Here is a 43,660-nt window from a genome sequence, read left to right as displayed (position 1 = left end):
TGGCAAAGGATTGGGAGAAATCCATCGAGAGCGCAGAGGCATGGGTTCTCATCGCACATATCAGGCGCATGACCAGGGCAATCGCAACAGATTGAAATCATTCATCTCGTTTTGAATCTGGCTCTTATACCGACGTGCCGGCGGGGCGGCTGACGCTGCGCAATCTGGCCGATCTTTACCTGTTTCCCAATCGCATCTGCGCGATCCGGCTGAACGGCTCGGACGTTCTGGCCTGGCTTGAGCGTTCGGCCAGCATGTTCCGGCGGATCATGCCGGGCGGCATCGACCAGCAACTGATCGACCCGGAATTTCCAAGCTACAATTTCGACGTGATCGACGGGCTGGACTGGCAGATCGACCTCAGCCAGCCGCCGCGCCACGCCCCTGACGGCCGGACGCTGGACCCTCAGGCCCGGCGCGTCACCGATGTCCGGCATCGCGGGTTCGCGCTTGATCCGGATCAGGAATTCATCCTGGTCACCAACAGCTACCGCATGTCCGATTGCGGATTGTTCGGGCCGATCACCTCGGGGCGTCCGGTGCTTCTGGATGGCACGGCGCGCATGCGCGAAGTGCTGCGCCGCTATATCGCGCGCCGCCGCGTACTCGCCCCCGAGGGCCATAGCGGCTGGCGCTTCGCCCCCCTGCCCGACACCTCGGTCCTGTTCCAGACCAGCCCCGCCGCCGCTCCGCATCTGGGCCGCCTGTCGACCCGGGTCGAGCCGGCGGGCATCGGCGAGGACGGGTTTCTGCGCTTGCGGCTGCATCTTTGACCTGCCCAAGCCGCTTGCATCCGAACGCAGGGACGCCTATCTAGGCCCCGAGAGGTTGGCGCGGGCGAGCGCCTCGCCAACCCGGTCAGGTCCGGAAGGAAGCAGCCGTAACGAGTCCCGCTTGGGTCGTTGTCCAGCCTCTCACCCGGTTTTCCACATATCGCCAGCCCACCGGGCCCTCTCATTCTTTGCAGCGATCCCGACATGGACAGCCGAGCCCCGCATTGCGGCCAATACCGCACTGATGCCGGGGCAATGCCCGGCTGGCGGCACGGATTGCGCTGGCGCCACCCACCCTGCCCTAGCGGAACAGCTCGTCCAGAGAATAGGAATCGCGCTTGCCGATATTCTCTGCATTTTCCCGCAGGAAACGGTCAGCCGCCTCGGTGCCGGCTTCGCGCAGCCTGTCCAGCAGGCCGGGCGCGGGGATCAGCTTGGTGCTGGCGCTCAGCGAATTCATCAGCGTCTCGTCCATGATCGCATGCATGAGCACGTTCTTCATCGGTCGCCCGACCAGCCGCTCCTCGTCATGAAGGCGCTTGACGAACTTGATCGCGCGCAGCTGCGCCAGCAATGAGGCGTTGAAGCTGATCTCATTCACCCGGTCCTGGATTTCCGACGGGGTCCTGGGCAGCGATTCGCGCTGCATCGGGTTGATGTTCACGATCACGACGTCACGCGGCAGATCGGGGCGGTACAGCGGAAACAGCGCCGGGTTGCCCGAATAGCCGCCGTCCCAATAGGCCTCGCGGCGGCCGGTCTTCGGATCGTCAAGCTCGACCGCCCGGAACAGTTCGGGCAGGCAGGCCGAGGCCAGCACCGTCTCGACCGTCACCTCGGCGCCGCCGAACACCCGGATCAGCCCGGTGCGGACATTGGTGGCCGAGACGAACAGCGCCGGCCCGTCCTCGCGGCCCAGCCGCGGATGTGGCATTTCCATCAATATGGCCGCCAGAGGATTGGTATAGAACGGCCCGCTGTCATAGGGGCTGAAGACGCGCGACAGGTTGCCCAGCCAGGCCACCGGCGAAAACAGCTCGGTCAGGCGCTGCCAGCCGCGCGGCGCCGGGAACATCGAATGCAGCCAGCGCACGATGGTGTTGTCGCTGACCTGCCCGACCTGAGACCAGACATAGGCCAGGTTCGCGCGCGCCGCATCGCGACCGCGCTTTCCGGGCCCGCAGGCCAGCCCCGCCGCCAGCGCGGCACCGTTCAGCGCCCCGGCCGAGGTGCCGCTGATCGCCGCGATCTCGATTTCCGGTTCATCCAGCAACCGGTTCAGCACACCCCAGGAGAACGCGCCATGCGCCCCGCCCCCCTGCAATGCCAGGTTGATGCGTTTCTTGGCCATGCGCGATCCTGCTCTACCTGTTTTGCGGCAGGCTAGCCGGGCTTTCTTCTTTATTCAAATATCCATGCGGGACATCGCGGTAAAAGCCGCGGCATCAATCCTCGGCCCGCGCCTCGGCCCGGCTCTTGCCGGCCACGTCCTGCGCCAGCGTCGCCGCCATGAAGGCATCCAGATTGCCGTCCAGTACACCCTGCGTATCCGATGTCTCATGCGAGGTGCGCAGATCCTTGACCATCTGATAGGGGTGCAGGACATAGGAACGGATCTGGTTGCCCCAGCCGGCCTCGCCCTTGGCCTCGTGCTGGGCGTTGATCTCGGCGTTGCGGCGGTCCAGTTCCAGCTGATACAGCCGCGCCTTCAGCGCCGCCATCGCGTTGGCGCGGTTCTGGTGCTGCGATTTTTCCGAACTGGTCACCACGATCCCGGTCGGCAGGTGGGTGATGCGCACCGCCGAATCGGTGGTGTTGACGTGCTGCCCGCCGGCACCCGAGGACCGGTAGGTGTCGATGCGGATCTCGTTATCGGGAATGCTGATCTCGATATTGTCGTCCACCACCGGATAGACCCAGACCGAGCTGAACGAGGTATGGCGCCGGGCCGAACTGTCAAAGGGCGAGATGCGCACCAGACGGTGCACGCCCGATTCCGACTTCAGCCAGCCATAGGCATTGGGGCCCGAGATCCGGTAGGCGGCGGAACGGATGCCCGCCTCTTCGCCGGCGGTTTCGGACAAAAGCTCGACCTCATAGCCCTTTTTCTCGGCCCAGCGGACATACATCCGCGCCAGCATGCTGGCCCAGTCGGCGCTTTCCGTGCCGCCGGCACCGGCATTTATTTCCAGAAACGTGTCATTGCCGTCGGCCTCGCCGTTCAGCAGGGCCTCGAGCTCCTTTTGCGCCGCCAGTTCCGCCAGCGATTTCAGCGCGCCCTCGGCCTCGGCCACGACCTCCTCGTCGCCCTCGGCCTCGCCCAGTTCGATCAGATCGGCATGGTCCCTGAGCTCGGTCTCGATCCGGCGATAGGTCTCGACCGCGTCGGACAGCATCTGCCGGTCGCGCATCAGCTTTTGCGCGCGGGCCTGATCGGACCAGATATCGCCGGCCTCGATCATCGCGTTCAGTTCCTCGAGCCGGTGCGGCGCGGTTTCCCAGTCCATGCGCTGGCCGAGCAGTTTCAGCGATTTGCGGATCGCCTCGATCGTGGCTTGGGTTTCGGCGCGCATGGGCAAGCTCTTTCAGGTCGGAATTCGGACAGGTTGCGACAAATAGCGCGACTGACCGCCACCTTCAAGCGTCCTGCCCGCGCCGGGCTCAGTAGAGCCCGCCCGAGGACAGGGTGCCGAAATCGGCCTTTTTCGGGATCACCTTGCGCTTGCCGGTCGAGGTGGTCACCGCCTGGCCGCTGTCTCGCGCGGAGGTGAACAGCGGCAATGTCGCCGGGTCGGCGCGGCCGAACCCGCCATCGATCAGCCCCAGCCCGGTGATGTCCTGGCCGTCGCGGAAATACTCCGCGATCACGTTCGGCCCCTTGGCGTCCGGCCCCAGAATCGCACCGCTGAAGCGGTCGATATTGACGAAATGCCCGCCCGGCGGGACCTTGAACGCGGTGCCGCCGAATTCCCTGACCGCCTCGCGCATGAACTCGTTGAAGACGGGCACGCACAGGGTGCCGCCATAGGCGTTGCTGCCCAGCGTGCGCGGCTGGTCATAGCCCAGATAGCAGCCCGCGACGATATTCGAGGTAAAGCCGATGAACCACACGTCCTTGGCATCGTTGGTCGTCCCGGTCTTGCCGGCCACCGGCACAGGCAGATCCACGCCCCGGCCCGAGCCGCGCTTGACCACCCCCTCCATCATCGAGGTCAGCTGATAGGCGGTGATCGCATCCATGACGCGTTCCCGGTTCGAGCGGATCCGGGGCGAGTCGCCGGCGGGCAGCACCGTCTGCCCGCAATCCAGGCATTCGCGCCTGTCATGGCGATAGATGGTGCGGCCGCGGCTGTCCTGCACCCGGTCGACCAGCGTCGGCTCGACCCGTTCGCCGCCATTGGCGAACATGGCATAGGCGGCGACCATCTTGTAAAGCGTGGTCTCCTGCGCCCCCAGGCTGTTGGCGATGAACGCGTTCAGATCGTCATAGACGCCAAAGCTTTCGGCATATTTCGCGACCGTTTCCATGCCGATATCCTGCGCGACGCGGATCGTCATCAGGTTGCGCGACTGCTCGATGCCGATGCGCATCGGTGTCGGCCCGTAAAACCGGCCGCCGGCATTCTTGGGCGTCCAGAGGCCCTGCGGCGTGTTCACGGTCACCGGCTCGTCCACCACGATCGTCGCCGGGGTAAAGCCCGAATCCAGCGCCGCCGCATAGACAAAGGGCTTGAAGCTGGATCCCGGCTGGCGCTGCGCCTGCGTGGCGCGGTTGAAGACCGAGCTCTGGTAGGAAAAGCCGCCCTGCATGGCGATCACGCGGCCGGTATTGACGTCCATCGCCATGAAGCCGCCCTGCACCTCGGGCACCTGCCGCAGGGTCCAGCGGATGAAGCTGCCGTCGCTGTCGCTGGTCATCTGCCGCACCAGCACCACATCGCCCGTCTCCAGCAGGTCCGCGGCCACCCGCGCGCTGCGCCCCAGCGAGCCGTCGGAGTTCCGCTTGCGCGCCCATTGCACATCCTTGGCCGGAATCCAGTGGCCGTCCTCGTCCTCGTCGACGCCTTCGATGCCGATGCGGGCATCGTTGTCGCCCAAGGACAGGACCACGGCCGGATGCCAGCCCTCGATGTCGCGGGGAACCTCGGCCTCGGCCAGCGCGGCACGCCAGTCCTGCTCACTGGTCAGCATGTCCCCGGCGATCTTCTCGCCGGTGCCGCGCCAGACGCCACGGCCCCGATCGTAACGCTCGAGCGCCTGCTGCAAGGCCCGCGCCGCGACCTGCTGCAGCGAGGGATCGACGGTGGCGCGGATCGTCAGGCCGCCGCCGAAAAACTCGTCCTCGCCGAATTCGCGGCTCAACTGGCGGCGAATCTCGTCGGTGAAGTAGCCGCGCGGCGGAAGCTGCTGCTGAAAGGCCGGGAAATCGCCGTTCTGAACCGAGCGCAGCGGCTTTTCGCGTTCCGAGAGATAGGTCGCCTCGTCGATATAGCCGTTCTGCCACATCTCGCGCAGGACATAGTTGCGGCGGTCGGTCACGCGTTCCCGGGCGCGGACCGGATGGTAACGGCTGGGGGCCTGGGGCATGGCGGCCAGCATCGCGGCCTCGTGCGGGGCAAGCTCGGTCAGCGGCTTGTTGAAATAGACCTGCGCGGCGGCGGCCACGCCGAAGCTGTTCTGCCCCAGGAAAATCTCGTTCAGATACAGTTCAAGGATCTGATCCTTGCTCAGCGTCTCTTCCAGCCGCGTGGCCAGGATCAGCTCCTTGATCTTGCGCTCGACGCTGCGGTCGCTCGACAGCAGGAAGTTCTTCATCACCTGCTGCGGGATGGTCGAGGCCCCCCGCACATTCTCGCCCCGCGATCTGACCGCCTCGACCAGCGCGGCCAGCATGCCGCGCGGATCGAAACCGTGATGGACGTAGAAATTCTTGTCCTCGGCGCTGACAAAGGCCTCGCGCACCAGGGGCGGAATATCGTCGATCGGCACGAAGATGCGGCGTTCCTGCGCGAATTCGTCGATGAGCCGGCCTTCGCCGGAATAGATGCGGCTGATGGTCTTGGGGGAATATTGCGCCAGTTGCTCATGGCTGGGCAGGTCGCGCGAATAGATCCAGAACACGGCGCCGACGATCAGGGCCATGAAAATGACCCCCGTGACAATCCATGCGAAAATCGCACCGAAGAATGACAGGATCACGCGAAACAATGGGCAAGCCTCTGGCCAGGATATGGGTCTCTATAGACAGCCCGGCGGAAGGCGTCAAAGCAACCTTGCGCTATTTGCGCGAAACTGCGGCGCGGGCGGCATCGTCCTGCGCCCATCCGCCGATGGCGCGGGTGATGGCCTGCGCGGTGCCGACGCGCCAGTCGGGATCGAACAGATTGGCCCGGTCGCCGGCATCGGTCAGAAAGCCCAGCTCGATCAGCACCGAGGGAATATCGGGCGATTTCAGAACCGAAAAGGCCGCGCCCCGCATCGGATCGCGATGCATGCCGATCCCGGCCCGCCGCAGTTCCAGCACGACGAACTTCGCGAATGCCTCGGAGCGGGGCTGGGTCTCGGTGCGGGCGAGATCCATCAGCACATCGACGACCTGACTGTCCGCCCCGCGCAGATCCAGCCCCGAAACCAGATCGTCGCGATCATGCCGCAAGGCCAGTTCACGCGTGGCGCGGTCATTGGCCTGTTGATTCCAGGTATAGAGCGACAGCCCCGCCGCCCCGCCCGCCGGCAGCGCATCGGCATGCAGCGAGATGAACAGATCGGCGCCTGCGGTGCGCGCGATGGTCATGCGCTGTTCGAGCGGGATGAAACGGTCGTCATCGCGCGTGACGGTGACCGCGAATCCGGCACGGCTCAGTTCCTCGGCCAGTTCGGCGGCAAAGCCCAGCATGAGGGCCGCCTCGCTGATCGCGCCGACCTGCGCGCCCGGATCCTGGCCGCCATGTCCGGGGTCGATCGCCACCCGCAGCCGTTCGTCGCCCGCATCGCGCGGCAATGCCGGGTCCCCCTCCAGCACCGGTTCGGGCAGATCCCAAAGCGCGGACAGCGCCGTGCCGCGGGTGACGAATCCCTGCTGCTCGACCGGCTCGATCCGCAGGCTGAGCAGGGCGCCCTGCGCGCCGTCGCGCGCCGGCGTCTGCAGCGCCAGTCGCAGCGCATAGGGGCCGGGCAACTCCATCACCATGCGCGACCAACCCCGGCGAAAACGCCCCCAACGCAAGGCCGGAACAAGATCGCGCCCGGGCATCGCGCCGCTGTCCTGATCGGCAAAATCGACTTCCTGAAAATCGACCACCAGACGCGGCGGGCCATCGAGGAAATAGACCCGGTAGGGCACCGGCCGGCTGAGCCCGAGCCGCAGTTCAAGCGGCCGGGGACGGCCGCGGTCGCGGCCCTCGGCCTGGATCGAGGAGCGTGCCAGATCGACCTGCGCAAGGCCCGGGCGCAGCGGCCCCTCGGCCGCCGCCGGCAGCGCCAGCAGGATCAGCAGGATCGCATGAAGCCATCTCATCGCGCCGCCATGAAAGCCGCCAGCCGGTCCAGCCCAAGCGATATTTCCGAGGTTGCGCCGGCATAGCTGAAGCGCAGCGTTCCGGCCCCGCGGCGGGGATCGAAATCCAGCCCCGGCGTGACGGCAACCCCCGCCGTTTCAAGTATTTCCCCGGCGAACTTCAGGCTGTCATCGGTCAGCGACGAGACATCGGCATAGATATAGAAAGCACCCTCGGGCGGCGCGATGCGATCAAACCCCATGGCCGGCAGGCGCGCGAGCATGAGGCGGCGGTTTTCGGCATAGACGGCCAGATTGGCCCGCGCCTCGTCCTCGCAATCCAGCGCGGCGAGGGCGGCGACCTGGCTGGCATGGGGCGGGCAGATGAACATGTTCTGGGCGATCCGCTCGACCGTGCGGATATGGCTTTCCGGCACCACCATCCAGCCGACGCGCCAGCCGGTCATGCTGAAATACTTGGAAAAGCTGTTGATGACAAAGACCTTGTCGGTCACCTCGAGCGCGGAATGAAAGCCCGCGCCGTAATCCAGCCCGTGATAGATCTCGTCCGAGATCAGCGCCATGCCCAGCTCGCCTGCCCGCGCGGCCAGCGCGGCCAGTTCCCCGCGCCGCAGCACGGTGCCCGAGGGGTTGCCGGGCGAGGCGAGGATCAGCCCCTGGACATCGGTCGGCAGATCCTCGGGGCGGGGTTGATAGCGGTCCTCGATCCGGGTCTGGATGCCGACCGGCTGCAACGACATGGCGCGCAGGATCTGGCGATAGCTGGGATAGCCCGGCTCACCCAATGCGACGCGGTCGCCGGCATCGAACAGCGCCGAAAACGCAAGGATGAAGGCGCCGCTGGAGCCCGGCGTGACGATGACCCGCGCCGGATCGAGGTCGATCCCGTACCAGCGCCGGTAAAGCCCGGCGATCCCCTCGCGCAGCGCCGGCAGGCCAAGCGCGACGGTATAGCCCAGCGGCTCTTCCAGCGCAGCCGCCAGGGCCCGCCGCGCCCCCGCAGGCGCCGGCGTCGCGGGCTGGCCCACCTCCATATGCACGATATGCCGCCCCGAGGCCTCGGCGCGGCGCGCCGCTTCCATGACATCCATGACGATGAACGGGTCCACCTGCCCGCGTTGCGACTGTCTCATTTCTGCCTCATGCTCTTGCCAGCGGGTATCGCGGCTGCGGCGGCATGGGTCAAGCCCGCGTGAGGCCGCGCCCGGATCGCTTGCAACCGCATGACACAAGGGCCAATCTTCGCGCCAACAGGAAAGGATCCTTGAATGAAAGCCGTTCTGACCGCTGCTCTGCTGACAGCGACCGCCCTGCCCGCGCTGGCCTTTGACCCGGCGAACATGACCGAGGCCGAGACCGAGGCCTTTGGCGCGGCGGTGCGCGAATACCTGATGGCCAATCCCGAGGTTCTGGTCGAATCGATTGCCGTGCTGGAAGAGCGTCGCGCGGTCGATGATGCCAAAAACGACCGGCTGCTGGTCGAGAACAACCATGAGGCGATCTTTGAGGACGGCTATAGCTGGGTCGGCGGCAATCCCGAAGGCGACATCACCCTGGTCGAATTCATCGATTACCGCTGCGGCGTCTGCAAGAGCGTCTATCCGACGCTGGAAAAACTGATCCGCGAGGACGGCAATATCCGCTTTGTGCTGAAGGAGTTCCCGATCCTGACTCAGGAAAGCGACATGGCCTCGCGCTTTGCGGTCGCCGTTCAGCAGGAGGCCGGACCGGACGCCTACAAGAAGGCGCATGACGCGCTGATGGAATCGCGCGGGCCGGTGAACCTGGAAAGCCTGGGCAAGCTGGCCGGCACCCTGGGCGTGGACAGCAAGGCGGTGCTGAACCGGATGAATACCGAAGAGGTCTCGACCGTGATCCGCCAGAATCACCAGCTGGCCGAGCGGATGCGGATCATGGGCACGCCCACCTTCATCATCGAGGGGGAAATGCTGCGCGGCGTGCCGCCCGACGGGCTGGAAGGCGTGATCCGCAAGGTTCGGGAGGCCAAGCAGGGCTGAATCCGGCAGGCTTGGTGCCGCTGGCGCGCGCGGCATGGATATTTGAATGAAGAAGAAATGAGGGCGGCGCGCCCTGCGGTTATTGCGCCGCCTCGGGCTGCCCGGCCTCGATTTCGGCGGCGCGCTTCTCGACCAGTTCGACGATGTGATCGACCATCTGGGCGTTGCTCATCTTGTGATCCTGCCGGCCGGCCATATAGACCATGCCATTGCCGGCACCGCCGCCGGTAAAGCCGATATCGGTCATCAGCGCCTCGCCCGGGCCGTTCACCACACAACCGATGATCGACAGGCTGATCGGGGTCTTGATGTGTTCAAGGCGTTTTTCCAGCGTCTCGACCGTCTTGATGACATCGAAGCCCTGGCGCGCGCAGCTTGGGCAGGAAATGATCTGGACGCCGCGCGTGCGCAGGCCCAGGGATTTCAGGATCTCGAAGCCGACGCGGACCTCTTCGACCGGATCGGCCGAGAGGCTGACCCGGATCGTGTCGCCGATGCCCATCCACAACAGATTGCCCAGGCCGATCGCGGATTTCACCGTGCCGCCGACGAAGCCGCCCGCCTCGGTAATGCCGAGGTGGATGGGCGCGTCGGTGGCATCGGCCAGCTGCTGATATGCCGCAGCGGCCATGAAGACATCGCTGGCCTTCACGCTGATCTTGAATTCGTGGAAATCGTTGTCCTGCAGGATGCGGATATGGTCGAGGCCGGATTCGACCATCGCATCGGGGCAAGGTTCGCCGTATTTTTCCAGCAGGTGCTTTTCCAGACTGCCGGCATTCACGCCGATGCGGATCGAGCAGCCGTGATCCCGCGCCGCCCTGATCACCTCGCGCACGCGGGTCTGGTCGCCGATATTTCCGGGGTTGATGCGCAGGCAGGCAGCGCCCGCCTCGGCCGCCTCGATGGCGCGTTTGTAATGGAAATGGATATCGGCCACGATCGGCACCGGGCTTTCGCGGCAGATTTCGCGCAGCGCCCGGGTCGAGGCCTGATCCGGGGTCGAGACGCGGACGATATCCGCGCCGGCATCGGCCGCGCGGATCACCTGATCCAGGGTCGCGCGCACGTCGCTGCTGTCGGTATTGGTCATGGTCTGGACAGTGATCGGGGCGTCGCCGCCCACCGGAACCGGGCCGACCATGATCTGGCGGGACTTCCGGCGGTCGATATTGCGCCAGGGACGGATCGGGTTATGCGGCATGGGTCTGGCCTTATTCGCGTCGTCGCCGTCACAGATAGGCCCATGTGGCCGCGCCGGCAAGTCGCGCGGCCATGATCGGCAGGGCAGATGCCGCAGGCGTGACCGCCCCGGCGCGGGCTTGTCAGCCTATTCCGGGAAGGGCATCTCTGCCGGCTCATCGGGCGCGACCGAGGCCAGAGCTACCATCTCGGCCAGCTGCGGATCCTTGGCCAGATCGGCAAAGGCATATTGCGAGGTCAGCGCCGCGGGCGAAAGTTCGATATTCTTGACCACCTTGGCGCCGGGGGCGGCGGGGCCATAGGTGCGGCCGTTCACCGCGAAATAGACCGCGCCGGAATTTCCGGCGCGCAGGACCGGCGGTTCCTCGAGCTTGGGCAGGGCGAAGCGTTCGCCCGCATCCAGGGTCTTTTCCAGCAGCACGGTGCCGTCGGCAGAGGTGACTCGGACCCAGGCCGGCCGGGCCGCCAGAATTTCCACCTCGGGCGCGTCGGGCGCGATGGTGCGAACGGCAACCTGTTCGGGGGGCAGGAAGGGGCCGAACATTTCAGGCGAACCTGCCGCCGCGGTCATGCGGGTTTCGGGCTCCTGGGTCGCGGGCTGCATCGCCGGCGCGTTCAGCCCCGGATCGATCGACGCGATCGGACCGTCGCGCGCCACCAGCACCGGCACCTCGAGCGCCTGCGGGCGATAGGTGCGGTCGAGCCCCTCGGGGCGCGGCAGGTTCACCCGCGCCGATTCGATCGTTTCCGGCTCAGCGGCATCCTGCACCGGGTCGAGGCTGGCGATCACGCCGGGCGCCTGCTCACCCGGGGTCAGGCTGACTTTCTGCACCTCTTGCAGGACGGCCCAGCCGCCATAGCCCAGGCCGCAGGCCAGCGCGATCATCACCAGCACCGAGCCGATCGCCCGCGGCTCGACCGAGGACCAGATGCTTTCCGGCTTGGGCAGAAAGATCGGATGCGGATTGGCCAGCGCCTCGGCCGGGTCCGAGGGGCGGCGCTGCGGCTTGGGTCCCGAGGCGGCCGGCGCCATGCCATGGGTGGGCTGGAAGCCGGATTCCTGGCAAAAGCGGCGAAAGGTCCAGTCCGAATCCATGCCCAGATAGCGCGCATAGGAGCGCACGTAACCGGCGATGAAACTGGGCGTGTCAAAGGCCGAGATATCGCAATTCTCGATGGCGGCGACGTAAGAGGCGCGAATGCGCAATTCGCGCTGCACGTCCAGAAGCGACTTTCCCAGCGTGGCGCGTTCGCCCCGCATCAGGTCGCCGAGACGAATATCAGGATCGTCAAAGCCTGGCGGCAGCGCCACCGACTCGTCATGGCCTTGCGACGGGGGAGTCCCCCTTAGCCCGATCATTGCACCTGCCCCATTCTTTGCTGCCATCCCCCGAATCGGGAGAATCTCACAAGTTGATTAAAGCAAGGTTATCACGGACGCGAGAGACGAACACCCCCGAACCTGTCAGGCGACAGCAACGGAACGGTTAAGCTTGCATTGCGACCACAGGTGATCCATCGCACGAACCAGTTGGTCGATCCGCTTCGCGTCATGCACCGGCGAGGGCGTGAAGCGCAGCCTTTCGGTCCCGCGCGGAACGGTCGGGAAGTTGATCGGCTGCACATAGATGCCGAAATCCGCAAGCAGCATATCGGACAATGCCTTGCAATGCACCGGATGGCCGACATGGACCGGCACGATATGGCTGCCGTGATCGTTGATCGGCATGCCCAGGCCCCGCAGGCGCATCTTCAGGATGCGGGCATGCAATTGCTGCTGGTCGCGCAGCATCTGCCCCTCGGCGGTTTTCAGGAACGCGATCGAGGCCGCCGCCCCCGCCGCCACAGCCGGCGGAATCGAGGTGGTGAAGATGAAGCCCGGCGCATAGGAACGGATCGCGTCCACCATCCGGGCCGAAGCCGCGATATAGCCGCCGAACACCCCGAAGGCCTTGCCCAGCGTGCCGTTGATGATGTCGATGCGATGCGCCAGCCCGTCGCGTTCCGAGACGCCGCCGCCGCGCCGGCCATACATGCCGACGGCGTGGACCTCGTCCAGATAGGTCAGCGCGTTGAACTCCTCGGCCAGATCGCAGATTTCCGCGATGGGGCCGAAATCGCCATCCATCGAATAGATCGATTCAAAGGCGATCAGCTTGGGCGCCGCCGGATCGTCCGCCTCGAGCAATTCGCGCAGATGCGCCGGGTCGTTGTGGCGAAAGATGCGCTTGGCGCCGTCGAACCGCTTGATCCCCTCGATCATCGAGGCGTGGTTGAGCTGGTCGGAATAGATGATCAGCCCCGGAAACAGCTTGCGCAGCGTCGAAAGCGTCGCGTCATTGGCGATATAGGCGCTGGTAAAGACCAGCGCGGCCTCCTTGCGATGCAGGTCGGAAATCTCGGCCTCAAGGCGCTTGTGATAGACCGTCGTGCCGGAAATGTTGCGCGTCCCGCCCGAGCCGGCGCCGGTCGCGTCCAGCGCCTCGTGCATGGCGTCCAGCACCACGGGATGCTGGCCCATGCCCAGATAGTCGTTGCCGCACCAGACGGTGATCTCGGTCTCGGTCCCGTCGGGGCGCGTCCAGACCGCCCGCGGAAAGGCCCCCTTGCGGCGCTCGATATCGATGAAGGTCCGGTAGCGTCCTTCTTCGTGCAGCTTGCCGATGGCCTGGTCGAGGGCGGCAGAGTAGTCCATCTTGATCCCTTGCCTTGCTTGAACTTGCTTGCTTGGGGGATCATGCTCCGATCCCGCGGGTCCTAACTTGATAAGTGTCAAAGCGGAAAAAATACAGGGCCAAATTGTCGCAATAGCGCGGTAAAAACAGGAATTTACCCTGAGGAAATCAGTCAGGAAAGGCGGGACATGCAGAACAAGCCCAAAATCGACGAAATGCTTTCAACGCTGGATCGGGAATTGCCGCAGGCGCTGAGCCGCTTGCAGGAGTTTCTGCGCATCGCCTCGATTTCCACCGACCCCGCCCATGCCGGCGATGTCCGCAAGGCCGCGGAATGGCTGTGCGATGAGCTTCGCTCGCTGGGGTTTCAGGCAGATGTCCGCGACACGCCCGGCCATCCGATGGTGGTCGCGCATTCACCGAAAGGTGACCGCAGGCCGCTGCTGTTTTACGGCCATTACGATGTCCAGCCGGTCGATCCGCTGGAATTGTGGGACCGCCCGCCCTTTGAGCCGGCGATCGAGGACACACCCGCCGGGCGGGTGATCCGTGGCCGTGGCGCTTCGGACGACAAGGGCCAGCTGATGACCTTTGTCGAGGCGTTCCGGGCGTGGAAGGCGGTGCATGGCGCCCTGCCCTCGGATCTGGTGCTGCTGTTCGAGGGCGAGGAGGAATCCGGCTCGCCCAGCCTGCGCCCCTTCCTGCGCGAGAATGCCGAGGAATTGCGCGCCGGTATCGCGATGATCTGCGACACCGGGCTTTACGCCGATGGCCGGCCCGCGATCACGACGCAGCTGCGCGGCCTCTATGGCGAGGAAATCGTGATCCGCGCCGCCGAGTTTGACCTGCATTCGGGCAGTTTCGGCGGGCTGGCCGCGAACCCGATCCAGATCCTTGTCAACGCGCTGGCCAGCATCAAGGACGATGCCGGCCGCATCACCCTGCCCGGCTTTTATCACGGGGTCGAGGATCTGAGCGACGAGCTGCGCGCCGACTGGCAGGCGCTGGATTTCGACGCCGGCGGATTCCTGTCGCTGGTCGGGCTGAAGCACCCGGTCGGCGAACAGGGGCGCAGCGCGCTGGAAATGGTCTGGAACCGCCCGACATTCGAGATCAACGGCATCACCGGCGGCTATACCGGCGCGGGATTCAAGACCGTCCTGCCGGCCGAAGCACGCGCCAAGGTCAGCTTTCGGCTGACCGGTACACAGGACCCGCAGGCGATCCGCGAGGCATTCCGCGCCCATATCCGCGCCGCCATACCCGCGGATTGCACGGTCGAATTCCACGATCACGGCGCCAGCCCGGCCAGCCGCATGGATATCTCGGACCCCGCCTTTGCCGCCGCGAAACAGGCGCTTGGCGAGGAATGGGGACGCGAGGCCGCCTATATCGGGGCCGGCGGCTCGATCCCGATCGCCGGGGATTTCAAGGAAATTCTGGGCATGGATTCGATGCTGATCGGTTTTGCCCGCGACGATGACCGCATCCATTCCCCGAACGAGAAATACGATATCGAAAGCTTCGCAAAGGGGGCGCGCAGCTGGGCGCGGATCCTCGCCGCACTGGCGTAACGGATCGTGCCGGGCAAGCTGAAAAAGCCGGGCGCAACGGTCATCGCGGCAGTGCTGGCGGGCATTCTGACCTGCGCCGCGTCATGGGCGCAGGACAGGGCCGATCCGCTGACCGTGCCGGCTCCCGATTACGAGGCCCTGATGGCCGAGGCCGCCTGGGACTGGCGGCCGGGCGATCTGATCTTCCGAAACGGGGTCAACGATATCGACGAGGCGATCCGCCGCAGCCTTGACCTGCGATGGGCCTCGGTCGGGATCTTGCGGCCCAGCAGCGGCGGCCCGCGCGTAGTGTTCGTCGATGAATCCGAGGGCGTGAAGGAGGAAATGCTCTATGAGCATGTCGCCGGCCTGTCACACGGGGATTACGCCGTTTACCGGGCGCGCGATCTCGCCGCGGATTACGACCCGGAAGAACAGATGTGGCCCGGCCCGATGGCGCGGTTTTCGCTGTTCATCGCCTATGGCCAGCCCTTCGACGACCAGTTCCTGCTGGGCGACGGCAGATTTTACAATGCGGAACTGGCCTATCAGGGTCTGCTGAATGCCGGCATCGTGGCAGGGCCACCGGTGCAGCTTGGCCGCCTGGTGAGCCCCCCGGGGCAATTGGAGCCGCAGTTTCGCAGCCTGCTCGAGGGCCACAGATATTGCCGTTACGAGCTGTCCTTTGACGATTGCTGGGCGAACAATCTGCAAGGCCAGGCGATCGTCACGACGGGCAGCCTGATCTCATCGGGAGCGCTGGAGCGGGTCTATCCCTGACAAGCAAAAAGGGCGCCGCAAGGGCGCCCCTTGATCGCGAAACGCGGCCCGTGTCAGGCGGCGCGGGCGGTCAGCACGGCATCGACCTTTTTCTGGGCGCCGGCCTCGTCCATGCCGTTGACCGCGGCGATCTCGCGGGTCAGGCGATCCAGCGCCGCCTCGTAAAGCTGACGCTCGGAATAGGACTGCTCGCGCTGGTCGTCGTTGCGGTGCAGGTCGCGCACCACCTCGGCAATCGACATCAGGTCGCCCGAGTTGATCTTTTGCTCGTATTCCTGGGCGCGGCGCGACCACATGGCGCGCTTGACCCGGGCCTTGCCCTTGAGCGTGTTCAGCGCCTGCTCGACCAGATCGGGGGTCGAGAGGCCACGCATGCCGATCTCGCTGGCGCGGGCGGTGGGGACGCGCAGCGTCATCTTGTCCTTCTCGAACGAGATCACGAACATCTCGAGGCGCAGGCCGGCGACCTCCTGCTCTTCGATGGACACGATCCGCCCCACGCCATGGGTGGGGTATACGACGAAATCATCGGGGCGGAATTCGGCTTTCTTGGTCTTGGACATCGAGTTTCCTTCGCAGCGGCGCCGCCAGGCGGCACAAAGACCCTGAAGGCGGGGAACTCCCTCCTTTCCGGGCCGGTATATCGGTTCTATCTTTCCCGGTCTGGCAGATGACCGGAGCAGGCAGAAGCGCCGTTCAGACCATGGTCAGATGGCCCGCCCGACGCGAATGTAACGACAATATATCACAAAATGCAGCGCAGTTCAAAGGTTCGCTGCGAGGCAGCACCGGCTCTGCACGGATAGGCGAAAGAAAACCAAATCAGACACTTGTCAACATTTCTTCCCGCAGAACCGGCGGCGAGTAAACCGAATCGCCCCGGCTGCCTCACGGTCAACTTGGTAACGATTCTGCACCTGCATAACCACCGCGCGGAACCGTCAAAACCGGGTCTGATGCAAGTCGATCACAGTTTCGTCAAAGGTGAAACCGGGCCGAAAAATTCGCGTTCAGTCGCCCTCGCCCGGCGCTTCCGAGAAATACTTCTCGAGCTTGCCGGCAACGCCGTCCATTTCTTCATAGCCCGGCATCGGATCCTTCTTGCGGGTGATGACCGGCCATTTCTCGGAATATTTCCGGTTGAACTCGACCCAGCTTTCCATATCCGGCTCGGTATCGGGGCGGATCGCGTCGGCCGGGCATTCCGGTTCGCAGACGCCGCAATCGATGCATTCGTCGGGATGGATGACCAGCGTGTTCTCGCCCTCGTAGAAACAGTCCACCGGGCACACCTCGACGCAGTCGGTGTATTTGCACATGATGCAGTTATCGGTGACGACGTAGGTCATAGCGCGTGGTTCCTGTTGCCTGAGCGGCTAGTTACGCCCGGCATGGCCATCATTCAAGGCCGCGACAGCGGAAAAGACGCGCATGCAGCCTTCAACCACGGCGGAGCGAACAGCGTTCTGGGGTTTCGCATCCGGGCAAAACCACGTTCCCATGCCGCCCCCGCAGGGGCGCGATCAGAGGCCGATTTCCTCGTAAAGCAGGCTGGCTTCGGGCGCCGGGCCGCGCCGCTCGCCCAGGGCCAGGACGCGCAGGGCGCGCACCGTTCCATGGGCCGAAACGGTGACCGTATCGCCCGGGCGCACCGCCCGCGCCGGCTTGCGGCAGGGTTGGCCGTTGACCCGGACGCCGCCGCCGCCGATCGCATCGGCGGCGAGGCTGCGCGTCCTGAACAGGCGCACATGGTGCAACCAGCGGTCCAGCCGTATCGTGTCGGGCTCGTCCCCGCTCACGTCTTGTTCTTGAGCGCGGCCAGGACCGCGAACGGGCTGTCGGGATCGGCCTTCTTTTCCCGTGGGGGCCGCGCCTCGAAGCTTTTCGGGCCGTCATGGCGCGGCTTGCCCTTGTGCTTGCCCTTGGGACCGCGATCGCCGCGCCTCTCGGACTGATTCTCGCCCGGCTTCTGACCACGCGGCTTGCCCTCCGCGGGCCTGCCATCGGCCGGCTTGCCGGCGCGCTTCTCGCCGTCACGGCGCGGCTCGCGCTCGCGGGCGGGCTCGCCCTGCCGGCGCCCCTGGCCCTGCTGCTGCTCGCCACGCGGCGGGCGGCGGTTGCCGCGCGGACGCGGCGGCCAGGTAAAGGTATAGAACACCTCCATCTCGGGCGCAGCCTCGCCGGCGGCGGGCGTCGCGGCATCATCCGCATCGACCTCGCCGGCCTGCCGGGCGGCGGCCTCTTCCTCGGCCTTGCGGGCGGCCTGCTCGGCCTCCCATTTCGCGCGGGTCTCGGCGGCCAGCACGCTTTCCTCTTCGGTCAGCGGGTGTTCGTGATCGACCTCGCCGGGTTCCGGCGCCGGTTCGGGCGCGGGCTCGGCGCGGGTCTTGACCCTCTCGCCACGCTCGGCCTTGTAGCCCAGGCCCACCATCAGATCCGAGAACTGCTCCAGCGTCATGCCGGTGATCGACAGCATGTCGGCCGTCGCCTCGAATCCCGCGCGGCTGTCCTGACCGCGCAGCATGTCGGCCAGGCGCTCCAGCATGTCGATGCGGATCGCGCGCTCGCCCGCCGGATGATAGCCCGAGAGCGTGTAATACCCCTTGGGCACGTCGGGCAGGTTCGGGATCGTCACCAGACCGGGCGGCGGGCTTTCAGGAAATTCCGCCAGCCCCTGATCCAGCCCCCAGAGGACCAGCCGCAGCCGTGTCGGCGCCGGTTTCAGGAGCGCCGGCAGGAAGATGGTGAACTGGCCGAAGCGCACGCCATGCTTGCGCAGCAGGCCGCGCGCCTCCTGATCCAGTTCCTTGACCTCGGCCGCGACACCCTCGCGCGGCAGGACGCCGAAGGCCTCGACCAGGCGAAAGGCGAAACCGCGCGCGAGGCCGGTCATGGTCTCGTCATTCTTCAGCGCCATCAGCGGCTCGAATGCGGTCGCGGCCTTGCGGTCGATAAAATGCTGCAGCCGGCGGGTCACCTTCTCGGCGATCTCGGGGCCGGCCTCTTCGTCGACGAAAGCCTCGACGCCCGGCTTCATCGGCTCGGCGCCCTTGACCAGCTTGCCCACCGCCGAGGCGCCCCACATCAGCCCGCCCTGCTCGGTGAAATCCAGCTCGGTATCGGGCGCATTGTAGAAGCGGTCGGCACGCAGATGGAATTCGGGCCGCAGCGCCTCATAGGCTGCGCGCGCCAGCATGCGCGCCTCGTCCCCGGTCGCGCTTGGATCGGCGCGGAAGCGGAACCCTTCCAGACGGCCGGCGAATTCGCCCTCGACCGTCACCTCGCCCTTGTCATTCACCTCGGCCAAAAGGGCCTCCTTCTGTTTGAGCCGGCGCAGCAGAACTGAGGTGCGCCGGTCCACGAATCTTTGTGTCAAAGCCGCGTGCAGCGCATCCGACAAGCGATCTTCTACAGCGCGCGTCTCGGCGCGCCAATGGCTTTCGTCCGAAACCCAGCCCGAACGCTGCGCCGCATAGGTCCAGGTGCGGATATATGCCAATCGTTTCGATAATGTGTCGATATCGCCCTGCACCCGGTCGATCCGGCGGATCTGCGCCCCGAGCCAGTCGCCGGGCACGGTGCCCTCGCGCAGAAAGCCGAAAATCCGCGCCAGCAGCGTCGCATGCTCGACCGCCGAGATCGAGCGGAAATCCGGTATCCGGCAGACATCCCACAACAGCCGCACATCGCGCGGATGCGTCACTTGGCCGCGGATCTCGGGCATGGCAGAGAGCGCCTTCAACGCGCGCAGGTCGTCCGCCTCGCGCCCGCGCGCCAGCCATTCCGGTTGCGGCGCGGTTTCCAGACTGGCGATCAGCCGCTCGATACTGCCGTATTCCAGCGCCGGATTGCGCCACATCAGGCGGCCGATCGGCTGGAAGCGGTGGTTCTCGATGGCGCCGATCAGCCCCTCGTCCAGGATGTTCGCATCGCCGGTGACGCCGAAGGTGCCGGCTTCGGTATGGCGCCCGGCGCGGCCGGCGATCTGGGCCAGCTCATGGGGAAACAGCGGGCGATAGCGGCGGCCGTCGAATTTTTCCACCGCCGAGAAGGCGACATGGCGCAGATCGAGGTTCAGCCCCATGCCGATGGCGTCGGTGGCGACCAGGTAATCCACCTCGCCCTGCTGATACATGGCGACCTGGGCATTGCGCGTGCGCGGGCTCAGCGCGCCCATGATCACCGCGCAGCCGCCCTTTTGCCGGCGGATCAGTTCGGCCGTGGCATAGACCTCCTCGGCCGAGAAGCAGACGATGGCCGAGCGCGCCGGCATGCGGCTGATCTTTTTCGAGCCGGCCCAGGACAGGTCCGAGAATCGCTCGCGCCGCATGAACTGCACGCCCGGCACCAGCGCCGCGATGGCCGGCCGCATGGTGTCGCTGCCCAGAAGCAGGGTTTCATGCAGGCCGCGCATATTCAGCAGCCGGTCGGTGAAGACATGGCCGCGTTCGGGATCGGCGCAAAGCTGGATCTCGTCGATGGCGACGAAATCGGCGCCGACCTCGGGCATGGCCTCGGTGGTGGCGACCCAGTATTGCACGCGGTCCGGCACGATCCGCTCCTCGCCGGTGACCAGCGCCACGACGCTGGGGCCGCGCGCCTTGACAATGCGGTCATAGACCTCGCGCGCAAGCAGGCGCAGCGGCAGGCCGATGACGCCGGTGCGATGGGCCAGCATACGCTCGATGGCGTAATGCGTCTTGCCGGTATTGGTCGGGCCGAGAACGGCCGCGATCCGCGATCTGTCCTGCATCTCAGGCGTCCGTGCCCTGCGTTTCCTGCTCCAGCCGCTCAAGCGCGTCCTTTGCATCCTGCTGGTTGGGGTGAATCCTCAGGCTTTCGCGATAGGCCTGGATCGCGCGGGCCGTCGCTCCGGTTTCCTCAAGCATGCCGCCCAGCTGTGTCAGCGCCGCGAAATGCCGCGGCTCAAGCGCAAGTGTGGCGGCCAGATCGGCCAGCGAGGGGCCGAAATCGCCGTTCAGGTAAAAGGCCACCGCGCGCAGGTACCAGCCGGCGGCGAAATCCGGCGCGTGATCGGTCAGCGCGGTCAGATGACCGATGGCGGCCACCGTGTCACCCGCGTCCAGCGCCGCCTCGCCGCGCTTGTAAAGCAGGTCCATCGCCGCCGAGCCGGATCGCGACCAGATGCGCAGGATATCCGTTTCCGCCCGCGCCCAGCTTTCGCCCTCGGGCCGGGCCAGTTCGGCGAAAAGCAGGTCCAGATCCTCGCGCGCGCGCAGCAGCGCCTGGGTCGTGGGTTCGGCGGCCTCGGCCGGCTGATTCAGCGGATCGGTCTGCGCTTCGGGTTGCGGCGGCGCGGGCCAGGGCGAATCCTCTTGCGGAGCCTCGGTCTGGGCGGGTATCGGATCAAGCCATGGATCGGGTCGGGGGATTTCATCGGCATATGCGGGCGCCAGCCGGGAAATTCCGAGAATCAGCCCTGCCGCTACGACAAGATGGCAATGTGGGACTGGCAAACGCATAAACACCATGTAACTTTCCCACCAGGCAAATACCATACACAGACAGGAGATCGAGAATGAGCAAAGTGGTCGAGGCCGCAGTCGCCGCTCTGGACGAGAAAGCCAAGGGCTTCGATGGCACCGCGAAATTCGTGATCGAGGGCGAGGGCAGCATTTTCATCGACGCAGACGGCGCCCGCGCCGGCGATGACGAGGCCGAGGTGACCCTGACCGCCGATCGCGCGACCTTCGAGGGGCTGCTGAACGGCGATGTCAACCCGACCATGGCCTTCATGAGCGGCAAGCTCAAGGTCGATGGCGCGATGGGCACGGCGATGAAACTGGGCGCGCTGCTGTCCTGATCATGACGCCGGCGCCCTTCAACACGCTGGCCGGCGATCCGGTGCCCAGGGTGCGCAGCTTCTGGCTGCGGGCCGAGGACGGCATCCGCCTGCGGGTCGGGCATTGGGCGGCGGCGGACAGATTCGACGGCCGGGCGGGCAGCGTGCTGCTGTTTCCCGGCCGCACCGAATATCTGGAAAAATACCGCGACGTGGCGGCCGACCTGAATGACGCCGGCTATGACGTGCTGGCCATCGACTGGCGCGGACAGGGGCTGTCGGACCGGTTGCAGGCCAATCCGCGCCCGGGCCATATCACCGATTTCGCCGATTTCCAGCGCGACGTGGTGGAAATGGTCGTCACCGCGCAGGAACTGGAATTGCCGCAGCCCTGGCACCTTCTGGCGCATTCCATGGGCGGCGCGATCGGGCTGGCCGCGCTTGGCAGCGGGCTGCCGGTGCGCAGCGCCGCCTTTTCGCCCCCCATGTGGGGCATCGATCTGCGCGGCATCCCGGTGGCGCTGGCGCTGGCGCTGGCCCGGCTGATGTGCAGCCTGGGCCGGGGCGGCCGGCCGGCCCCCGCCTCGGGCGGCGAGGAATCATTCATCCTGCAGGACAGTTTTCTCGGCAACCTGCTCAGCAGCGACGGGCCACGCTGGGGCCGCATCGTGGCCGAGACCGCAAGCTGGCCCGAGATCGCCCTGGGCGGGGCGACCAATGACTGGCTGCGCGCGGCACTAGTGGAATGCCGCAGGCTGGCGCTGCTGCCCTCGCCGAAAATCCCGGCGCTGGTCGGGCTGGGCGGGCGCGACCGGATCGTCTCGGCCAGGGCGATCCGCGAGCGGGTGGCGAAATGGCCCGGCGCGCGGCTCCTCGAGATGCCCGACAGCCGGCACGAGCCGATGATGGAGCGCGATTCGATCCGCGGCGCCTTCCTGCAGGCCGCGGTTTCACATTTCCACCAGCAAGGCGGCGCCTAGACGCAGGAACCGGCCCTTGGCGCCGTCTTGATCCGCCCGCGGCCTTGCAGCCGGGTCTTGCAGATGCCAAACCCCCGGCATTCGAGAGGAAAGCTTATGACGATTATGGATCAGCCCCGTTTCTTCCGGTTCCCGCTTCGCGACGAAAACGCCCTGCCGGTCGGCGGCGAACGCCCCGATCTGGGCGATTTGCCCGATTGGGACCTGAGCGATCTCTACGCCGCTCCCGACGCCCCGGAACTTTCCCGCGATCTGGAACTGCTGGGCAAGGCCAGCGCCGATTTCGCCCGCGATTACGAAGGGCGACTGATCTCGCTCTCGCCGGAAAAGATGCTGGAATGCGTCGAGCGCTATCAGCAGATCGACATTCTGGCCGGTCGGCTCATGTCCTATACCGGGCTGCGCTATTATCAGAACACCACCGATGCGGCGCGCGCCAAGCAGATGGGCGACCTGCAGGACCGCATCACCGAGGATACGACCAGGCTCGTGTTCTTCAGCCTGGAATTCAACCGCATCCCCGAGGATCGTTACCTCGAGGTCTTTACCGATCCCGACGGGCCCGAGCGCTACAAGCCGGTTTTCGACCGCATGCGCGTCATGCGCCCGCATCAGCTTTCCGACGAGCTGGAACGCTTCGTACATGACAATACCGTGGCCGGCGTCGCCGCCTGGAACCGGCTGTTCGACGAGACCACCGCCGCGCTCAGCTTTGACGTCGGGGGCGAGGAACTGGGGCTTGAGGCGACGCTGAACCTGCTGACCGATCACGACCGCGCCCGGCGCGAAGCTGCGGCGCGTGCGCTGGCTAAGGTGTTTTCCAGCAATATCAAGCTTTTTTCGCGCATTCATAATACGCTTTGCAAGAAAAAGGCGATCGAGGACAAATGGCGCAAGATGGCGACGCCGCAGAGCGCGCGTCACCTGTCGAACCATGTCGAGCCCGAGGTGGTCGAGGCGCTGCGCAATGCCGTCACCGCCGCCTATCCGCGCCTGTCGCACCGCTATTACGCGCTCAAGGCGCGCTGGCTGGGGCTGGACAAGCTGCAGGTCTGGGATCGCAACGCGCCCCTGCCGAGCGAGTCCCCGCGCCTGATCGCCTGGCCCGAGGCCCGCGCCACGGTGCTTGACGCCTATGCCGGGTTCGACCCGAAACTGGCGGAACTGGCGCAGCCCTTCTTCGATCGCGGCTGGATCGACGCGGCCGTGAAGCCGGGCAAGGCGCCGGGGGCATTCGCCCATCCGACGGTCACCACCGCCCATCCCTATGTGCTGCTGAATTATCTGGGCAAGCCGCGCGACGTGATGACGCTGGCGCATGAGCTGGGCCATGGCGTCCACCAGCGCCTGGCCGCCGCACAGGGCGAATTGCTGGCCGCGACGCCGCTGACCCTGGCCGAAACGGCCAGCGTCTTTGGCGAGATGCTGACCTTCCGCGCGCTGCTGGCGAAAGCCACCGACAAGGCGCAGCGCAAGGCGCTGCTGGCCGGCAAGGTCGAGGACATGATCAACACGGTCGTGCGCCAGATCGCGTTCTACGATTTCGAATGCAAGCTGCACGCCGCCCGTGCCGAGGGCGAGCTGACGCCCGAGGATATCAACGCGCTGTGGATGTCGGTGCAGGGCGAAAGCCTGGGTCCGGCCTTTGAATTCATGCCCGGATACGAGACCTTCTGGAGCTATGTCCCGCATTTCGTGCATTCGCCCTTTTACGTCTATGCCTATGCCTTTGGCGACGGGCTGGTGAACGCGCTTTATGCCGTCTACGAGGACGGGCTGCCCGACTTCCAGTCGAAGTACTTCGACATGCTGGCAGCCGGCGGCACCAAGCATCACAAGGAATTGCTGGCGCCCTTTGGCCTCGACGCCTCGGACCCGGCCTTCTGGGACAAGGGGCTGTCGATGATCGAGGGCTTCATCGACGAGCTGGAGGCGATGGAGACGTAATTCCGCCCATCGCCCGACCCGCCGGGCGGGGCATCCGGTTTTGGGTCGCGTCGGCCCGCCCCCTGCCCTATGCTGCCGCCCGAACGATCAAAGGGGGACGGCATGATCCGCATGATCCGGCGCATTTTCCTGTGGCTGCTGGCGCTGGCGGTGCCGGCCGCCGCCGCGGTGGCGATCTGGGGGCCGGCCTTCGTCGAAAGCCGGCTGAACCCGCTGACCATGCCCGCCGAGGGCTGGCCCGTCAGCCCCGAGGCGCAGGAGCTGCATAACCGCCTGACCATCGGCGACTGGCATTCGGATGCGCTGCTTTGGGATCGCGACCTGCTGGAACGGGTCGATCGCGGCCATACCGACATCCCGCGCCTGATCGAGGGCAATGTCGCATTACAGGTCTTTACCACCGTCACCAAAAGCCCGCGCGGCCAGAATTACAGCCAGAACGCGGCGGACGCGCCGGACAATATCACGCCGCTCTTCATCGGCCAGCTGCGGCCTCTGGCCAGCTGGTTCAGCCTCAAGGAGCGCGCGCTGGTTCAGGCCGCCGCCCTGCGCCGCGCGGCCGAGCGCGCGCCCGATGACCTGATGCTGATCCGCTCGGCCGAGGATCTGCAGACCCTGCTCGATGCCCGCCGCAACGGCGCGAAAACCGTCGGCGCGCTGCTGGGCACCGAGGGCGCGCATCCGCTTGAGGGCGAGATCGCCAATCTTCAGGTGCTTTACGGCGCCGGTTTCCGGGTCATCGGGCTGACGCATTTCTTCGACAATGAACTGGGCGGCAGCCTCCACGGCCAGGGCGGCGCCGATTCCGGCCTGACGGATTTCGGCCGCGCGGTGGTGGCCGAGATGATCCGCAAGCGCATGGTGATCGATCTGGCCCATGCCAGCCCGCAAATGGTGCGCGAGGTGCTGGAGATCCCCGGCGCCCGGCCGATCATCTCGCATACCGGGATCTACAGCCGCTGCGCGACGCCGCGCAACCTGCCCGACGATCTGGTCAGGGCGGTCGCCGACAAGGGCGGGCTGATCGGCATCGGCTACTGGTCGGACGTGGTCTGCGGCAGGACCCCCGGCGCCGTCGCCCAGACCATCGCCGCCGCCATCGACCTGGTGGGCGAGGATCGCGTCTCGCTGGGCTCGGATTACGACGGCTCGGTCAATGCGCCTTTCGACGCGGCGCATCTGTCGGCGCTGACCCAGGCGCTGCTGGAGACCGGCCTGACCGAGGACCAGATCACCAAGGTCATGGGCGACAACATGATGCGCTACCTTGCCGAGGTGCTGTAACTGCGGCACTCTCGCGCGGATCTGTCGACGGAGAATTCCATGCTGACCCTTTACGGCGTCACCCGCTCGCGGGCCTCGCGCATTGTCTGGCTGTGCCACGAGATCGGCCTTCCCTTCAAGCAGGTGCCGGTGATCCAGGCCTATCGCCTGCCCGATCCCGATGCCGAGGACGCGCCGCTCAACACCCATAGCGCCCAGTTCCTGAAGCTCTCGCCGCAGGGGGCGATCCCGGTGCTGCGCGACGGCGATCTGGTCCTGTCGGAATCGCTGGCCTGCACGCTTTACCTCGCGCGCAAGCATGGCCAGCCCTTTGGCCCGGCGGATGCCGATGAGGACGCGCTGATGCTGCAATGGTCCTTTTACGCCTGCACCTGGCTCGAGCCCGACGCGCTGACCATCCTGTTCCTGCACCGCGCCGGTCAGGCGCAGCCGGGCGCCGACCAGGCCGCCGTCGCCCATGCCGCCGAACGCTTGATCCGCCCCCTGCGCGTGCTGGAGGATCATCTGTCCCGGCATGGCCATATCGTCGGGCGACGCTTCACCGTCGCCGATATCAACCTGGCCGAGGTCGTGCGCTACGCCCAGAGCCACGAGGCGCTGCTAAGCCAGTTCCCCGCCCTGCAAGCCTGGCTGGCCGATTGCCAGTCCCGCCCCGCCTTCCGCAAGATGTGGCAGGCCCGTCTGGCCGAACCCGAATAGCGCGCCCCCGATCCTGCGGATCGTCCCTGCGTGCCCCGGATCACCACTATTGCTGGTAGCCGGGCGGCCGGGCAATACTGCCCCTTGCCGCGATACCCCCGGCCATGAGATAACATCGCCTCAGAACAACAAGACACAAAACAAGACGAGCAGGTGCCATGGCCGACGATCTCTTTCCCGCTGCCGACAGGGCGACCGAGAGTTATTCGGCCGCGTCCATCGAGGTGCTGGAGGGGCTGGAGCCGGTGCGCAAGCGCCCGGGCATGTATATCGGCGGTACCGATGAACGCGCGCTGCATCATCTGGTGGCCGAGATCCTCGACAACTCGATGGACGAGGCGGTCGCCGGCCACGCATCCCGCATCGAGGTGGAATTGCAGGCCGATTTCAGCGTCGTGATCCGCGACAATGGCCGCGGCATCCCGATCGACCCGCATCCGAAATTCCCCGGCAAATCCGCGCTTGAGGTGATCCTGTGCACGCTGCATGCGGGCGGCAAGTTCTCGGGCGACGCCTATCAGACCTCGGGCGGGTTGCACGGGGTCGGCGCCTCGGTCGTCAATGCCCTGTCGGACAGCATGGTGGTGCAGGTCGCGCGCAACCGGGAACTGTTCGAGCAGCGGTTTTCGCGCGGCATCCCGCAGGGGCCGGTCCAGAAGCTGGGCGCCGCCCCGAACCGGCGCGGCACCACGGTCACCTTCCACGCCGACGAGCAGATCTTTGGCCATCACCGCTTCAAGCCCGCGCGGCTGGTCAAGATGGTGAAATCCAAGGCCTATCTGTTTTCCGGCGTCGAGATCCGCTGGAAATCGGAAATCGACGATGGCGAAACCCCGACCGAGGCCACCTTTCATTTCCCCGGCGGTCTGGCCGATTACCTGTCCGAGACCCTGAACGGCTCGAGCAGCTATGCCGAGCGCCCCTTTGCCGGCACGGTCGATTTCAAGGAAAAGTTCAACACGCCGGGCAAGGTGGACTGGGCTATCAACTGGACACCCTCGCGCGATGGCTTCATCCAGTCATACTGTAACACCGTCCCCACGCCCGAGGGCGGCACGCATGAGGCCGGTTTCTGGGCCGCCATCCTCAAGGGCATCCGCGCCTATGGCGAGCGGGTCAGCAACAAGAAGGCCGCCCAGATCACCCGCGACGACCTGATCGCCGGCGGCTGCGCGCTGGTCTCGTGCTTTATCCGCGAGCCGGAATTCGTCGGCCAGACCAAGGACCGGCTGGCCACGACCGAGGCCCAGCGTCTGGTCGAGGGCGCGGTGCGCGACCATTTCGACAACTGGCTGGCGGCGGATACGAAATCGGCGGGCGCGATCCTCGATTTCCTGATCCTGCGGGCCGAGGAACGGCTGCGCCGCCGCGCCGAAAAGGAAACCGCGCGCAAATCCGCGACCAAGAAGCTGCGCCTGCCCGGCAAGCTCGTCGATTGCAGCGCCACCAATCGCGACGGGACCGAATTGTTCATCGTCGAGGGCGACTCGGCGGGCGGTTCCGCCAAGATGGCGCGCGAACGTACCCGGCAGGCGCTCTTGCCCCTGCGCGGCAAGATCCTGAACGTGCTGGGCGCAGCCTCGTCCAAACTCGGGTCCAATCAGGAAATCAACGATCTATGTCAGGCACTTGGCGTCGGCATGGGGACGCGCTTCAACGTCGATGACCTGCGCTATGACAAGGTCATCATCATGACCGATGCCGATGTGGACGGCGCGCATATCGCGTCGCTTCTGATGACCTTTTTCTTTACCCAGATGCGGCCGCTGATCGACAAGGGACACCTCTACCTGGCCTGCCCGCCGCTTTACCGCCTGACCCAGGGCGCGCATCGCATCTATGTCGCGGATGACGCCGAGAAAGAGCGGATGCTGGCCAAGGGCCTTGGCGGCAAGGGCAAGATCGACGTGCAGCGCTTCAAGGGTCTGGGCGAAATGGACGCCAAGGACCTCAAGGACACGACCATGAACCCCGCCACCCGCAAGCTGATCCGGGTCAGCATCGACGATGACGAGGGTGGCGAGACCGGCGATCTGGTCGAGCGCCTGATGGGCAAGAAGCCCGAACTGCGCTTCCAGTACATTCAGGAAAACGCCCAGTTCGTCGAGGAACTGGATGTCTGACGTCCCGCCGGACGGGGCGCGCTCCGCGCTGCGCCTGACCGAGGATCACGTCCGCCGCGCCACCCGCATCGTCGAGGGGCCGCGCCACAATCCGAACTGGCGCATGCTCGACGACGACGATCTGGACCGGCTGGCCGAGGCCCTGACCCGCGACCGCCCGCACCCGATCCCGGTCTTTGCCTATGGCTCGCTGATCTGGAATCCCGGCTTCGACGTCAGCGCGCGCAGCCGCGCCCGGGCCGTCGGCTGGCACCGCCGGTTCAACATCCCGCTGGACCATTTCCGCGGAACGCCGGATGAGCCGGGCCTGATGCTGGCGCTGGCATCGGGCGGCAGATGCGAGGGGCTGATCCTCGAGATCGCGCCGGGGACCGAGCGCGACTCCATGCGCGCGATCCTCAGCCGGGAACTGGTCGCCCATGAGCTGGCCGCCAATGCCCGCTGGATCGAGGTCGAGACCAGTCGCGGCCGCAGCCATGCCCTGACCTTTTATGCCGATCCGGTCGGTATCGAACTGGCCGAATTGCCCATCCAGGATCAGGCAAGGCGCCTGGCCCGCGCGAATGGCCCGGCCGGCTCGGGCTGCGAATACCTGCTGCGCACCGCCCGGGGCCTGCAAGAGGCCGGCATTCACGACACCTATATCTGGGCCCTGCAGGAACTGGTCGCCGACGAAATCGAAAGCTGGGCGGATCGGCCATGACGGCACCGATGCCGCCGTTGACCGGGGCGCCGTGCCGATGACCCTTGCCGCGCCGCTTGCCATCTATGTCCTTGCCGCGCTGGCCGAAATCGCAGGCTGTTTCGCCTTCTGGGCCTGGCTGCGGCTGGACCGCTCGGCGCTGTAGCTGCTGCCGGGCATGGTGTCCCTGGCCGCGTTCGCCTGGCTGCTGACGCGCGACGATGCGGATTTCGCCGGACGCGCCTATGCGGCCTATGGCGGCATCTACGTGGTTGCCTCGCTTGGCTGGCTCTGGCTGACCGAGGGACAGATACCCAGCCGCTGGGATCTGGCCGGAACATTCCTGTGCCTGCTCGGTGCCATCACCATCCTTGCCGGCCAGCGCCTGCCCTGACAATTGACAAGACCATGCCCGGCGCCGATATGCACGGACACGAAGCTCGTCACGCAAAACATACCTCCGATCTGCGCGGCCGGCATCTACCGGCCGCGCCGGTCCTCAGCTTTTATCGTAGTCGTAAAAGCCGCGCCCCGTTTCCAGGCCCATGCGGCCCTTGTCGATGAATTCGGTCTTGAGATACTCGGCCAGGCTTTTAGCACGCGGATCGCCATCCGCCTTGGCCTGCGCCTCAAGGATGTGAAAGCCCACGTTCATGCCGACGATGTCCATCATCTGCAGCGGACCGATTTCCGAGCGGTTGCAGATATGCCAGACCTTGTCGATGCTGGCCGGATCGGCCACCCCGTCGCGCACCAGTTCCAGCGCCGCCATGAGAAAGGGGATCAGCAGCGAGTTCAGCACATAGCCCGGCTGTTCCTTTTGCAGAACGATCGGCACCAGCCCCATCTCGGGCGCGAGTTCAACCAGTTGATCGCGATATTGCGGATCGGTCCTGGGCGTCATCATGATCTCGGCGATATTGGCGTCCCAGACCGGCGCGCAGAAATGCAGGGTCAGGAATTTCCCGGGCCGGTCGACGAACTCCAGCATGTCGCTGGGCAGGAGAGATGAGGTATTGGTCGCGAATATCGTCCGCTCGGGCGCGAGCGAGGAAACCTTGTGCCAGAAATCGCGCTTGATCTCCAGATCCTCGGGCACCTGCTCGATGACCAGATCGGCATCCTGAACGGCGGCCAGATCGGTGCTGTAGGACAGGCGGGCCAGAGCCGCCTCGACCTCGGCCGGATCGGCGCCGCGCTGCTCGCGGAACTGTTTTGCGTAGCCGGCATGAAAGGCGCGGCAGCGTTCCAGCCCGGCCTCGAACATGTCGTAGACCGTGACCTGCTTGCCATGCATGGCGGCCTGCCAGGCGACCTGCGACCCCATCACGCCACCGCCGGCGACAAGTATCTTGTTGATCATTGCGATTCCTTTCGGGTTGCCCCGCCCCGGGATTGCGGGCCAGGTCGGACAGAACAGCGCGCAGAGAATCGCGCGCGCAGCCTCCGTCCAGAATATGTACGAATGCGGCTGGCCTGTTGCACGAAATCTGCGACCGGATCCCCGGCGGTTTTCCGCCGGAATCCTCCGCCCCGGGCGCATGGGATCGCGTCCGGGCCAATAACCTTGCGTAACTATTCGCCCAGACGGACGATCCGGTCCATGCGCGCCGCCAGATCGAGGTTATGCGTCGCGATCAGCGCCGCCAGCCCGGTTTCGCGCACCAGCGCCATCAGCACCCCGAAGACCTTGTCCGAGGTCGCCGGGTCCAGGTTCCCGGTCGGCTCATCCGCCAGCAGCAGCGCCGGGCCATTGGCCAGCGCCCGGCAGAACGCGACCCGCTGCTGTTCCCCGCCGGAAAGCTGCGCCGGACGATGCGCGGCGCGGTGCTCCAGCCCGACGCGGGCCAGCAGATCCGATGCCCGCGCCTGTGCCGCCGCCGCGGAAATGCCGTTGGCCAGCTGCGGCAGAACGATATTCTCGGCCGCCGAGAATTCCGGCAGCAGGTGATGGAACTGATAGACAAAGCCCAGCTCCCGGCGCCGCGCCTCGGTCCGGACACGGTCGCCCTGCCCGCTCATGTCGCGCGCGTTCAGCAGCACCCGCCCCGAATCCGCCGTGTCCAGCAGCCCGGCAATATGCAGAAGCGTCGATTTCCCGGCCCCCGAGGGCGCGACCAGCGCCACCACCTCGCCGCGCGCCACGCTCAGCGACAGATCGCGCAGGACCGGCACCGGCGCCGGCCCGTCCTTGCCATAGGTCTTGGAAATCCCGTCCAGTTCCAGAATGTCACTCATAGCGCAGCGCCTCGACCGGGTTCATGCGGGCGGCACGCCGCGCGGGAAAGATGGTGACGACAAAGGACAGGATCAGCGACAGCCCCACCGCCTTGGCGATGTCGATGCCGCGCAGCTTGGCCGGCAACTCGTAAATCCCCCGGACCGAGGCATTCCACGCCCCCCCGTTCGAGGCCCAGTTCAGAAACGCCATGATATGTTCGACATTCAGCGACAGGATCACGCCCAGCACCACCCCGGCGATGGTCCCGATCACGCCGGTAAAGGCGCCGCACAGGAAGAACACCCGCAGCACGGCGCCCTCGGTCAGGCCCATGGTGCGCAGGATGCCGATATCGCGGCCCTTGTTCTTGACCAGCATGATCAGCCCCGAGGTGATGTTCATCGAGGCGATCAGCACCAGTATCCCCAGGATCAGGAACATCACGTTATCCTCGATATCCAGCGCCCGCAGGAAATCGCCCGAGGCATCGCGCCAGGTCCAGACCTGCCCGCGCTCGCCCGCCGCCTGCAACAGCGGCAAGGTCCAGTCATCGACCCGTTCGGGATCGGTCACGAAGACCTCGATCTCGTCGGCGACGCCCTCGCGGTTGAAAAAGCTCTGCGCCTCGGCCATGGGCATGTAGATGCGGGTGCGGTCGATATCGTAGCGCCCGGCCGAGAAGATATAGGCCACGTCATAGCTTTCCCGGCGCGGCGTGGTGCCAAAGGGCGTTTTGGCCCCCTGCGGCGCGGTCAGCTGGATCTTGCCCCCGACCATGAGGCCCAGCTCGCGCGCAAGGCCGATGCCGATGGCCACCCCGCGGTCGAAATCCGCGAGATTGCCGGCCGAGGTCTCGGGATCGGCGATCCGCTCCATCGAGCTGAGCACATCCAGTGTGACGCCATATACCTCGGCGACATTGGCCGCATCGCCCTGGCTGGCCATGACCTGGCCGCGAATGACCGGGGTCGCGCGGGTCACGCCGGGGATCTGCGCGATCTTCGCGGCCAGCGCGTCGTAATCCTCGATCCGGCCGGGGTTGATGTAATTCTCCTCGGTCAGTTCGTTATAGAATGTCGTCGGCCCGTAATAGACCGTGCTATGGGCATTCGCCCCCAGGATCGTATCGACATATTCGGCCCGGAACCCGGCCCGCACCGCCAGCGTCGCGATCAGCGCCATCACCCCCAGGGTGATGCCGATCAGGCTGATCCAGGTCATCACGCTGACCCCGCCCTCGGCCCGGCGGGCGCGCAGATAGCGCCAGGCGATCATGAATTCATAGCGCGAGAAGGGGCGCGGACTGGCCATCGGTCACCTTGGATTTGCTTGCGCCTGATTGGCCCGCCGCGCGGAATTATGCAAGCCAACAAGCCCGTGACCTAAAAGTGCCTGGCTAGCCCCAGTCAAAGAAATCGCCGGGCGCGCGGCCGCGCAGCTCATTGGCCAGATCGGTGCCCATCGCAGCGCCGTCCGCCGCCGGACCGGTCCGTTCGCCCGCGATCACCTCGCTGCCATCGGGACGCAGGATCTCGCCGCGCAAACGCAGCCGGTCGCCCTGCAATTCGGCCAGCCCGGCGATCGGGGTCTGGCAGGACCCGTCCAGCCGCGCCAGAAAGGCGCGCTCGGCCGCGATGCGCAACCCGCTTTCCCGGTCCGAGATCGCCGCCAGGAGGTCCCCCAGCCGCGCATCATCCGCGCGCCGCTCGACCCCGATGCAGCCCTGCGCCACGGCGGGCAGCATCTCATCGGGATCGACCGCGCCCCGCGCGACATGCAGCATTTTCAGCCGCGACAGCCCGGCCATCGCCAGAAATGTCGCAACCGCCACGCCATCCTCCAGCTTTTTCAAGCGCGTCTGGACGTTTCCCCGAAACTCGACCAGCTGCAGATCCGGCCGCCGCGCAGCAAGCTGCGCCCGCCTGCGCAGGCTGGACGAGCCCACGACCGCCCCCTGCGGCAATTCCGAAATGCCCGCGAAACGATGGCTGACAAAGGCATCGCGCACATCCTCGCGCGGCAGATGGCAGTCGATGACCAGCCCCCCTGGCTGGACGGTCGGCATGTCCTTCATCGAATGCACGGCGATGTCGATCTCATGGGACAGCAGGGCGTCCTCGATCTCGCGGGTGAACAGGCCCTTGCCGCCGATCTCCTTCAGCGGACGGTCCAGCACGCGGTCGCCCGTGGTCTTGATCACCACGATTTCAAAGGCGTCCGCGCCAAGGCCATGCGCGGCCATCAGCCGGTCGCGGGTCTCATGCGCCTGCGCCAAGGCCAGGGCCGAGCCTCGGGTGCCGATGCGAATGGGGTTATCTGGGTCAGCGATCTGGGTCATGGCACAGGGCTTAGCGCCCGGCCCCGCACTTGACAACGGGGGCGCGCGCGCCTTGAAGGGCAGCAAGAGGTGTATGATGTCGCAAAAACCGATCCTGCGCGCCCTGAAAGGCGAGCGCCTGCCCGTTCCGCCCGTATGGATGATGCGTCAGGCGGGCCGCTACCTGCCCGAATATCGCGCCACCCGTGCCCGGGCCGGCGACTTTTTGTCGCTGTGTTACAATTCCGAACTCGCGGCCGAGGTCACGCTGCAGCCGATCCGCCGCTACGCATTCGACGCGGCGATTCTTTTCGCCGATATCCTGCTGGTGCCGCAGGCGCTTGGCGCGGATCTGTGGTTCGTCACCGGCGAGGGGCCGCGGCTTTCAACCATCACCGATGCCGAAGGCGTGGCCGCGTTGAAACCCGTCGATGCCATTCACGAGGTACTGCACCCGGTCTATGAGACCGTGCGCATCCTGTCGCGCGAATTGCCGCCCGAGGTCACGCTGATCGGCTTTGCCGGCGCGCCCTGGACGGTCGCGACCTATATGATCGCCGGGCGCGGCACACCCGATCAGGGCCCGGCCCATGCCATGAAATCCGCCGACCGCGCTGCTTTCATGGCCCTGATCGAGCGTATCGAGCGGGCCACCATCGAATATCTTTCCGCCCAGATCAGCGCCGGGGCCGAAGTGATAAAACTGTTCGACAGCTGGGCCGGATCGCTCAAGGGACAGGATTTCGACGATTTCGCGCTGGCGCCCGCACGCCGCATCATCGCGGCGCTGACGACGCGCCATCCCGGCATCCCGGTCATCGCCTTCCCGCGCGAGGCCGGGCCGCGCTATGCCGGTTTCGCCCGTGCGACCGGCGCGGATTGCCTGGCGCTAGACAATTCCGTGGCCGCCGAATGGGCCGCGACCGAATTGCAAAAGGACGGCTGCGTGCAGGGCAACCTGAACCCGCGCCTGCTGGTCACCGGCGGCAGGGAACTGGAATCCGAGACCCGCCGCATCGTGCAGGCATTTTCGAACGGCCCGCATATCTTCAACCTGGGCCACGGCATCACCCCCGATGCCGATCCCGACAATGTCACGCGCATGCTGGCCGCCATTCGCGGCTGATGTGGATCCTCGCCACCCTGATCGCCGCGGCGGCCCAGACCGGACGCAATGCCGCGCAGCGGCGGCTGACGGCGGAACTGGGCACGATGGGCGCGACCGCCGTGCGTTTTCTGTTCGGGCTGCCCTTTGCGGTGCTATTTCTGGCCGCGCTGTCGCTGACCGGGGCGGTGCCCCTGCCCGGCACAGCCTCGCTGGGCTGGACGGCATTGGGCGCGACATCGCAGATCGCGGCCACCGCCCTGATGCTGATGACCATGGAAAGCCGAGGCTTCGGCGTCACCACGGCGTTAATCAAGACCGAACCCGTCACGCTGGCGATTATCGGCGCCATCCTTCTGGCCGAACCCCTCGGCCCCGCCCGCATGGCCGCCATCGCCATTGCCACGCTGGGCGTGCTGCTGATGTCGGGAACGGACTGGCGGCGCGGCAACTGGCGCGCGGCGGCCCTCGGCATCGCGGCGGGCGCGCTCTTCGGCCTGTCCGCCATCGGGTTTCGCGGCGCCATCCTGGCCCTGCCCCATGGCGGCGAAGCGATCCGTGCCGCCACCATCCTGACCCTCAGCCTGATCCTGCAAAGCGCGATCATGCTGGTCTGGCTGAGCCTGCTCGACCGCCCCGCGCTGACGGGCATCGCACGCCATTGGCGCGGCTCGCTGGGGGCGGGTTTTCTCGGTGCGCTCGCCTCGCTCTTCTGGTTTCTGGGCTTCGCGCTGACGGCGGCGGCCAACGTCCGCACCCTCGCCCTGATCGAGATCCCCATGGCGCAGCTCGTCTCGGGCCGGGTCTTCCGCGAAGGCGCAAGCCCGCGTCATCTCGCCGGCATGTGCCTAATCGTGCTGGGCGTCGCGGCGCTCGTGGCGATCAGCGCCCGCTAGATCACCGGCAGCATCGAGACCACCAGCAGCACCGCCATCGCGCGATTGAACGCCACCAGCCAGCGCGGGTTCTGCAGGATCGCCCGCAGCCACTGCCCCATCGCCACCCAGATCGCGACCGAGGGCAGGTTCACCAGCGTGAACACCACCGCCACCATCAGGGCCCCGCCCGCGCCCACGGAATAGGCCGAAAGCGCCCCCAGCCCCATCATCCAGGCCTTGGGATTGACCCATTGAAAGGCGCAGGCGGCCAGAAATCCCATCGGCCGCGCGGCCCGGGCCGCTTTGCCCGGCGCGGCGGCATGGGCGATCCTCCAGGCCAGCCACAGCATATAGCCCATGCTGACCCATTTCATCGCCCCGGCCAGTCCCGGCGCGCCGGCGATGATCCGATCCATCCCCAGCCCCAGCAACGCGACCATGGCCCCGAAACCCAGGGCCACCCCCAGCATATGCGGCAGCGTGCGACGGATGCCGAAATTCGCGCCCGAGGCCATCAGCATCACATTGTTCGGCCCCGGCGTGACCGAGGTAACAAAGGCAAAGCCGATCAGGGCCAGAAGAACATGTTGCGACATCGCGCCTTCCCGAAATGATGGCGCAATGATATGCCGGGTCAGACGCAATTTCAGATATTTACCGGCACTCTGAACGATGATGCAGCAATCAGATTTCGATATAGACGCAGTATCCGCGCAAATATTGCATATCCTGTCGCGCGATGGTCGCATCCCGAATCAACAGCTTGCCGCCAGGATCGGCCTTTCCCCCTCGGCCTGCCTGCGCCGGGTCCAGGAGCTCGAACGCCGCGGCGCCATCCGCGGCTATCGCGCGGTCATCGCGCCGGCGGCCCGGGCGGCCGGCTTCACCGCCTATGTCACCATCGGCCTGTCGCGCCACACGAATGAGGCACAGCGCGCCTTCGAGCGCGCCTGCCTGGCCGCGCCGCAGGTGCGGGAATGCCACAACATCACCGGCAGCGTCGAATATCTGCTACGCGTCGAGGTCGCCGATCTCGACGCCTATCGTCGCTTCCATGTCGAGGTGCTGGGCGCCTTTCCGCAGATCGCCACCATCACCACCCATGTCGTGATGGGCTCGCCCAAGGATGAACGCGCCTGATTTCTTCTTCACCCAAATATCCATGCCAGCCGCGCCACCGGCAATTCCGCTTCCCCGCCGGCGCGTGGCAGGCTAACAGTCCGGCATGACCCTGCCGCAACTCTCCCCGGATCAGGCCGAAGCCTGGGACGCGCTCGCCGAAACGCTGGCGGAATCCGGCATCGACCTGATCTCCGAGGAAATCGTGCCCCCGAAACCCGGCAAGGGCCGCGTGATGGCGGTGATCGGCAAGGCCGGATCGGGCAAGACGCTGCTGCTGGCCGAACTGACCCGCGCGCTGAAATCCGCCGGGGTCGAGATCGTCTCGGGCGATTACGAGGGCAAGCGGCGCAAGGATCGCCGCACCGTCGCCGTGCTCGCCCCCACCAACAAGGCGGCCTTCGTGCTGCGGATGCGCGGCGTGCCGGCAACGACCATCCACCGCATCCTCTATACCCCGGTCTATGACCCGGAATATGAACGCATCGCCGACTGGCTGACCGGCATGGGCGACCGGCCGGCGGTCGAGAACCTGACCGAGGGGCTGACCGAGGCGGCGCTGGACCGCGCAAAGGCCTTTTACGACCAGCACGCCTCGATCCCCGGCGCGCTGGCGGCGGCGGGCCTGCGCGGCTCGGACTTCATCCGCGGCTGGAAACGGCGCGAGGACGGGCTGGATATCGGGCTGATCGACGAATCCTCGATGCTGGACGAACGCCAGTTCGAGGATCTGCGCGAAATCTTTCCGGTGCTGATCCTGTTCGGCGATCCGGCGCAGCTGGCCCCGGTCGGACAATCGGGCGAGATGGTCTTTGACCGGCTGGCCGAGAGTCAGCGGCTGGTCCTGAACCGCATCCACCGCCAGGAAAACGACAGCCCGATCCTGGACCTCGCGCATGCCCTTGCCGATCCGGCGCTGGAATTCGACGCTTTCGAGCGGATGATCCGCGACGCAGCCGCCGCCGACCCCCGCGTGATCTGGGCCGAGCGCGTGGACTCCGACCTGATGGCGCAAAGCCCGGTCCTCGTCTGGCGCAATGTCACCCGCATCAAGCTGATCCAGGCCTTTCGCTCGGCCTATGGCGCGCCGGGCGACGCGCTGCTGCCCGGCGAGCCGCTGATCTGCGACGGGCTGGAACTGCCGCTGAAACATCGCAGGAAGCGCATCGACCTCGAGGCGCGCGGGCTGATCAAGGGCGCGCAGGTCGTCTATCTGGGTCCCGGCCGCAAGCCCGGTTTCTCGCGCCTGCATGTCGTCGGCGCCGAGGATCCGCGCCTCTCGGCGGCCAGCATCGTCAAGATCGAGATGCCCGATGTCGAGGAACCCTTCATCCCCTATGCCGCGCGCATGGGCGCCACCTTCCTGCATGGCGCGGCGGTCACCATCCACAAGGCGCAGGGCTCGCAATGGCCCGATGTGCAGGTCTTTGCCCCCGACATCTCGGCCGCCGCATGGTCGAACCGCTCCGAGGCGGGGATCGCGCTGTGGAAACGGCTGGCCTATGTCGCCATCACCCGCGCGCAGGAACGGCTGCACTGGGTGGTCAGAGCGCGGCTGGCGCGGCCTTCGGTCCCTCTGGCCATCGACCATCTGGACAGCCCCGCCGCCACGCTGACCCTGACCCCCGAGGCACAGGATCAGGGCTGACGGCGCGCCAGCGTCTTGCGGCGGCCGGGGCGAAGCTGGTTCATGCGCAGCTCCAGCGCCTCGACCAGCGCCTCGCGCGGGATCCCGGCCTCCTCGGCCAGGCGCAGCAGGCCGAAATGCACCCGCGCCAGTTCCTGATAATAGCGGGTGAAATTGTAATTGATCGTGGCGCCGGCAACCGCGCCCAGAACCGGAATGGTCTGCGCCGCGAGCTTCTGCGCCAGCGAAGCGGAGAGCCGCGGCGCGACCCGCCCGATCAGCGCCTGCACGGTATGGCCGGTGATCGTCATCCGCGCGGTCAGCAGGCCCAGATCGGCGCCGTCATCCTCGGCCAGCGGCCCGGCCGTGGCAAAGACCTGCAGCGCCTGCCGTCGCGCCTCGTCGGAATTGGGATCGAACCCGTGCTCGACCGAAATATCCATGATCGCGCGCAAGAGCAGCGTCACCGTGACCGGCAGTTCCAGCATCGCGCCGCCGATCCCCGCCAGCCCGCCCACCGCGCCCGAGGTGGTCGAGAGCAGCCGGTTGAACATGTCGCCGCGATCCCTCAACACCCCGCGCGAGCGCGCGGCGGCGTCAAAGGCGCGGTTCAGCGCCCCTTCGGTCACCCGATCCATGCGCCCGCGAACAGAGGCGGGCAGGCGTTCGAGCAGGTCCTCGGCCTTGCCGCCGACCGTGTTCAGCAATTCCATCGCGATGCCGCTGGCGGCAAGATAGCGCCGCGCCAGCCGGTCGATCTCGGCATGGACGGTGGGGTCGGTGATGGGCGGCAGGACGGCGTGTCGCTGGTTGATCTGGCTGTGTTCGGTCATGGCGGATAGATGGGTTGCGGGGCATCCCGCCACAAGGACGGGCCGGCAGGAAAACCCGCCTAGCCGCCCTGCGGTTCCATGCCATCCCCGGCGACCGCGCCCTCGCGCTCGACCGGGCCGGTGACGCCGGCCCAGGCGCTCGGGGCGATCTCCAGCCCCAGCACGCGGTCGGGATTGGTCGGCGGCGGCATCTCGACCCCGTCGAGCCGGGCGAATCCGAACCGCGCGTAATAGGGCTGATCGCCGACCAGCATGACCCGTTGCCAGCCCTGCTGCGCCGCCCGCTCAAGGCTTTCGCGCATCAGCACCGCGCCCAGCCCCTCGCCCTGCGCGGTGGGATGGACGGCGACCGGGCCCAGCAGCAGCACCGGCAGCCCCGCCACCCGCACCGGCCAGTAGCGGATCGCGCCCAGCACCACGCGCTGATCGTTGCGCAGCATCAGGCACAGCGCGCCGACCGGCGCCACGCCCTCGCGCAGCCGGTACGAGGACAGCGCCGTGCGGCCCGGCGCAAAGCACAGATCCAGCAGCGCCTCGACCTCGGGCGTGTCGGCGGGGGTTTCGCGGCAGAGTTCGTACATCGGGCTCCGGGAATCGTGCGGGACAAACAAACGCGGCCACGCGTAGCATGCAAGCGCAGGGGCCGAAACATGCCATGGCACCGGAAGGACGGAAAATTCATGGCGCGTTTGCGCCCCGTGGCATGCGACAGGTGCTTGACGCGCGCCGCCATGGCCGTCATCCCTGTTTCCCGTGCAAGCAACAAAGAGGCCGTCATGTTTTACCGACCGCAGGATGGGCGCGACGGCCATGGCCTGCCGCACAACCCGCTGAATGCCATCGTTGCGCCGCGGCCCATTGCCTGGGTCTCGACCCGCGGCAAGCTGGGCGACAATCTGGCGCCCTATTCCTTTTTCAACCTGACCGCCTATGTGCCGCCGCAGGTGATGTTCTGTTCGACCTCGGCCAAGCCCGACCGGCCCGGCACCAAGGACAGCGTGGCGCAGATCGCCGAGACCCGCGTCTTTTGCGTCAATATCGCGGATGGCGCGATGCGCGAGCAGGTCAATGCCAGCTCGGCCGCACTGGCCGCCGGCATCAGCGAGTTCGAGGCGGCCGGGATCGAATCGCAGCCCTGCGAAACCATCGACTGCCTGCGCGTGGCGGGCGCCGCCGCATCCCTGGAATGCCGCGCCACGCGCATCCAGCGGCTGGCCGGCGCCGCCAATTACATGGTGCTGGGCGTGGTCGTCGGCATCCATCTGCGGGACGACTGCGTCATCGACGGCCGCTTCGATCCGCGCGCGAATGGCTGGCTGTCGCGGCTGGGATACAAGGATTACACGACGACCCGCGAAACCTTCGAGATGGAGCGCCCATGACCACAAACGGCGCGCAGAGCCGCAGCCCGCGCAATGTGCGCGACTATATCCGCACGATCGCGGATTTTCCCAGGGAAGGCATCCTGTTTCGGGACGTGACCACGCTGTTTGCGGATGCGCGCGGCTTTCGCATGTGCGTGGATCAGCTGCTGACCCCCTATGCCGCCGAGCCGATCGACAAGGTCGTCGGGCTCGAGGCGCGCGGCTTCGTGCTGGGCGGCGCGGTGGCGCATCAACTTACCGTGGGTTTCGTGCCGATCCGCAAGAAGGGCAAGCTGCCCGGCGGGGTGCTCTCGGAAGCCTATGTGCTGGAATATGGCGAGGCGGTGATGGAGATCCATGACGACGCGCTGAAAGCCGGCGACAGGGTGCTGATCGTGGACGATCTTCTGGCGACGGGCGGCACGGCGGCGGCGGCGGTCCGTCTGTGCGAAAGGCTGGGCGCCCGGATCGTCGGCTGTGCCTTTGTCATCGACCTGCCCGATCTGGGCGGCCGTGCGCTGCTGGAAGGTCTGGGCCACGAGGTCTTTGCCCTGACCGAATTCGCCGGCGACTGACATCTTGCGATACGGCCGCGCCAAGGCTAGGTGAAGGCCATGGACCAGAAACCGCCCCTGACCCTGTATCTGGCCGCGCCGCGCGGCTTTTGCGCCGGCGTGGACCGGGCCATCAAGATCGTCGAGATGGCGCTGCAGAAATGGGGCGCGCCGGTCTATGTCCGCCACGAGATCGTGCATAACAAATTCGTCGTGGACAGCCTGCGCGACAAGGGCGCGGTCTTTGTCGAGGAACTGGACGAATGTCCCGACGACCGGCCGGTGATCTTTTCCGCCCATGGCGTGCCCAAGGCCGTCCCGGCCGAGGCCCGGCGCCGCGAGATGGTCTATGTCGATGCCACCTGCCCCCTGGTCAGCAAGGTCCATGTCGAGGCCGAGCGCCATCACGCGGCCGGCTTGCAGATGATCATGATCGGCCATGCCGGCCACCCCGAAGTGCTGGGCACCATGGGTCAGCTGCCCGAGGGCGAGGTCATTCTGGTCGAAACCGTCGGGGATGTCGCGCTGATCGCGCCGCGCGACCCGGAACGGCTGGCCTTCATCACCCAGACCACGCTGTCGGTCGATGACACCGCCGCCATCGTCGCCGCGTTGCAGGCACGGTTTCCGGCCATTGTCGGCCCGGCCAAGGAAGATATCTGTTATGCCACCACCAACCGGCAGGCCTCGGTCAAGGCGGTGGCGGACAAGATCGACGCGCTGCTGGTGATCGGGGCGCCCAACAGCTCCAACTCGCGCCGCCTGGTCGAGGTCGGCCGCGCCGCGGGCTGCGCCTATTCGCAACTGGTCATGCGCGCCGACCAGATCGACTGGCGCGCCATCGCGGGATCGCGCGCGGTCGGCGTGACCGCCGGCGCCAGCGCGCCCGAGGTTCTGGTCGACGAGGTCGTGCAGGCGTTTCGCGACCGCTATGATCTGAGCGTCGAGATGGTCGAGACGGCGCGCGAGAACGTGGAGTTCAAGGTGCCGCGCGTTCTGCGCGAGGCGTGACCGGCGTGAGGGCCGTGAGGGGGCTCCGCCCCCGGCCCTGCGGGCCTCCCCCGGGATATTTGCATGAAGAAGAGGTCTTGGGAGTGAAGCTCTGGTCGATGCCCACATCGGGAAACCGTTACAAGCTGCGGTCGGCGATCCCGGGCGCGGGTTTTGCCGCGTGTTTCATGTGCCGGGCTGCGAAACTGAAAGGGGCGCGGGCATGACCGAGCTTTTCGCGTGGACAGATGGTGCCTGCAGTGGCAATCCCGGCCCCGGCGGCTGGGGCGTGCTGATGCGCGCAATCGAGGGTGCCCGGATCGTCAAGGAGCGCGAATTGCAGGGCGGCGAGGCCGATACCACCAATAACCGCATGGAACTGATGGCCGCGATCAGCGCGCTGGAGGCCCTGACCCGGCCGAGCCAGATCACCGTGATCACCGACAGTGCCTATGTGAAGAACGGCGTCACGCAATGGCTGCATGGCTGGAAGCGGAACGGCTGGCGCACGGCGGGCCGCAAGCCGGTCAAGAACGCCGAGCTGTGGCAGCGGCTGGATGCCGCACAGGCCCGCCACGAGGTCCGCTGGGAATGGATCAAGGGCCATGCCGGGCACCCGGAAAACGAGCGCGCCGATGAGTTGGCGCGGGCCGGCATGGCCCCCTACAAACCCGCGAAGGCAACGTCTTGAGCCTCGACCTGCTGCTTCCGATGCTGGATTATGCCAGCGTGGTGATCTTTGCCCTGACCGGGGCGCTGGTCGCCAGCCGCGGCCAGCTTGATCCCGTCGGCTTCATCTTTTTCGCCACGCTGACCGGGGTCGGCGGCGGCACCCTGCGCGACCTGATTCTGGGCCGCGTCCCGGTCTTCTGGGTCCTGCAGCCCGAGCTGATCCTGCTGACCGCCGGCGCCGCGATGCTGGTTTTCTTTACCGCGCATCTGCTGGAAAGCCGCTATCGCGCACTGGTCTGGCTGGATGCATGCGCGCTCGCCGTGGCCGTGCCGGCCGGCATGGCCGCCGCGCTCGAGGTCGGCACCGGCCCGGTCGTCATCGTCGTGATGGGGGTAATGACCGGCACCATGGGCGGCCTGATGCGCGATGTGGTCAGCAACGAGGTGCCACTGATCCTGAAGCAGGGCGAGCTTTACACCACGGCGGCATTCGGCGGCGCGCTGGCCTCGATCCTGATCCTGGAACTGGGCGGCGGGCGGCTCTGGGCGCTGATCGTCTGCGCGGTGACGGTCCTTGGCCTGCGCGCCGGCAGCATGGTTCTGGGCTGGCAACTGCCGGTCTATCGCGCCCGCCCGCCGCGCTGATGCCGCGCCGGGAGCGCCTCAGCCTTATCGGGTTACCTGGTTTGTCACGTTGCCTATCCCTGACGGTTGCGGTGCCTCAGCGCAGGATCGGCGGGCCGGTGACGCGTTCGCGCAGGTCCTCGACCCCCATGCGCAGCCCGGCGCCGATGCGATGCGCCAGCGCCGACCAGGCGGCGGCCGTATCGGCCGGCAGGTTGCGGCGCAGGGTTTCGTCGAAGAGCATCAGCCAGAGCGCGAAATGCTCGGCCCGGACATCGCCCGCGCGCATATGTACCTGCATCGGATTGCCGTCATAGTT

General features: G+C 66.4%; 41 protein-coding genes, 1 other RNA gene and 2 pseudogenes (1 of these 44 cut by a window edge). 23 read left to right on the top strand and 21 right to left on the bottom strand.

Annotation, left to right across the window (positions count from 1 at the left end; translation table 11 throughout):
- The 3 genes and pseudogenes from IT41_RS20675 to ffs form a co-directional block, all read left to right on the top strand.
- Positions 1 to 95 (top strand): annotated as a pseudogene (locus IT41_RS20675) (IS5/IS1182 family transposase); the annotation flags it as partial.
- Between the two features lie 39 nt (positions 96 to 134).
- Positions 135 to 773, top strand: a complete 639-nt coding sequence (locus IT41_RS08345) for a 5'-nucleotidase C-terminal domain-containing protein (RefSeq protein ID WP_052081348.1) — start codon at positions 135 to 137, stop codon at positions 771 to 773.
- 49 nt (positions 774 to 822) lie between these two features.
- Positions 823 to 919, top strand: an RNA gene (gene ffs, locus IT41_RS19890) — signal recognition particle sRNA small type.
- A 155-nt stretch (positions 920 to 1,074) separates the two neighbouring features.
- On the opposite strand, the gene IT41_RS08340 is transcribed toward ffs, so the two are convergent.
- The 5 genes from IT41_RS08340 to IT41_RS08320 form a co-directional block, all read right to left on the bottom strand.
- A complete protein-coding gene (locus tag IT41_RS08340) occupies positions 1,075 to 2,124 on the bottom strand; it encodes a patatin-like phospholipase family protein (RefSeq protein ID WP_036740200.1) in 1,050 nt (349 codons plus the stop codon).
- Between the two features lie 94 nt (positions 2,125 to 2,218).
- On the bottom strand, positions 2,219 to 3,346 hold the full coding sequence (gene prfB, locus IT41_RS08335) for a peptide chain release factor 2 (protein ID WP_036740199.1): 1,128 nt from the start codon (positions 3,344 to 3,346) through the stop codon (positions 2,219 to 2,221).
- 88 nt (positions 3,347 to 3,434) lie between these two features.
- Positions 3,435 to 5,981 carry a penicillin-binding protein 1A gene (locus IT41_RS08330; protein WP_036740198.1) on the bottom strand — a complete coding sequence of 849 codons (2,547 nt, stop codon included), beginning with the start codon at positions 5,979 to 5,981 and terminating at the stop codon, positions 3,435 to 3,437.
- Positions 5,982 to 6,051: 70 nt separating this feature from the next.
- Positions 6,052 to 7,290: an N-acetylmuramoyl-L-alanine amidase gene (locus tag IT41_RS08325; RefSeq protein WP_036740197.1), complete on the bottom strand. Its 1,239-nt coding sequence runs from the start codon at positions 7,288 to 7,290 to the stop codon at positions 6,052 to 6,054.
- Positions 7,287 to 8,423, bottom strand: coding sequence for a pyridoxal phosphate-dependent aminotransferase (locus IT41_RS08320; protein WP_036740195.1), 1,137 nt, complete (start codon positions 8,421 to 8,423; stop codon positions 7,287 to 7,289). Before IT41_RS08320 ends, IT41_RS08325 begins: the two co-directional genes overlap by 4 nt.
- Before the next feature lie 135 nt (positions 8,424 to 8,558).
- On the opposite strand from IT41_RS08320, the gene IT41_RS08315 reads away from it, so the two are divergent.
- Entirely contained in the window at positions 8,559 to 9,308 is a 750-nt protein-coding gene (locus IT41_RS08315) for a DsbA family protein (RefSeq protein ID WP_036740194.1), read from the top strand.
- Positions 9,309 to 9,387: 79 nt separating this feature from the next.
- On the opposite strand, the gene ispG is transcribed toward IT41_RS08315, so the two are convergent.
- The 3 genes from ispG to hemA form a co-directional block, all read right to left on the bottom strand.
- The gene (gene ispG / locus IT41_RS08310; RefSeq protein WP_036740191.1) at positions 9,388 to 10,512 is read right to left on the bottom strand and encodes a flavodoxin-dependent (E)-4-hydroxy-3-methylbut-2-enyl-diphosphate synthase; all 1,125 of its coding nucleotides are present in this window, start codon (positions 10,510 to 10,512) and stop codon (positions 9,388 to 9,390) included.
- 126 nt (positions 10,513 to 10,638) lie between these two features.
- Positions 10,639 to 11,871 (bottom strand): helix-turn-helix domain-containing protein, encoded by a 1,233-nt coding sequence (locus tag IT41_RS08305; RefSeq protein WP_036740190.1) that lies wholly within the window; start codon positions 11,869 to 11,871, stop codon positions 10,639 to 10,641.
- Positions 11,872 to 11,976: 105 nt separating this feature from the next.
- Positions 11,977 to 13,206: a 5-aminolevulinate synthase gene (gene hemA / locus IT41_RS08300; protein ID WP_036740189.1), complete on the bottom strand. Its 1,230-nt coding sequence runs from the start codon at positions 13,204 to 13,206 to the stop codon at positions 11,977 to 11,979.
- Between the two features lie 168 nt (positions 13,207 to 13,374).
- On the opposite strand from hemA, the gene IT41_RS08295 reads away from it, so the two are divergent.
- Both IT41_RS08295 and IT41_RS08290 read left to right on the top strand, forming a co-directional pair.
- Positions 13,375 to 14,760: a dipeptidase gene (locus IT41_RS08295; protein ID WP_036740188.1), complete on the top strand. Its 1,386-nt coding sequence runs from the start codon at positions 13,375 to 13,377 to the stop codon at positions 14,758 to 14,760.
- Positions 14,761 to 14,766: 6 nt separating this feature from the next.
- On the top strand, positions 14,767 to 15,519 hold the full coding sequence (locus IT41_RS08290) for a C40 family peptidase (protein ID WP_052081347.1): 753 nt from the start codon (positions 14,767 to 14,769) through the stop codon (positions 15,517 to 15,519).
- A 53-nt stretch (positions 15,520 to 15,572) separates the two neighbouring features.
- Here the strand turns inward: IT41_RS08290 and IT41_RS08285 are convergent, their stop codons facing one another.
- The 5 genes from IT41_RS08285 to IT41_RS08265 form a co-directional block, all read right to left on the bottom strand.
- Positions 15,573 to 16,082: a CarD family transcriptional regulator gene (locus tag IT41_RS08285; protein WP_036740187.1), complete on the bottom strand. Its 510-nt coding sequence runs from the start codon at positions 16,080 to 16,082 to the stop codon at positions 15,573 to 15,575.
- Between the two features lie 447 nt (positions 16,083 to 16,529).
- Complete coding sequence (gene fdxA / locus IT41_RS08280; protein WP_036740186.1) at positions 16,530 to 16,868, bottom strand: ferredoxin FdxA; 339 nt, start codon at positions 16,866 to 16,868, stop codon at positions 16,530 to 16,532.
- A gap of 174 nt (positions 16,869 to 17,042) precedes the next feature.
- Positions 17,043 to 17,318, bottom strand: a complete 276-nt coding sequence (locus tag IT41_RS08275) for an RNA-binding S4 domain-containing protein (protein WP_036740185.1) — start codon at positions 17,316 to 17,318, stop codon at positions 17,043 to 17,045.
- Complete coding sequence (locus IT41_RS08270) at positions 17,315 to 20,272, bottom strand: helicase-related protein (RefSeq protein WP_036740183.1); 2,958 nt, start codon at positions 20,270 to 20,272, stop codon at positions 17,315 to 17,317. The genes IT41_RS08275 and IT41_RS08270 overlap by 4 nt, the downstream gene beginning before the upstream one ends.
- Position 20,273: 1 nt before the next feature.
- Entirely contained in the window at positions 20,274 to 21,011 is a 738-nt protein-coding gene (locus IT41_RS08265; RefSeq protein WP_139221588.1) for a tetratricopeptide repeat protein, read from the bottom strand.
- A 47-nt stretch (positions 21,012 to 21,058) separates the two neighbouring features.
- On the opposite strand from IT41_RS08265, the gene IT41_RS08260 reads away from it, so the two are divergent.
- The 8 genes and pseudogenes from IT41_RS08260 to IT41_RS08225 all read left to right on the top strand — a co-directional run bounded on the left by IT41_RS08260 (position 21,059) and on the right by IT41_RS08225 (position 29,431).
- Positions 21,059 to 21,343, top strand: coding sequence for an SCP2 sterol-binding domain-containing protein (locus IT41_RS08260; protein ID WP_036740182.1), 285 nt, complete (start codon positions 21,059 to 21,061; stop codon positions 21,341 to 21,343).
- 2 nt (positions 21,344 to 21,345) lie between these two features.
- Positions 21,346 to 22,302, top strand: a complete 957-nt coding sequence (locus tag IT41_RS08255) for an alpha/beta hydrolase (RefSeq protein ID WP_036740181.1) — start codon at positions 21,346 to 21,348, stop codon at positions 22,300 to 22,302.
- A 96-nt stretch (positions 22,303 to 22,398) separates the two neighbouring features.
- The gene (locus IT41_RS08250) at positions 22,399 to 24,249 is read left to right on the top strand and encodes a M3 family oligoendopeptidase (protein WP_036740180.1); all 1,851 of its coding nucleotides are present in this window, start codon (positions 22,399 to 22,401) and stop codon (positions 24,247 to 24,249) included.
- 102 nt (positions 24,250 to 24,351) lie between these two features.
- Positions 24,352 to 25,533 (top strand): dipeptidase, encoded by a 1,182-nt coding sequence (locus tag IT41_RS08245; protein ID WP_036740233.1) that lies wholly within the window; start codon positions 24,352 to 24,354, stop codon positions 25,531 to 25,533.
- Between the two features lie 39 nt (positions 25,534 to 25,572).
- Positions 25,573 to 26,232: a glutathione S-transferase family protein gene (locus IT41_RS08240; protein WP_036740179.1), complete on the top strand. Its 660-nt coding sequence runs from the start codon at positions 25,573 to 25,575 to the stop codon at positions 26,230 to 26,232.
- A gap of 158 nt (positions 26,233 to 26,390) precedes the next feature.
- The gene (parE, locus tag IT41_RS08235) at positions 26,391 to 28,355 is read left to right on the top strand and encodes a DNA topoisomerase IV subunit B (protein WP_036740178.1); all 1,965 of its coding nucleotides are present in this window, start codon (positions 26,391 to 26,393) and stop codon (positions 28,353 to 28,355) included.
- Positions 28,348 to 29,058, top strand: a complete 711-nt coding sequence (locus IT41_RS08230) for a gamma-glutamylcyclotransferase (protein ID WP_036740177.1) — start codon at positions 28,348 to 28,350, stop codon at positions 29,056 to 29,058. The genes parE and IT41_RS08230 overlap by 8 nt, the downstream gene beginning before the upstream one ends.
- A 37-nt stretch (positions 29,059 to 29,095) precedes the next feature.
- Positions 29,096 to 29,431, top strand: a pseudogene (locus tag IT41_RS08225) (YnfA family protein).
- A 105-nt stretch (positions 29,432 to 29,536) separates the two neighbouring features.
- Here the strand turns inward: IT41_RS08225 and IT41_RS08220 are convergent.
- The 4 genes from IT41_RS08220 to hemC form a co-directional block, all read right to left on the bottom strand.
- The gene (locus tag IT41_RS08220; protein WP_036740176.1) at positions 29,537 to 30,400 is read right to left on the bottom strand and encodes a 3-hydroxyacyl-CoA dehydrogenase; all 864 of its coding nucleotides are present in this window, start codon (positions 30,398 to 30,400) and stop codon (positions 29,537 to 29,539) included.
- A gap of 212 nt (positions 30,401 to 30,612) precedes the next feature.
- Positions 30,613 to 31,275, bottom strand: coding sequence for an ABC transporter ATP-binding protein (locus tag IT41_RS08215; protein WP_036740174.1), 663 nt, complete (start codon positions 31,273 to 31,275; stop codon positions 30,613 to 30,615).
- Positions 31,268 to 32,569: a lipoprotein-releasing ABC transporter permease subunit gene (locus IT41_RS08210; RefSeq protein ID WP_036740173.1), complete on the bottom strand. Its 1,302-nt coding sequence runs from the start codon at positions 32,567 to 32,569 to the stop codon at positions 31,268 to 31,270. Before IT41_RS08210 ends, IT41_RS08215 begins: the two co-directional genes overlap by 8 nt.
- Before the next feature lie 85 nt (positions 32,570 to 32,654).
- On the bottom strand, positions 32,655 to 33,596 hold the full coding sequence (gene hemC / locus IT41_RS08205) for a hydroxymethylbilane synthase (protein WP_036740171.1): 942 nt from the start codon (positions 33,594 to 33,596) through the stop codon (positions 32,655 to 32,657).
- A gap of 76 nt (positions 33,597 to 33,672) precedes the next feature.
- Between hemC and hemE the strand changes: the two genes are divergently transcribed.
- Positions 33,673 to 34,701, top strand: coding sequence for a uroporphyrinogen decarboxylase (gene hemE, locus IT41_RS08200; protein WP_036740231.1), 1,029 nt, complete (start codon positions 33,673 to 33,675; stop codon positions 34,699 to 34,701).
- Positions 34,701 to 35,576 carry a DMT family transporter gene (locus IT41_RS08195; protein ID WP_231564717.1) on the top strand — a complete coding sequence of 292 codons (876 nt, stop codon included), beginning with the start codon at positions 34,701 to 34,703 and terminating at the stop codon, positions 35,574 to 35,576. Before hemE ends, IT41_RS08195 begins: the two co-directional genes overlap by 1 nt.
- Here IT41_RS08195 and IT41_RS08190 read toward each other — a convergent pair.
- Positions 35,573 to 36,154, bottom strand: a complete 582-nt coding sequence (locus tag IT41_RS08190) for a LysE family translocator (protein WP_036740169.1) — start codon at positions 36,152 to 36,154, stop codon at positions 35,573 to 35,575. The two genes, IT41_RS08195 and IT41_RS08190, sit on opposite strands and share 4 nt — an antisense overlap.
- Positions 36,155 to 36,233: 79 nt before the next feature.
- Here IT41_RS08190 and IT41_RS08185 point away from each other — a divergent pair, with 79 nt between their 5' ends.
- Together IT41_RS08185 and IT41_RS08180 are read left to right on the top strand one after the other, a co-directional pair.
- Positions 36,234 to 36,698, top strand: a complete 465-nt coding sequence (locus tag IT41_RS08185) for an Lrp/AsnC family transcriptional regulator (protein WP_052081351.1) — start codon at positions 36,234 to 36,236, stop codon at positions 36,696 to 36,698.
- 85 nt (positions 36,699 to 36,783) lie between these two features.
- Positions 36,784 to 38,325, top strand: a complete 1,542-nt coding sequence (locus tag IT41_RS08180) for an ATP-dependent DNA helicase (protein ID WP_036740168.1) — start codon at positions 36,784 to 36,786, stop codon at positions 38,323 to 38,325.
- Here IT41_RS08180 and IT41_RS08175 read toward each other — a convergent pair.
- Together IT41_RS08175 and IT41_RS08170 are read right to left on the bottom strand one after the other, a co-directional pair.
- Entirely contained in the window at positions 38,316 to 39,137 is an 822-nt protein-coding gene (locus tag IT41_RS08175) for an EcsC family protein (protein ID WP_036740167.1), read from the bottom strand. The two genes, IT41_RS08180 and IT41_RS08175, sit on opposite strands and share 10 nt — an antisense overlap.
- Positions 39,138 to 39,196: 59 nt before the next feature.
- Positions 39,197 to 39,718, bottom strand: coding sequence for a GNAT family N-acetyltransferase (locus IT41_RS08170; protein WP_036740166.1), 522 nt, complete (start codon positions 39,716 to 39,718; stop codon positions 39,197 to 39,199).
- 195 nt (positions 39,719 to 39,913) lie between these two features.
- On the opposite strand from IT41_RS08170, the gene IT41_RS08165 reads away from it, so the two are divergent.
- From IT41_RS08165 to IT41_RS08145, 5 genes are all read left to right on the top strand, one after another.
- Positions 39,914 to 40,519 carry a flavin reductase family protein gene (locus tag IT41_RS08165; protein ID WP_036740227.1) on the top strand — a complete coding sequence of 202 codons (606 nt, stop codon included), beginning with the start codon at positions 39,914 to 39,916 and terminating at the stop codon, positions 40,517 to 40,519.
- Positions 40,516 to 41,076 carry an adenine phosphoribosyltransferase gene (locus tag IT41_RS08160; protein WP_052081346.1) on the top strand — a complete coding sequence of 187 codons (561 nt, stop codon included), beginning with the start codon at positions 40,516 to 40,518 and terminating at the stop codon, positions 41,074 to 41,076. The genes IT41_RS08165 and IT41_RS08160 overlap by 4 nt, the downstream gene beginning before the upstream one ends.
- Positions 41,077 to 41,115: 39 nt before the next feature.
- Positions 41,116 to 42,066 (top strand): 4-hydroxy-3-methylbut-2-enyl diphosphate reductase, encoded by a 951-nt coding sequence (gene ispH / locus IT41_RS08155; protein ID WP_036740164.1) that lies wholly within the window; start codon positions 41,116 to 41,118, stop codon positions 42,064 to 42,066.
- A 202-nt stretch (positions 42,067 to 42,268) separates the two neighbouring features.
- On the top strand, positions 42,269 to 42,736 hold the full coding sequence (gene rnhA, locus IT41_RS08150) for a ribonuclease HI (protein WP_036740163.1): 468 nt from the start codon (positions 42,269 to 42,271) through the stop codon (positions 42,734 to 42,736).
- A gap of 20 nt (positions 42,737 to 42,756) precedes the next feature.
- Positions 42,757 to 43,362 carry a trimeric intracellular cation channel family protein gene (locus IT41_RS08145; RefSeq protein ID WP_036740225.1) on the top strand — a complete coding sequence of 202 codons (606 nt, stop codon included), beginning with the start codon at positions 42,757 to 42,759 and terminating at the stop codon, positions 43,360 to 43,362.
- 76 nt (positions 43,363 to 43,438) lie between these two features.
- Here IT41_RS08145 and IT41_RS08140 read toward each other — a convergent pair whose 3' ends face one another.
- Positions 43,439 to 43,660 carry the 3' portion of a group III truncated hemoglobin gene (locus IT41_RS08140; RefSeq protein WP_231564716.1) on the bottom strand. The gene runs 210 nt beyond the window's last position, so only the last 222 of its 432 coding nucleotides appear in the window; its start codon lies beyond the right edge, outside the window; its stop codon occupies positions 43,439 to 43,441.

Source organism: Paracoccus halophilus (assembly GCF_000763905.1).
Taxonomy (GTDB): Bacteria; Pseudomonadota; Alphaproteobacteria; order Rhodobacterales; family Rhodobacteraceae; genus Paracoccus; species Paracoccus halophilus.
Note: the sequence above shows the minus strand (reverse complement) of the source record. Positions and strands in the feature narration are given on the sequence as shown.

Bases quoted from the DNA above. Each gene is read 5' to 3' on its own strand.
- IT41_RS08215 (WP_036740174.1), bottom strand. From the start codon at position 31,275: ATGAGTGACATTCTGGAACTGGACGGGATTTCCAAGACCTATGGCAAG.
- IT41_RS08270 (WP_036740183.1), bottom strand. From the start codon at position 20,272: ATGCAGGACAGATCGCGGATCGCGGCCGTTCTCGGCCCGACCAATACC.
- IT41_RS08305 (WP_036740190.1), bottom strand. From the start codon at position 11,871: ATGATCGGGCTAAGGGGGACTCCCCCGTCGCAAGGCCATGACGAGTCG.
- IT41_RS08260 (WP_036740182.1), top strand. From the start codon at position 21,059: ATGAGCAAAGTGGTCGAGGCCGCAGTCGCCGCTCTGGACGAGAAAGCC.
- hemC (WP_036740171.1), bottom strand. From the start codon at position 33,596: ATGACCCAGATCGCTGACCCAGATAACCCCATTCGCATCGGCACCCGA.
- IT41_RS08210 (WP_036740173.1), bottom strand. From the start codon at position 32,569: ATGGCCAGTCCGCGCCCCTTCTCGCGCTATGAATTCATGATCGCCTGG.
- IT41_RS08315 (WP_036740194.1), top strand. From the start codon at position 8,559: ATGAAAGCCGTTCTGACCGCTGCTCTGCTGACAGCGACCGCCCTGCCC.
- IT41_RS08170 (WP_036740166.1), bottom strand. From the start codon at position 39,718: ATGTACGAACTCTGCCGCGAAACCCCCGCCGACACGCCCGAGGTCGAG.
- prfB (WP_036740199.1), bottom strand. From the start codon at position 3,346: ATGCGCGCCGAAACCCAAGCCACGATCGAGGCGATCCGCAAATCGCTG.
- IT41_RS08295 (WP_036740188.1), top strand. From the start codon at position 13,375: ATGCAGAACAAGCCCAAAATCGACGAAATGCTTTCAACGCTGGATCGG.
- IT41_RS08250 (WP_036740180.1), top strand. From the start codon at position 22,399: ATGACGATTATGGATCAGCCCCGTTTCTTCCGGTTCCCGCTTCGCGAC.
- IT41_RS08220 (WP_036740176.1), bottom strand. From the start codon at position 30,400: ATGATCAACAAGATACTTGTCGCCGGCGGTGGCGTGATGGGGTCGCAG.
- IT41_RS08245 (WP_036740233.1), top strand. From the start codon at position 24,352: ATGATCCGCATGATCCGGCGCATTTTCCTGTGGCTGCTGGCGCTGGCG.
- IT41_RS08195 (WP_231564717.1), top strand. From the start codon at position 34,701: ATGTGGATCCTCGCCACCCTGATCGCCGCGGCGGCCCAGACCGGACGC.
- fdxA (WP_036740186.1), bottom strand. From the start codon at position 16,868: ATGACCTACGTCGTCACCGATAACTGCATCATGTGCAAATACACCGAC.
- IT41_RS08320 (WP_036740195.1), bottom strand. From the start codon at position 8,423: ATGAGACAGTCGCAACGCGGGCAGGTGGACCCGTTCATCGTCATGGAT.
- IT41_RS08165 (WP_036740227.1), top strand. From the start codon at position 39,914: ATGTTTTACCGACCGCAGGATGGGCGCGACGGCCATGGCCTGCCGCAC.
- hemE (WP_036740231.1), top strand. From the start codon at position 33,673: ATGTCGCAAAAACCGATCCTGCGCGCCCTGAAAGGCGAGCGCCTGCCC.
- IT41_RS08285 (WP_036740187.1), bottom strand. From the start codon at position 16,082: ATGTCCAAGACCAAGAAAGCCGAATTCCGCCCCGATGATTTCGTCGTA.
- IT41_RS08325 (WP_036740197.1), bottom strand. From the start codon at position 7,290: ATGAGATGGCTTCATGCGATCCTGCTGATCCTGCTGGCGCTGCCGGCG.
- ispH (WP_036740164.1), top strand. From the start codon at position 41,116: ATGGACCAGAAACCGCCCCTGACCCTGTATCTGGCCGCGCCGCGCGGC.
- IT41_RS08160 (WP_052081346.1), top strand. From the start codon at position 40,516: ATGACCACAAACGGCGCGCAGAGCCGCAGCCCGCGCAATGTGCGCGAC.
- ispG (WP_036740191.1), bottom strand. From the start codon at position 10,512: ATGCCGCATAACCCGATCCGTCCCTGGCGCAATATCGACCGCCGGAAG.
- IT41_RS08255 (WP_036740181.1), top strand. From the start codon at position 21,346: ATGACGCCGGCGCCCTTCAACACGCTGGCCGGCGATCCGGTGCCCAGG.
- IT41_RS08240 (WP_036740179.1), top strand. From the start codon at position 25,573: ATGCTGACCCTTTACGGCGTCACCCGCTCGCGGGCCTCGCGCATTGTC.
- IT41_RS08190 (WP_036740169.1), bottom strand. From the start codon at position 36,154: ATGTCGCAACATGTTCTTCTGGCCCTGATCGGCTTTGCCTTTGTTACC.
- IT41_RS08265 (WP_139221588.1), bottom strand. From the start codon at position 21,011: ATGGTGTTTATGCGTTTGCCAGTCCCACATTGCCATCTTGTCGTAGCG.
- IT41_RS08185 (WP_052081351.1), top strand. From the start codon at position 36,234: ATGCAGCAATCAGATTTCGATATAGACGCAGTATCCGCGCAAATATTG.
- IT41_RS08230 (WP_036740177.1), top strand. From the start codon at position 28,348: ATGTCTGACGTCCCGCCGGACGGGGCGCGCTCCGCGCTGCGCCTGACC.
- hemA (WP_036740189.1), bottom strand. From the start codon at position 13,206: ATGGACTACTCTGCCGCCCTCGACCAGGCCATCGGCAAGCTGCACGAA.
- IT41_RS08175 (WP_036740167.1), bottom strand. From the start codon at position 39,137: ATGACCGAACACAGCCAGATCAACCAGCGACACGCCGTCCTGCCGCCC.
- rnhA (WP_036740163.1), top strand. From the start codon at position 42,269: ATGACCGAGCTTTTCGCGTGGACAGATGGTGCCTGCAGTGGCAATCCC.
- IT41_RS08180 (WP_036740168.1), top strand. From the start codon at position 36,784: ATGACCCTGCCGCAACTCTCCCCGGATCAGGCCGAAGCCTGGGACGCG.
- IT41_RS08145 (WP_036740225.1), top strand. From the start codon at position 42,757: ATGCTGGATTATGCCAGCGTGGTGATCTTTGCCCTGACCGGGGCGCTG.
- parE (WP_036740178.1), top strand. From the start codon at position 26,391: ATGGCCGACGATCTCTTTCCCGCTGCCGACAGGGCGACCGAGAGTTAT.
- IT41_RS08340 (WP_036740200.1), bottom strand. From the start codon at position 2,124: ATGGCCAAGAAACGCATCAACCTGGCATTGCAGGGGGGCGGGGCGCAT.